Annotated in this window: 50 protein-coding genes and 3 pseudogenes (2 of these 53 cut by a window edge); 31 read left to right on the top strand and 22 right to left on the bottom strand. The window is 71.4% G+C overall.

The window, feature by feature from the left end:
* From ABTX18_RS20725 to ABTX18_RS20695, 7 genes and pseudogenes are all read left to right on the top strand, one after another.
* Positions 1 to 733 carry the 3' portion of an FAD-dependent oxidoreductase gene (locus ABTX18_RS20725; protein WP_352124169.1) on the top strand. Its footprint begins 668 nt before the window's first position, so 733 of the gene's 1401 nt are visible here — the last part of the coding sequence; the start codon falls outside the window, past its left edge; the stop codon is at positions 731 to 733.
* Positions 734 to 793: 60 nt separating this feature from the next.
* Positions 794 to 1261 carry an ArsI/CadI family heavy metal resistance metalloenzyme gene (locus tag ABTX18_RS20720; RefSeq protein WP_352124168.1) on the top strand — a complete coding sequence of 156 codons (468 nt, stop codon included), beginning with the start codon at positions 794 to 796 and terminating at the stop codon, positions 1259 to 1261.
* A pseudogene (locus ABTX18_RS20715) lies at positions 1258 to 1395 on the top strand (MFS transporter); the annotation flags it as partial. The gene ABTX18_RS20720 and the pseudogene ABTX18_RS20715, both read left to right, overlap by 4 nt.
* Before the next feature lie 486 nt (positions 1396 to 1881).
* Positions 1882 to 2034 (top strand): annotated as a pseudogene (locus ABTX18_RS20710) (cold shock domain-containing protein); the annotation flags it as partial.
* A 130-nt stretch (positions 2035 to 2164) separates the two neighbouring features.
* Positions 2165 to 2971: a MerR family transcriptional regulator gene (locus ABTX18_RS20705; RefSeq protein ID WP_352124167.1), complete on the top strand. Its 807-nt coding sequence runs from the start codon at positions 2165 to 2167 to the stop codon at positions 2969 to 2971.
* Complete coding sequence (locus tag ABTX18_RS20700; protein ID WP_352124166.1) at positions 2968 to 4197, top strand: glycosyltransferase; 1230 nt, start codon at positions 2968 to 2970, stop codon at positions 4195 to 4197. Before ABTX18_RS20705 ends, ABTX18_RS20700 begins: the two co-directional genes overlap by 4 nt.
* Before the next feature lie 200 nt (positions 4198 to 4397).
* Positions 4398 to 6488 carry a restriction endonuclease gene (locus ABTX18_RS20695; RefSeq protein ID WP_352124165.1) on the top strand — a complete coding sequence of 697 codons (2091 nt, stop codon included), beginning with the start codon at positions 4398 to 4400 and terminating at the stop codon, positions 6486 to 6488.
* A gap of 104 nt (positions 6489 to 6592) precedes the next feature.
* Here the strand turns inward: ABTX18_RS20695 and ABTX18_RS20690 are convergent, their stop codons facing one another.
* The 4 genes from ABTX18_RS20690 to ABTX18_RS20675 all read right to left on the bottom strand — a co-directional run bounded on the left by ABTX18_RS20690 (position 6593) and on the right by ABTX18_RS20675 (position 12557).
* On the bottom strand, positions 6593 to 6817 hold the full coding sequence (locus ABTX18_RS20690; RefSeq protein ID WP_352124164.1) for a hypothetical protein: 225 nt from the start codon (positions 6815 to 6817) through the stop codon (positions 6593 to 6595).
* A gap of 145 nt (positions 6818 to 6962) precedes the next feature.
* The gene (locus ABTX18_RS20685; protein WP_352124163.1) at positions 6963 to 7808 is read right to left on the bottom strand and encodes an adhesin; all 846 of its coding nucleotides are present in this window, start codon (positions 7806 to 7808) and stop codon (positions 6963 to 6965) included.
* A gap of 231 nt (positions 7809 to 8039) precedes the next feature.
* Complete coding sequence (locus ABTX18_RS20680) at positions 8040 to 9857, bottom strand: DUF8823 domain-containing protein (RefSeq protein WP_352124162.1); 1818 nt, start codon at positions 9855 to 9857, stop codon at positions 8040 to 8042.
* 249 nt (positions 9858 to 10106) lie between these two features.
* The gene (locus tag ABTX18_RS20675; protein ID WP_352124454.1) at positions 10107 to 12557 is read right to left on the bottom strand and encodes a serine hydrolase; all 2451 of its coding nucleotides are present in this window, start codon (positions 12555 to 12557) and stop codon (positions 10107 to 10109) included.
* Between the two features lie 194 nt (positions 12558 to 12751).
* Here ABTX18_RS20675 and ABTX18_RS20670 point away from each other — a divergent pair, with 194 nt between their 5' ends.
* The 3 genes from ABTX18_RS20670 to ABTX18_RS20660 all read left to right on the top strand — a co-directional run bounded on the left by ABTX18_RS20670 (position 12752) and on the right by ABTX18_RS20660 (position 15083).
* Entirely contained in the window at positions 12752 to 13474 is a 723-nt protein-coding gene (locus ABTX18_RS20670) for a GOLPH3/VPS74 family protein (protein ID WP_352124161.1), read from the top strand.
* A 268-nt stretch (positions 13475 to 13742) separates the two neighbouring features.
* Entirely contained in the window at positions 13743 to 14612 is an 870-nt protein-coding gene (locus tag ABTX18_RS20665) for a helix-turn-helix domain-containing protein (protein WP_352124160.1), read from the top strand.
* Between the two features lie 264 nt (positions 14613 to 14876).
* Positions 14877 to 15083: a DUF397 domain-containing protein gene (locus tag ABTX18_RS20660; RefSeq protein ID WP_352124159.1), complete on the top strand. Its 207-nt coding sequence runs from the start codon at positions 14877 to 14879 to the stop codon at positions 15081 to 15083.
* Between the two features lie 109 nt (positions 15084 to 15192).
* On the opposite strand, the gene ABTX18_RS20655 is transcribed toward ABTX18_RS20660, so the two are convergent.
* On the bottom strand, positions 15193 to 16092 hold the full coding sequence (locus ABTX18_RS20655; RefSeq protein WP_352124158.1) for a hypothetical protein: 900 nt from the start codon (positions 16090 to 16092) through the stop codon (positions 15193 to 15195).
* A gap of 79 nt (positions 16093 to 16171) precedes the next feature.
* Between ABTX18_RS20655 and ABTX18_RS20650 the strand changes: the two genes are divergently transcribed.
* Together ABTX18_RS20650 and ABTX18_RS20645 are read left to right on the top strand one after the other, a co-directional pair.
* Complete coding sequence (locus ABTX18_RS20650) at positions 16172 to 16954, top strand: SDR family oxidoreductase (protein ID WP_352124157.1); 783 nt, start codon at positions 16172 to 16174, stop codon at positions 16952 to 16954.
* A 392-nt stretch (positions 16955 to 17346) separates the two neighbouring features.
* Positions 17347 to 18918 carry a sodium:solute symporter family protein gene (locus tag ABTX18_RS20645; RefSeq protein ID WP_352124156.1) on the top strand — a complete coding sequence of 524 codons (1572 nt, stop codon included), beginning with the start codon at positions 17347 to 17349 and terminating at the stop codon, positions 18916 to 18918.
* 136 nt (positions 18919 to 19054) lie between these two features.
* Here the strand turns inward: ABTX18_RS20645 and ABTX18_RS20640 are convergent, their stop codons facing one another.
* From ABTX18_RS20640 to ABTX18_RS20630, 3 genes are all read right to left on the bottom strand, one after another.
* Positions 19055 to 20170, bottom strand: coding sequence for an ADP-ribosylglycohydrolase family protein (locus tag ABTX18_RS20640; protein ID WP_352124155.1), 1116 nt, complete (start codon positions 20168 to 20170; stop codon positions 19055 to 19057).
* 318 nt (positions 20171 to 20488) lie between these two features.
* The gene (locus ABTX18_RS20635) at positions 20489 to 21469 is read right to left on the bottom strand and encodes an alpha/beta fold hydrolase (protein WP_352124154.1); all 981 of its coding nucleotides are present in this window, start codon (positions 21467 to 21469) and stop codon (positions 20489 to 20491) included.
* A gap of 183 nt (positions 21470 to 21652) precedes the next feature.
* Positions 21653 to 22120: a MarR family winged helix-turn-helix transcriptional regulator gene (locus ABTX18_RS20630; RefSeq protein WP_352124153.1), complete on the bottom strand. Its 468-nt coding sequence runs from the start codon at positions 22118 to 22120 to the stop codon at positions 21653 to 21655.
* 85 nt (positions 22121 to 22205) lie between these two features.
* On the opposite strand from ABTX18_RS20630, the pseudogene ABTX18_RS20625 reads away from it, so the two are divergent.
* Positions 22206 to 24405 (top strand): annotated as a pseudogene (locus ABTX18_RS20625) (MMPL family transporter).
* 238 nt (positions 24406 to 24643) lie between these two features.
* Positions 24644 to 26113, top strand: a complete 1470-nt coding sequence (gene rox / locus ABTX18_RS20620; RefSeq protein ID WP_352124152.1) for a rifampin monooxygenase — start codon at positions 24644 to 24646, stop codon at positions 26111 to 26113.
* Between the two features lie 61 nt (positions 26114 to 26174).
* Here the strand turns inward: rox and ABTX18_RS20615 are convergent, their stop codons facing one another.
* The gene (locus ABTX18_RS20615) at positions 26175 to 28757 is read right to left on the bottom strand and encodes a bifunctional FO biosynthesis protein CofGH (RefSeq protein ID WP_352124151.1); all 2583 of its coding nucleotides are present in this window, start codon (positions 28755 to 28757) and stop codon (positions 26175 to 26177) included.
* A gap of 116 nt (positions 28758 to 28873) precedes the next feature.
* On the opposite strand from ABTX18_RS20615, the gene ABTX18_RS20610 reads away from it, so the two are divergent.
* Positions 28874 to 29551, top strand: a complete 678-nt coding sequence (locus ABTX18_RS20610; protein ID WP_352124453.1) for an HAD family hydrolase — start codon at positions 28874 to 28876, stop codon at positions 29549 to 29551.
* 67 nt (positions 29552 to 29618) lie between these two features.
* Here ABTX18_RS20610 and iolD read toward each other — a convergent pair whose 3' ends face one another.
* From iolD to ABTX18_RS20580, 6 genes are read right to left on the bottom strand one after another with little or no spacing between them, the layout of a single operon-like run.
* Positions 29619 to 31475, bottom strand: a complete 1857-nt coding sequence (gene iolD, locus ABTX18_RS20605; RefSeq protein WP_352124150.1) for a 3D-(3,5/4)-trihydroxycyclohexane-1,2-dione acylhydrolase (decyclizing) — start codon at positions 31473 to 31475, stop codon at positions 29619 to 29621.
* Positions 31472 to 32302: a 5-deoxy-glucuronate isomerase gene (iolB, locus tag ABTX18_RS20600; protein ID WP_352124149.1), complete on the bottom strand. Its 831-nt coding sequence runs from the start codon at positions 32300 to 32302 to the stop codon at positions 31472 to 31474. The genes iolD and iolB overlap by 4 nt, the downstream gene beginning before the upstream one ends.
* 11 nt (positions 32303 to 32313) lie before the next feature.
* Complete coding sequence (locus tag ABTX18_RS20595; RefSeq protein ID WP_352124148.1) at positions 32314 to 33189, bottom strand: Cgl0159 family (beta/alpha)8-fold protein; 876 nt, start codon at positions 33187 to 33189, stop codon at positions 32314 to 32316.
* Positions 33182 to 34126, bottom strand: coding sequence for a 5-dehydro-2-deoxygluconokinase (gene iolC, locus ABTX18_RS20590; RefSeq protein WP_352124452.1), 945 nt, complete (start codon positions 34124 to 34126; stop codon positions 33182 to 33184). The genes ABTX18_RS20595 and iolC overlap by 8 nt, the downstream gene beginning before the upstream one ends.
* A 32-nt stretch (positions 34127 to 34158) precedes the next feature.
* Complete coding sequence (locus ABTX18_RS20585; RefSeq protein WP_503061175.1) at positions 34159 to 35019, bottom strand: TIM barrel protein; 861 nt, start codon at positions 35017 to 35019, stop codon at positions 34159 to 34161.
* Positions 35016 to 36014, bottom strand: coding sequence for a Gfo/Idh/MocA family protein (locus ABTX18_RS20580; protein WP_352124147.1), 999 nt, complete (start codon positions 36012 to 36014; stop codon positions 35016 to 35018). The genes ABTX18_RS20585 and ABTX18_RS20580 overlap by 4 nt, the downstream gene beginning before the upstream one ends.
* Before the next feature lie 162 nt (positions 36015 to 36176).
* On the opposite strand from ABTX18_RS20580, the gene ABTX18_RS20575 reads away from it, so the two are divergent.
* A complete protein-coding gene (locus ABTX18_RS20575) occupies positions 36177 to 36920 on the top strand; it encodes a GntR family transcriptional regulator (protein ID WP_352124146.1) in 744 nt (247 codons plus the stop codon).
* A 39-nt stretch (positions 36921 to 36959) separates the two neighbouring features.
* Here ABTX18_RS20575 and ABTX18_RS20570 read toward each other — a convergent pair whose 3' ends face one another.
* The 3 genes from ABTX18_RS20570 to ABTX18_RS20560 form a co-directional block, all read right to left on the bottom strand.
* Positions 36960 to 37595 carry a DUF47 domain-containing protein gene (locus ABTX18_RS20570; protein WP_352124145.1) on the bottom strand — a complete coding sequence of 212 codons (636 nt, stop codon included), beginning with the start codon at positions 37593 to 37595 and terminating at the stop codon, positions 36960 to 36962.
* Entirely contained in the window at positions 37592 to 38569 is a 978-nt protein-coding gene (locus ABTX18_RS20565) for an inorganic phosphate transporter (RefSeq protein ID WP_352124144.1), read from the bottom strand. Before ABTX18_RS20565 ends, ABTX18_RS20570 begins: the two co-directional genes overlap by 4 nt.
* A gap of 72 nt (positions 38570 to 38641) precedes the next feature.
* Entirely contained in the window at positions 38642 to 39949 is a 1308-nt protein-coding gene (locus ABTX18_RS20560; RefSeq protein ID WP_352124143.1) for a phytase, read from the bottom strand.
* 287 nt (positions 39950 to 40236) lie between these two features.
* Between ABTX18_RS20560 and ABTX18_RS20555 the strand changes: the two genes are divergently transcribed.
* From ABTX18_RS20555 to ABTX18_RS20525, 7 genes are all read left to right on the top strand, one after another.
* Entirely contained in the window at positions 40237 to 41448 is a 1212-nt protein-coding gene (locus ABTX18_RS20555) for an ABC transporter substrate-binding protein (protein ID WP_352124142.1), read from the top strand.
* A 95-nt stretch (positions 41449 to 41543) separates the two neighbouring features.
* Positions 41544 to 43436 carry an ABC transporter permease gene (locus ABTX18_RS20550; protein ID WP_352124141.1) on the top strand — a complete coding sequence of 631 codons (1893 nt, stop codon included), beginning with the start codon at positions 41544 to 41546 and terminating at the stop codon, positions 43434 to 43436.
* A 4-nt stretch (positions 43437 to 43440) separates the two neighbouring features.
* Positions 43441 to 44592, top strand: a complete 1152-nt coding sequence (locus tag ABTX18_RS20545; protein ID WP_352124140.1) for an ABC transporter ATP-binding protein — start codon at positions 43441 to 43443, stop codon at positions 44590 to 44592.
* Positions 44589 to 45392 carry an HAD family hydrolase gene (locus ABTX18_RS20540; protein WP_352124139.1) on the top strand — a complete coding sequence of 268 codons (804 nt, stop codon included), beginning with the start codon at positions 44589 to 44591 and terminating at the stop codon, positions 45390 to 45392. The genes ABTX18_RS20545 and ABTX18_RS20540 overlap by 4 nt, the downstream gene beginning before the upstream one ends.
* A complete protein-coding gene (locus tag ABTX18_RS20535; RefSeq protein WP_352124138.1) occupies positions 45382 to 46191 on the top strand; it encodes an HAD family hydrolase in 810 nt (269 codons plus the stop codon). The genes ABTX18_RS20540 and ABTX18_RS20535 overlap by 11 nt, the downstream gene beginning before the upstream one ends.
* 37 nt (positions 46192 to 46228) lie before the next feature.
* The gene (locus tag ABTX18_RS20530) at positions 46229 to 47065 is read left to right on the top strand and encodes an inositol monophosphatase family protein (RefSeq protein WP_352124137.1); all 837 of its coding nucleotides are present in this window, start codon (positions 46229 to 46231) and stop codon (positions 47063 to 47065) included.
* Entirely contained in the window at positions 47062 to 47928 is an 867-nt protein-coding gene (locus ABTX18_RS20525; RefSeq protein WP_352124136.1) for an HAD hydrolase family protein, read from the top strand. Before ABTX18_RS20530 ends, ABTX18_RS20525 begins: the two co-directional genes overlap by 4 nt.
* A 193-nt stretch (positions 47929 to 48121) precedes the next feature.
* Here ABTX18_RS20525 and ABTX18_RS20520 read toward each other — a convergent pair whose 3' ends face one another.
* Positions 48122 to 48778 carry a maleylpyruvate isomerase N-terminal domain-containing protein gene (locus tag ABTX18_RS20520; protein ID WP_352124135.1) on the bottom strand — a complete coding sequence of 219 codons (657 nt, stop codon included), beginning with the start codon at positions 48776 to 48778 and terminating at the stop codon, positions 48122 to 48124.
* Between the two features lie 137 nt (positions 48779 to 48915).
* Between ABTX18_RS20520 and ABTX18_RS20515 the strand changes: the two genes are divergently transcribed.
* The 3 genes from ABTX18_RS20515 (at position 48916) to ABTX18_RS20505 (ending at position 51187) form a co-directional block, all read left to right on the top strand.
* Positions 48916 to 49278 (top strand): hypothetical protein, encoded by a 363-nt coding sequence (locus ABTX18_RS20515; protein WP_352124134.1) that lies wholly within the window; start codon positions 48916 to 48918, stop codon positions 49276 to 49278.
* Between the two features lie 185 nt (positions 49279 to 49463).
* Positions 49464 to 50648: an alpha/beta hydrolase gene (locus ABTX18_RS20510; protein WP_352124133.1), complete on the top strand. Its 1185-nt coding sequence runs from the start codon at positions 49464 to 49466 to the stop codon at positions 50646 to 50648.
* A 110-nt stretch (positions 50649 to 50758) separates the two neighbouring features.
* Positions 50759 to 51187: a hypothetical protein gene (locus ABTX18_RS20505; protein ID WP_352124132.1), complete on the top strand. Its 429-nt coding sequence runs from the start codon at positions 50759 to 50761 to the stop codon at positions 51185 to 51187.
* Here ABTX18_RS20505 and ABTX18_RS20500 read toward each other — a convergent pair.
* The gene (locus ABTX18_RS20500; protein WP_352124450.1) at positions 51180 to 52373 is read right to left on the bottom strand and encodes a serine/threonine-protein kinase; all 1194 of its coding nucleotides are present in this window, start codon (positions 52371 to 52373) and stop codon (positions 51180 to 51182) included. The two genes, ABTX18_RS20505 and ABTX18_RS20500, sit on opposite strands and share 8 nt — an antisense overlap.
* A 142-nt stretch (positions 52374 to 52515) precedes the next feature.
* Here ABTX18_RS20500 and ABTX18_RS20495 point away from each other — a divergent pair, with 142 nt between their 5' ends.
* A complete protein-coding gene (locus tag ABTX18_RS20495) occupies positions 52516 to 52785 on the top strand; it encodes a type II toxin-antitoxin system VapB family antitoxin (protein ID WP_352124131.1) in 270 nt (89 codons plus the stop codon).
* A 72-nt stretch (positions 52786 to 52857) separates the two neighbouring features.
* On the opposite strand, the gene ABTX18_RS20490 is transcribed toward ABTX18_RS20495, so the two are convergent.
* Complete coding sequence (locus tag ABTX18_RS20490; protein WP_352124130.1) at positions 52858 to 53286, bottom strand: ATP-binding protein; 429 nt, start codon at positions 53284 to 53286, stop codon at positions 52858 to 52860.
* Between the two features lie 136 nt (positions 53287 to 53422).
* Here ABTX18_RS20490 and ABTX18_RS20485 point away from each other — a divergent pair, with 136 nt between their 5' ends.
* From ABTX18_RS20485 to ABTX18_RS20470, 4 genes are all read left to right on the top strand, one after another.
* Positions 53423 to 54289 (top strand): helix-turn-helix domain-containing protein, encoded by an 867-nt coding sequence (locus ABTX18_RS20485; RefSeq protein ID WP_352124129.1) that lies wholly within the window; start codon positions 53423 to 53425, stop codon positions 54287 to 54289.
* Entirely contained in the window at positions 54286 to 54531 is a 246-nt protein-coding gene (locus tag ABTX18_RS20480) for a DUF397 domain-containing protein (protein ID WP_352124128.1), read from the top strand. Before ABTX18_RS20485 ends, ABTX18_RS20480 begins: the two co-directional genes overlap by 4 nt.
* Positions 54532 to 54834: 303 nt before the next feature.
* Positions 54835 to 55755 carry a helix-turn-helix domain-containing protein gene (locus ABTX18_RS20475; protein WP_352124127.1) on the top strand — a complete coding sequence of 307 codons (921 nt, stop codon included), beginning with the start codon at positions 54835 to 54837 and terminating at the stop codon, positions 55753 to 55755.
* An 8-nt stretch (positions 55756 to 55763) separates the two neighbouring features.
* Positions 55764 to 55946 carry a hypothetical protein gene (locus ABTX18_RS20470; protein ID WP_352124126.1) on the top strand — a complete coding sequence of 61 codons (183 nt, stop codon included), beginning with the start codon at positions 55764 to 55766 and terminating at the stop codon, positions 55944 to 55946.
* Here the strand turns inward: ABTX18_RS20470 and ABTX18_RS20465 are convergent.
* Positions 55930 to 56141, bottom strand: partial view of a hypothetical protein gene (locus ABTX18_RS20465; RefSeq protein ID WP_352124125.1) — the final stretch only. The gene runs 466 nt beyond the window's last position; the window shows 212 of its 678 coding nt (coding positions 467–678); its start codon lies beyond the right edge, outside the window; its stop codon occupies positions 55930 to 55932. The two genes, ABTX18_RS20470 and ABTX18_RS20465, sit on opposite strands and share 17 nt — an antisense overlap.

Below are 56141 nucleotides of genomic sequence, written 5' to 3'. Positions count from 1 at the left end.
GGACGAACCCGGCACCCACTCCGTGTGGATCCTGCGCCGCGGCATCAGCGGCTCCACCTTCGGCGGCGGCTCCGCCGACCAGCTCCCCGCACGCGGCGCCCTGGGCCTGGCCGCGAAGGCCGCCGTCGACGACGGATACGCCGACGCCGTCACCGGCTTCCGCACCGAGGCCGTCGAGCCCGCCGCCGACGGCCGGCTGGTCCTGGCCGGTGAGGACGGCCGGCGCCTCGACCCGGTGGACGAAGTCATCGTCCTGACGGGCCTGCGCCCCGACCTGTCCTTCCTCTCCGAGCTCCGCCTCACCCTCGACGAACGCCTCCAGGCACCGGTGGACCTCGCCCCGCTCATCGACCCGAACCAGCACTCCTGCGGCACGGTCTACCCGCACGGCCACCGCGAACTGTCCCACCCCGAGCAGGGGGTCTATCTGGTCGGCATGAAGTCCTACGGCCGCGCCCCCACCTTCCTGGCCATGACCGGCTACGAACAGGTCCGCTCCGTCACCGCGGCCCTCGCGGGCGACACCGAGGCCGCCGACCGCGTCGAACTCACCCTCCCCGAGACCGGCGTGTGCGGCGGCGCCGGACTCTTCGACGAACTCACCGCCGGGCAGAGCGACGAAGGCGGCTGCTGCGCTCCGGCTGCCCCCGTCCTCGTACAGATCGGCACCGGTATCTCCTTGCCGGTAGCGGTCGCCGAGGACACCACGTCCGGCGGGTGCTGCGGGTCCTGAACCACCGCGCCCCGGTCAACGCCGGCCAGGGCGCGTCCGTACCGAGTCAGGAGGAACGTCATGTCACGAGTACAGCTCGCCCTGCGCGTCCCCGACCTCCAAGCCTCAATCGCCTTCTACAGCAAGCTCTTCGCCACCGAACCGGCGAAACTGCGCGACGGGTACGCCAACTTCGCCATCGCCGAACCGCCACTCAAACTCGTCCTCGTCCAGGGCGCACCGGACGCCGACACCCGCATGGACCACCTCGGCGTCGAAGTCGAGACCACCGAAGCCGTCCGCGCCGCCACCACCCGCCTTCAGGACCAAGGGCTGGCGACCGACGTCGAGAACGGCACCACCTGCTGCTACGCCCTCCAGGACAAGGTCTGGGTCCACGGTCCCGGCCAGGAACCGTGGGAGGTGTACGTCGTCAAGGCCGACGCCGACTCCATGACCAAGCAGAAGAACGGCACCTGCTGCACGGACCCAACCGTCACCGAAGCAGGCCCGCCCGCGCCGACCGGGGCCGGTGACTGCTGCCCGTGACCAACCTCGATGCCCGCGGGGCCGCGACCGGAACAGGGGACCGGTCGCGGCCCCGCGCCGTGCTCCCCGCCCTATGCGTCACACAAATCACCAGCTGGGGAATCGCCTCCTACGCCTTCCCCGTCCTGGACCCTGGATTCTGAGGCCGCCGCCGAACGCGCGATAGGCTCACCGCTCATTCGGCAGGCTCGTAGCAGTAAGGGGGAGGAGCCGTGCAGCTCACGGTGCGGTGGTCCGACCTATGGGTGCCCGCTTCGTTGATCGCCCTGAGCGTCGTCCTCAGCTTGGTGACTCGTCGGAGGCGACGCGGGCGGCAGACAGCTGTCAGACAGGGTTCAAGGACTCACTGGGAATGGCTGCCGTTCATGTTCGGGCTGGCTACAGCGCTCGGAGAGCTCTCAGTCCTTCTTGATCTGCCCGATCCCTGGACGACGATCATTGATGTGACTTCCCGTGCACTCGCCCTCACTACGGTGTTCATGGCCTTCCGGACGGTATGGATCCTTGCCATGCGCGGCATTCGGCGCGTGTTCGCCCGGCGAGGAGCGGACACCAGGAGCACTTGACAGCCGTTGGAGGACATCAGCGGTTGACACCAACGGTGGTGGACGAGCGTGTATGGCGGCTGCTTCGGCCACTACGCCGAGATTCAGCTGACAGGCTTCCGCACACTGTCGCCCGGACAGCGGGTGGACCTCACGTGGGAGGCCCCCGGCTTCAAGCAGGACGGGTACGACTACCGCGCCGTGAGCATCACGCCTCGGCCCGCCTGACCGCTCTTCTGGCATCAACGGCGGCGCACGACCACGCGCCCCGGGCCGCCCCGGAGTCGAGCGGCGGACCGTCCGAGTTGACCCTCCCCCTACGTCAGGCCTGAGGCTGAGGCCGACGAAAGGCAGGTGCATGAGCTACTCCGTGGGACAGGTCTCGGCCTTCGCCGGGGTGACGGTGCGTACGTTGCACCATTACGACAAGGCGGGGCTGCTGTCGCCCAGCGGCCGCAGCAGCGCGGGTTACCGGCGCTACAGCGACGGCGACCTGGTCCGGCTCCAGCAGATCCTCTTCTACCGGGAGCTCGGCTTCTCCCTCGCCGAGATCGCCGCGATCTTCGAGGACCCCCAGGCGAACGCTCTGGACCGTCTGCGGGCCCGGCAGCGGCAGTTGAGGGACGAGATCGCCAGGCTGCAGCGCCTGACCGAGGTGGCGGAACGAGCGATCGAGGTCCAGCAGACCGGGGTGGAACTGACCCCCGAGGAGCGCTTCGAGGTCTTCGGGGAGATCGACTTCGACCTGAGCTACGCCACCGAGGCGGAACTGAAGTGGGCGGACTCGGAGGGACGGCACGAGGCGATGGCGCGCGCGGCCGCCCACACCAAGGAGGACTGGCGGCAGCTCATGGGCGAGGCCACCGCCTGGCGCGCCGAGCTGCTCGCGGCCTTCGACGAAGGGGAGCCGAGCGACGGCGAGCGGGCCAGGGATCTCGCCGAGGAGCACCGCCTGCACATTTCGCGCTGGTTCACCTCCTGCCCGCCCGACATGCACCGGCGCATCGCGGACGACTTCCTCACCGATGCACGCGCCTTCGCCCTGGTCGTACCGCCGTCCCAGCAACGCCCCGGACTGACCGCCTACACGCACAGGGCGATCCACGCCAACGCCGACGCGGCCCGCCACACGGGCGGTCGTACCGACACAGAGGCAGACCGATGAGGATCCTGATCGCAGCGGCCGGATCGCGGGGTGACGTCGCGCCGTACACCGGCCTGGGCGCCGGCCTCCGCAGAGCGGGACACGACGTCGCCGTCGCCACCACGAACGCGTTCGCGCCCCTTGTGCGCGACGCCGGGCTGGAGTTCCGCAGCCTCCCCGCCGATCCACGCGGGAGTGGCGGTGTCACGGGCAAGCGCGAACTCATGCGGGCAGCCGCCGCGTTCATCACCGAGCTCGGCCAGGGATTCGCCGACGCGATGACCGACGACACGGATCTGCTCATGCTGTCGGCCACCACGGCCCCGCTCGGCTGGCACCTGGCCGAGGCCACAGGCACGCCGAGCGTCGGGGTGTACCTCCAGCCCACCGCGCCGACCGGTGACTTCCCGCCCGTCGTCACGGGCTCCCGCTCCCTGGGCCGCCGCGCCAACCGCCTCGCCGGGCGTTTCGCGCTGCGCATGGCCGACCGCGTCTACGAGCAGGCGGTGGCAGAGCTGCGCCTGAGCCTCGGGCTGCCCGCGCTTTCCGCCTCCGGAATGCGGCGGCGGCAGGAACAGGCGAACTGGCCGGTTCTGCACGGCTTCAGTACGGCCCTGGTGCCGCGGCCCTCGGACTGGCGCCCCGGCCTGGAGGTCGTGGGCAACTGGTGGCCCCATGATGATGCCGAACGGCTGCCCCCGGACCTTGAGGACTTCCTCGGCGCCGGGCCCCGCCCCGTCTTCATCGGCTTCGGCAGCATGGCCGCCGGCGAAGGGCAACGGCTGAGCGAGCTCGCCGTGCGCGCCCTGCGCCTCGCCGGGCTGCGCGGCATCCTCCAGTCCGGCAGTGCGGGGCTCGCGGCCGACGGCGACGATGTGCTCACCATCGGGGACGTACCGCACGCGCTGCTGTTCCCGCGGCTGGCGGCGGTGGTCCACCATGCCGGGGCCGGCACGTCCGCGGCCGCGCTGCGCGCCGGAATTCCCGCGGTCACGGTGCCGGTCACCGCCGACCAGCCGTTCTGGGCGGGGCGGCTGGCAGCCCTCGGCGCCGCCACCGACCCGATACCCTTCCGGTCCCTGACCGCCGAACGGCTCGCCGACTCACTCGGCCGGGCGGTGCGGCAGCAGACGTACGCACGAGCCGCCACGGATGCGGCACGGCGGCTGCGGACCGAGGACGGAGCGGCCCAGGTCCTCGGGGCCCTCCGTCATCTCACCGCCCCGCAGGGCCACCGCCCCGCGTGACCACCGCCCCGCAGGGCCACCGCCCCGCGTGACCATCGCGCACCGGGCGGACCGCGATGGCGGACCGCGAGGAACGCCATCTGCGGCAAGGGCATGGGCGGGCGCCCGGTTGCCCCGTAAAGTCGCCCCATCACTGATGGTTATGGGGCCGGTTCCTGGTGTACGGACACCGGGGCGCTGGTGGGGAGGGCCTGTAGAGCATGAGCCGTCGCTCGAATGGGTTGGTCGGTGTCTGGGCGGAAGCGCAGCGCCAGCAGCAACGTCAGCATGAGGCGCAAGCCCGGTACCAACGGGATCAGGAGAGACAGCAACGCACCTACCAGCGGGAGCTCGCGCGCAGTCATCGGGAGCAGAAGGCGGCCTACCGGGAGCAGCGCGAGGCCGAGGCCCGGCGGCGTACGGCGGAGCTCGACGCGCGGGTCGGGGCGCTGGAGGGGCTGTTGGCGGCAGGGTGCCGTGCTCCGGTGTTCCGTGCGGCGGCCCTGACGCGGGTGGAGCAGGTCGAGGCCTTCGCCCCGGGGCCGCTCGCGCAGCCCGTGCGGATACCGGACCCGAACGAGCCCCGGTACCAGCCGCAGGCGGGTGGCTGGACCGCCGCCCGGCGGGCTCAGGCGCAGGCGGAGGCGCGGGCCGGTTTCGAGCGGGACTGGCACGCCGCGCAGGCCGCGGAGGCACAGCGCCGGCAGCAACTGGACACGTACCGACGTGAGTACGAGCAGTGGGCCGCGGACCGGTTGGGCGAGATCCGGCGGCACAACGCCGGGGTGGCCGAGATGACGGCGGGCCTGCGAAGCGGCGATGCGGAGGCCGCGGTGGAGTACTTCTCCGCCGCCCTCTACGCCTCGACCAGTTGGCCGGATGACCTGCCCCGTCAGGTGTCGGCGGCCTACGACTCCGACGCCCGCCAGCTGGTGCTGAACTGGGAGCTGCCCAAGTACGACGTCGTCCCGGAGGCGAAGTCGGTGCGCTACCTGGTCAACGCCGAACAGGAGAAGGAGTCGCCCCGGCCCGTCACGCAGCGCCGTGCCCTGTACCGGGACGTGCTCGCCCAGTGCCTTCTGCTGGTCCTGCGGGACCTGTTCGCGGCGGACGAGTTCGGTGCGCTGGAGTCGGTCGCGCTGAACGGGTTCGTGGACGATCACGATCCGGCGACCGGCCGGCGCGCGCCGATGTTCCTCGGTACGGTCATGGCGTCGCGTACGACGTTCGACGCACTGCGCCTGGAGCAGGTGAACGCCGTCAACTGCCTGGTGGACGGGCTCCGCGGGCAGCTCTCGGCGCGTCCCGATCAGTACGCGGCCGTGCGGCCGGGACGGGTTCCGGACGAGGTCGGCAACGGTGTCGTCACCCATGGGGGCGACGAGGAGCCGGATCTGTACGCGATGGATCCCCTGGCCTTCGAGGCGCTGGTCGCCGAACTGTTCCGGGCCATGGGCATGCAGGCCGTGACCACTCAGCGCTCGAACGACGGCGGTGTGGACGTCGACGCGCTGGACCCGGCCCCGATCCGCGGCGGCAAGATCGTCGTACAGGTCAAGCGCTACCGCAACACCGTCCCTCCGACCGCTGTCCGCGATCTGTACGGCACCGTCCAGGACGCCGGCGCCAACAAGGGCGTCCTGGTCACGACGTCCGGGTTCGGCCCCGGCTCGCACACCTTCGCCAACGGCAAGCCCCTGGAACTGGTGGCTGGTTCGGAACTCGTCGATCTGCTGCACCGCCACGGGCTGCGCGGACGGCTGGGCACCGGGGAGCAGCGTCCTGTGCCCGCGCAGCGGACGGCGCCGGACCGCGAGGCCCATGCGGACGACCACAATGTGCTGGGCATGTGCTGGTCGGGCAGCGCGGCCCTGGACGTGTGCGCGCTCGTCTGCCACGGCAACCGGGTGCTGGACGACGACCACTTCGTCTTCTTCAACAATCCCCGCACGCCCGATGGTTCGGTCCGCGCGCTCCCGCCCGTCGCGCCGGACCGGGCCGCCATCCAGGTCTCGTTCGACGCCCTGCCGGCGCGCGCCGACCGGCTCGTCGTCGTCGCCGCCGTCGATCCCGTCGTGAATCCCACGGCCGACCTGTCGGGTTTCACCGACGCCGGCATCCGGCTGCTGGACTCCGAGTGGGCCCCGCTCGACCGGTTGGACGTCTCCGACGGCCGCGCCGGTGAGACTGCCCTCGTGTTGGGCTCGTTCCGCCGCCGCGCGAACGGCGACTGGGAGTTCGTCACCGGGGGCAAGGGTTATCGCGGCGGCCTGGAGGAACTGATCCAGGAGTACGGCATAGACGTGGAGTGATGCGCGGACCGTCTGCCGGGCTGCGGGCGCGGGCGCTCCTGCCCACTCCCGCAGCCGGGCCCCGGGCCTGGCGGACTCTCCACCTCTCCCGGGCCCGGGTCACGTCAACGGCCTTTGTTACGCGGGTGGTTGCTGGCCATCCGCTCGTTGCCGAACTTGTACGCGCCCGTCCAGCGGGCCATCACGGCCTGGGCGTCACCGGACTCCGCCTCGGCCACGAACTTGGCCGCCCGGTCGCAGCGAAGTGTGGTGGCCTCGCGGCCGCGGTGGGTGATGACGACGGTGCCGTCGGCGTGGGAGACGTAACTGAACCCGGAGGGTGCCGGCATGGGTGGGACCTCCTTCTCTCGTGGCTGCTCGTGGCTGCTCGTGGCTGCTCGTGCCGTTCCGTTCCGTGCCGTGCCGTTCCGTTCCGTGCCGTGCCGTTCCGGGAAGTATCCGGGAGGTCTGCGCGCCGGTCGGCGGCCGGGCGCCTCAGCGGCAGGAGACCTTCAGCTGCGCCGCCGCGTGGTGCGCGCCCACCAGCTGTGTGCTGCCCCAGTCCCGGCCCCGGTCGATCAGCCGCACCGCGAAGGTGTCGCCCTTGACCGGATAGCTGTTCACGTCGACCGCGGTGCCCCGGTGCGCGGTCTGGCGTACGGCGAAGCCCGTGTACGCCGAGTCCGCGTCCGCCGGGTCGGAGAGCACCCGGTACACGGTGGGGTCCCCGGCGACGTCCCGGTCCCGGTCCGAGCGCGGGACGAAGACGGTCAGCGCGCACTCCCGGAAGCCGGAGCCCAGGTGCCAGGACCAGGTGGCGGAGTTCCCTCCGTCCGCGTCCGGGCTGCCGGACATCGGGACGGCGCTGAACCTTCCGTCGCACGAGCTGCCGTGGAAGCCGCCCGAGGGGACCGTAAACCAGCCCGCGTCACCGTTCTCGAAGCGCCCGTACTCGCGGTACTCCCCCGTCGAGCAGCCGGGGCCCGCCCACGCCGTGTAGCGGTAGCCGGGCGGGTCGTCCGAAGGCGAGGAGGATGCGGCGGAATTGGAGGCACCCGAGTCCGCCGCCGAGGGGCTGATGCGGGTGGGGGCGCCGCCCACCCGGTCGCCGGCCCCGGTCCCGGCGCGGCCGACCGCCCCGGTACGGGTCTCGCCGCCCGACGACGCGAGGACCGACACCGCCGTCACCAGGGAGCCGGTCAGCACCACCACCCCCGCCGCGAGCCAGGCCTTACGGCTCGTCGGAAGCGTGGATATCCGGCCCGCGAGCGTCTCCCGGGCGATCCACGCACCGTCCCCGCCGCCCGCACGCGTCACAAAGTCGCAGTCGGGGCAACTCATACCGGGCAGCGCACCACGTCGCTCGCCGCCGCACTGTTGGCACCTCATGGCAGCACACCCTGCCAGTGCCGCGCCCCCTCAGGGAGGGCCCGTGCGGAATTGGCCCGGCCGGTTGCCGTACCGCCGACGTCATCCGCGCCGTCGGCCGAGGTGCCTGCCGGTTGCCGTACCGCCGACGTCATCCGCGCCGTCGGCCGAGGTGCCTGCCGGTGCCGTACCGCCGCGCGGCCGTCAGCGCAGTTCGTCCGGGCACGGCGTCCCGGGCGGCAGCTGGTACGGGGCGCCGAGCCGGTACACACCGGCGCGCGGGGCGAGCAGTTCCGTCCACTCGTCGCCGTGCTCGTCCTCCTCCACCTTGATCAGGCAGCCGTTCGTGTTGGTGAAGGACTTCGGGGTGTCCTTGTCCGCACGCTTCTTGGACGCCTCGGTCTCCTGCGGCCGCTCCAGGCTCCTGCCCTTCTCGTCGACGACCGCGAGCCAGGGCGAGTACGGGATGCGGATCAGGACCCGGCCCGCCTCCTTCACGTCGATGGTCAGCTCCTCCGCGCCGGCCTTGTCCACCGTCGCCGGCGGGTCGGCCATCGGCACGGGGCTGTCGACCGCGAAGAGCCGCCAGTTCGCGTCGGACCAGAGCGCCTTGAGGTACGGCAGCCCCTTGTCGACCAGCTCGGTCTCCTGGGCGGCGCCGCTGGAGTCCGGGTCGCCCGTCGGCAGCACCACGTAGTGCACGGCCCAGCGGTCGAGCCACTCGCGGTAGTTCACGGGGTTCAGGGTGTCGTCGTAGAAGAGGGGGTTGCGCTCCATGTCGGCCTGCCGGTTCCAGCCGCGGGCCAGATTGACGTACGGCAGCATCGCGGCCGCCTCCCGGTGGCTGCTCGGGGGCACCACCTCGACCCGCCCCTTGTCCGCACCCACCCTCTGGAGCTGGTCGACCAGCGGCGCCATCTCGCGCGCCCAGGACGCGGTGGGCGCGGTCCGGACGATGTCGTCGACGCCCTTGAAGCCGATCCAGAAGTTCAGCCCGGCGAACGCGAGGACCAGCGCGTACCACTTACGGGAGCGGGGCACGGTGTACGGGAGGGCGGCCAGCAGCACCACCCCGCCGAACAGCATCGCCATCCGCGAGACGTTCGAGCCGATCTGCGAGTCGATCACGAACGTCAGCAGCGTCCCGATGCCGTACACGGCGGCCGCGGTGCGCACCGTCTTCCAGTCGCGCGGCACCAGGAAGAAGACGAGGCCGGAGAAGATGAACGGCCCCGACAGCGTCGCGACCGACATCGGCTGCGTACCGGAGAACGGGAACAGCCACGCGGACAGCGCCACCACCACGACCGGCGCCAGCCCCAGGGCGTACGCGCCGGGGCGCCGCTTGTTCAGGAACAGCGCGGCCGCGATCACTCCGAGGAAGAGCCCGGCCACGGGGCTGCCCGCCGTCGCGAGCGCGGCCAGGGGGGCGGCGACGGCCGCCTTCGCCCAGCGCTTGTACCGCCAGCGGTAGGGCCAGCAGAACACGGCGGCCGTCGCACCGACGGCGAACATCATGCCGAGCCCGAACGTCACCCGGCCCGAGAGCGCGTTGCACAGATACGCGAAGACACCGGCCATCGAGCAGGCCAGTGGATTGCGCACCGCCTTCACCCGGTAAAGGATCAGCGAGGTCAGCCCCGCCGAGACCGTCCCGGCGATCATCATCGTCGTACGGACACCGAGCAGGGACATCAGATACGGCGAGACGACGCTGTACGAGACGGGGTGCATGCCCCCGTACCAGGCCAGGTTGTACGCCGTCCCCGGGTGCCGGCCGACGAACTCGGCCCAGGCATCCTGGGCGGCGATGTCACCGCCGCTGTTGGCGAAGAAGAGGAACCACAGCATGTGGACGGCCGCCGCGACGGCGGTCGTCAGCAGGACCGGGTGCCTCAGGCAGCGTTCCTTGAAGCCGTCGAGCCGGCCGGTGAGGCCAGTGGGCCCGCCCGGTCCGCCGGCGCTCCTTGTGGAGCCTGCGGAAGACGTGCTGCTCGCCCGTGTCGGCTCGGCCGTGGTCACTGCGACTCTCCCCGTCCCTTCCCGGACGCGTTGGAACCGCCGGCTTGCCTGCTCGGGTCTCATGGGCGGAAAGACGCGTTCCAGGGTCCACGCGTTGCCCACGGGACGCTAACACGCACGTTCTCGTCGGCGCCCGGAAAGAGCCCGCGAAGGCCCGTGAGGTGCCTCTCGTACGACGGAGCCGGGGGTTCGGGGGCCGGGGGCCGGGCGCCTCGCAGGGCGGCACCGGCCCCCGGCCGACAGGGAGCCTCAGTTGATCCGGGTCAGCTTCTGGCCGAAGGTCGGGTCCTTCAGGTCCTGCTGGAGAGCGACCGGGGCGCTGACCTTGCCGGGGCCCGTCCCCACGGTCACCACGCCGACCTTCGTGCCCGCCGTCATGCTGCGGGTGATCTCCTTGCCGTTGCCCTGCACGGACAGCTCCACCTTGAGACCCGCCCAGCCCTTCGCCTTGAGGTCACCGGTGGCGACCAACGGCGTCCGGCCGCCGAACCCGTCGTCGACGTACCCGACGACGTCGCCCTTCTTGACGACGGTGGCGGACGTCACGGCCTTCTGCGCGTCCTCGATCAGCTTGAGGCTGTTGTTCAGCGACATCAGCAGGCTGTCGTACGGCTGGCCCGTGCCCGCCTGCTGCCCCATGACCGCGCCGTAGATCCAGAGCTTCTTGCCGTCCACGACCGTGTTGGCGGACCAGACCAGGTTGCCGCCGGCCGGCGTGGAGGAGCCGGTCTTGATGCCGCTCACGCCCGGCTTCAGCAGGATCGCGTTGTTGTTGTAGATCATCCCGTCGATGCCGTCGATCTTGATCTCCGGGGTGTCGACGATCTCGCGCAAGATCTCGTTCCGCATCACGGCCTTGGCCAGTTTCAGCTGGTCGGTGGCGGTGGAGACCGTCGTCTTCTTCAGACCGCTGGGGTCCGTGTACGTGGTGTTGTCCATCCCGAGGTCCTTGGCCGCGGCGTTCATCTTCGCGATGAACTCGGACTCGGACGAATCCCAGCGGGCGAAGAGGCGCGCGGCGTTGTTCCCGGACGGGATCATCAGGAGCTGCAGCAGCTGCTTCTCGGTGAACTGCTGCCCCTTGCTGATCGGCGCGGTGGACTCGTCGCCCAGCTTGGACTCGTCCTCCGCCTGCTGGTCGACGGTGATCTTCTCGCCCGTCTCCTTGCCGCTGATCGGGTGCCCCTTGAGGATCACGTACGCCGTCATGATCTTGGCGACGCTGGCGATGGGCGCCGGCTTCTGCGCCCCGGCCGAACCGAGCGAGCCGACCCCGTCCACGGTGACCGCCGACTGGCCCTGTTCCGGCCAGCTGAGGTCCAGGTCGCCGCCCTTGAAGGTGTACGACGGCTGCGCCGTCATCGCCAGCACGGGGGCCGGCAGCGGGCGCACCATCTGCACGACTGCAAAGACGATCAGCAGCAGGAGGACCAGCGGGGTCCAGATCTTGACCCGGCGCACCGCCGTGCGGACCGGGGTCTCCGGCGGCGGCGGGGTGTTCGTCAGCTCCGCGAGCAGGTCGAGCGGCGGCCGGGGCGGCATCGGCTGCTGCCGGGTCCGCTCGGCCTCACCGAGCGACACGGCGGGCGCCTGCTGACCGGCGTGACCGGGAGCGGGCGCCGGCGCGGGGCTCTCCGGCGCACGGGGCGCGGGGGCCGGGCGTACGTCGTCCGCGCGCAGCGGTACGAACTTGCTGGTCCGCTCGGCGGGGGCCTCCGGCCGGGACCCGGTCTCCGGCTTGGCGGGCGGTCGCGTGATCTTGAGCGCGGTCGTCGGCTGATCGACGCGGGGCAGCTTGGGCGCCTTGAAGACGGCCGTCGCCTGATCGATTCCGCGCAGGTCCCCGGCGGGCTGCGCCTCATCACCGGACTCCTCGCGGCTGCGCGGAACGCGCACCTCGGAGGCGGTGTCGGAGGCGGTGTCGGGGGCGTCGTCTCGGTCGGATGACGCGTCGTCGGCGGACGTGGCGGTGTCGGACTCGGCGGTGTCCGCAGTGTCGGATCCGGTGGACGCGGCCGGCGTCTCGTCCGCCTCGGGCGTCTCGTCGGCCTCGTCCGGCTCAGGAGACTCCGCGGAATCCGCAGAATCCGCGAAATCCGCGGGTTCCGCACCGGCGGCGTCGGAATCGGGCGCGTCACTCGCGTCCCCGCCCTTGGCCACCCACGCGGCGACGGCGGCACGCAGCCGCGCATCGCCCTGCTCGGCCTCGGCGGGCTCCTGCTCGGGCTCGGCGGACTTCGCGGGCTCACCGGCAGGCTCCGCCGACTCCTCGTCGGCCCCCGCGGACTCCACAGGCCCCTCGGGGTCCGTGTGCGCCTCCGCGCGGTCCGGCTCGGCCTCCGAGGTCTCCGTGGGCCTTACAGGGCTCTCAGCGCCTTCTGGGGCCTCTACGGTCCCTCCCGGGGCCGCTTCCGCGGCCATGGCGGCCTCGGGCTCCTGAGGAGTCACCGCTTCCGGTTCACCCTCCGGTTCCCGGGAGCCGTCCGAAGCGGAATCGTCGCCCTCGGCGCCCTCGGCGTCCACCGCGTCCTCCGCCTCCGACCGCGGGGTGCGGAAAACGGCCGTCGCCGTGTCCGAGCCGTCTCCGGGCTCCGCCGGAGAGGCGGGTTCACGGAACACGGCAAGACGCGGATCGGCGTCGCTCCGAGTCGTTCCCGACGACTTCTGCTGCTCCGACTTGTCGGGGGACTCGCCCGCCACCGATGCCTCCTCCATGCGGCGCGGGGACATCCCCGCGCTGTCCGAACCATCTACCAGTGTCCCGTGTGAACCCTCGGCCGGACTGCTAGACGAGAACGACATACCTACTGGTTCCCGTACAAAGCACCCAGGCGCTCTCGACAGACAGATGTGAGAGGGGTCACCCTGTCACTCATCCACGCGGGGAGGCATGGATGGGCAGGAGCCGCAGAACAATTCCGGAGGAGCTTCTGCTGCTCGCTCTGGACCCGACCACGGGTACCACAGCGCAGCCGCAGTCGCTCGACCTCGGCCTCGCCGGAGCCCAGCTAGTAGAGCTGGCCCTGGCAGGACGGATAGCCCCTGATGGGGATCGTATCGCCGTGGTGATGCCACGGCCGACAGGAGATCCGACCCTGGACTCCGCACTGGAACTGCTGCGCAGACGCGGCAGCCCGGTCCGGGCCGTCCACTGGATCGGCGGACCCCGGCTGGGGCTCCGCCAGATTTACCTCGCTCATCTGGAGCGGTGCGGCATGGTGCATGCCGTGGCGGGCCAGATGTGCGGAGTGCTGCCGACGACTCGCTACCAGGCGACGGACACGGCGATCAGCCGGGACATCAGGGCCCGGCTGGACAGTGCGATCCGCACCGGCGTACCGCCGGACCCGCGGACCGCGGCGCTCGCCGCACTGGCCCACGCGGTCGGACTCGGCAAGCACCTGTACCCCGGGAACGAGGGGCGCTCATCGCGCTCCCGGCTCCGGGACCTGATCAGGCACGACCCGATGGGCGGTCTCGTGGCGCACGCCGTGATGGACGTCCAGAACGGGGCGGTCGCACAACCGCGCCGCAACCAGGCGGCCGGCGTTCCGTTGCAACAGCAAGTGCAGTCGCAGTCACGCCGCGACAGCATGGCGCACACCGCGGTCCACTAGAAGGTCCGCACGGGCGCCGACGCAGCACCCGCACCACCCGCTTCACCCAGCACTACGCGCACCACCCAGCACCACCGCAACAACCGCATACCGCCGCACCGTCGTCCCCATAGACCCGGTCCGGGAGCCGCACCAAGCGCGGGGCAGCCGTTACCACCGGCTGCCCCGCGCCGCTGCGTGTGGGCGTTTTCCAGCGCGGCCGGGGCCACGGGTGGCAATCTGCTGAGCAGTAGATACGCACAGCTACATAGCCGGAGGTGCCGTTTCCGTGCCGTCCAACGTCAATCCCACCGTCAGGCGACGCCGGTTGGGTCAGGAATTGCGCCGACTGCGCGAGGTCAAGGGCATGACGGCCGAGGAGGTCGCGGAGCGGTTGCTGGTCTCGCAGTCCAAGATCAGCCGCCTGGAGAACGGCCGCCGCTCCATCAGCCAGCGCGACGTCCGCGACCTCTGCGGGGTCTACGAGGTCGAGGACGTCCGCATCGTCGACTCACTGATGCAGATGGCCAAGGACTCCCGCCAGCAGGGCTGGTGGCACGCCTTCGGCGACATCCCGTACAGCGTCTACATCGGCCTGGAGACCGACGCGGAGTCGCTGCGGGTGTACGAACCCCAGGTGGTGCCCGGCCTGCTGCAGACCCGGCAGTACGCCGAGGCGCTGATCAACGGCGCGTTGCCGGAGGCCCCGCCCTCGGACATCGACAAGCGCGTCAGCGTCCGTTCACGCCGCCAGGACCGGATCACGGACCCTGAGCACCCCCTGCGGCTGTGGGCGGTCATCGACGAGTCGGCGCTGCGCCGGCTGGTCGGCGGCAAGCAGGTGATGATCGAGCAGCTGGAGCGGCTGGTGGAGCTGTCGCACCTGCCGCACGTGACCGTCCAGGTGCTGCCGTTCGACATGGGGGCGCATCCGGGCATCAACGGGCAGTACGCCATCCTGGAATTCCCGGACGCCGCGGATTCCAGCGTGGTCTATATCGAGGGCGTCACCAGCGACCTCTATCTGGAGAAGGCGCACGACGTCCAGCGGTACAGCGTCATGTACGAGCACCTGAGGGCGCAGGCGCTGAATGTGGAGCAGACCCGGCATTTCATCGAAGGGATCGCGAAGGAGTACACCCGTCTGAAGACGGAGTGAACTCCAGGACACGGGGGCCGGCCTCCCGTTGGACGGGCACCTAAACCAGCCAGCCCGCAAAGTCCGGTATGGGAAAAATGAAGTGATGTTACGGGTGAGGCGACGGCACGGTACACCGTCGCCACCTCGTAACGGAAGACCTGCAGGGTAGAAGCCATCCGGTCGAGTGAACGGCCCCTCCACACGGGGAGCTTGGCGAGTAGCGTCGATCACGCCAACGGGAAAACCCCTGGCGCTCGCACAACCTTCTGAACCGGAGTGAACATGGCCATTCGTCAGGGTGCTACGGAAAACTGGACGAAGTCGTCGTATTCCGGGGGCAACGGCGCCTGCGTCGAAGTCAAGTCCCCTCTCGTGCAGGCGATCGCCGTACGTGATTCGAAGGCCCCCGAAGGCCCTTCGCTCACCTTCGTCCCCGGCGCCTGGACCGCCTTCGTCCGCGATGTCGCCAAGGGGTCCGTCGACGTCTGACCGATGACCACCTTGCGCCGTACCGCCGCGCCGATCCAGGTGCTGTCGGCAGCCCTCTCGTCCGGTTCGCCGTCGTGGCCGAGAGGGCTCCCCGCGCGAGTCCGGTCGTTCACGACCGGGTGGTCCGGCGCAGCTGATCGACGTACCGGTCCGTGCCCGGCACGGTCGGGATGAACGGCGCCACCAGTTCCACCCGCCCCAGACCCGAGTCCGCCACCGATGCGTCGAGCCCGGCGAAGTACTCCGCCCAGCACGCTCGCGGGTCCTCCTGGAGGAACCAGAGCAGGGTCAGCCGGGTGTCGACGCCCTCGACCTGCTTCACGTAGGTCATCCGGTCGCCCGGCAGCGGCGTGGGACGGAACACCGTCACCATCGCCGCGGGCGACCCGCTCAGCCGCTTCGGCAGATGCCGGGAGCGCAGCCACTCCAGCAGCTCGGCCCGCTGCCCCGGCCCTTCCGCGTCGATCACCTGAAGGACCAGTCCGCGGTACGGATGGTCGAGCGCGTGGAAGTCCCGCGGCCCCGCGGCCCCGTCCCGGTAGACCGTCGCCTCGTGGTCCTGGAACGCCGTGAAGACATGGGTCCGGTCCTGGTAGACCCGGCCGTCGCGGTTCAGCCGCTTGTTGATGCCGACGGTCCACTTCATGTGGTCGTCGTAGCGCCCGTCCGTCACCCAGTACGTGGACAGGTAGCACCCGGCTCCGACCGGCTGCGCGACGGCGGACGTGGCCGGGTAGCGCAGTTCCTGGAGCTCCCGGGTGGCCACCCAGCGCCGGCCGGCGAACATCCAGGGCATCGCCATCGCGCCGGCGTAGAAATGATCGTCTTCGTACCAGCGGTTGTACGCGAACTCGTGGCCCGGGTGCGGCTCCACCATGGTGATCAGCGCGTGGCCGGGATGGACTCCGTACGGACCCAGCGCCGCCAGTTCGGCGTACGCGTCACTCCGCGTCCCACCCTCCCGCGCCTCCTCGTCCTTCGCTCCCTCGTCCTTCGCTCCCTCGCCCATGCCGTTCCCCTTCCGTACTCCGCCGGAGGGACCTACTCTGACGCCCCGTCAGAAGAAGTTCCAGAGCCGGGAGGCGCCGATGTTGCTCGCGGGGAAGACCGTCGTCGTGTCCGGGGTGGGCGCCGGGCTCGGGCATCAGATCGCGGCCGCGGTGGTGCGTGACGGGGGCGACGCCGTGCTCGGGGCACGTACTGCGGCGAATCTCGTGAAGTCGGCCGCGGAGATCGATCCGGCGGGACTGCACACCGCGCACCTGGCCACGGACATCACCGACGAGGCACAGTGCGAGGCGCTCGCGGCGCTGGCCGTCGAGCGGTTCGGGCGGATCGACGCGGTGATCCATGTCGCCGCCCGGGACAGCTACTTCGGCGGGGTCGAGGACGCGGATCTGGACACCTGGAAGGCGGTCGTCGACGTCAATCTGCTCGGCACCCTGCGGATGACACGCGCCTGCCTGCCCGCCCTCAAGGAGCGGGGCGGCTCGGTCGTCGTCATCGGCACGCAGTCCGCGGTGGCGGCGCCGTCCCAGGTGCGGCAGGCGGCGTACGCGGCCTCCAAGGGCGCGCTCACCTCGGCGATGTACTCCATGGCGTGGGAGTTCGGACCGCACAGGATCCGGGTGAACACCGTGCTGCCGGGCTGGATGTGGGGGCCGCCGGTGCAGGCCTACGTACAGTTCGCGGCCCATACCGAGCAGGTGCCCGAGGCCGAGGTGCTGGGGAGGCTGTCGGGGCGCATGGCGCTCCCGGAGCTGGCGACGGACGGCGATGTGGCGGAGGCCGCGGTCTTCCTGGCCTCCGACCGGGCACGCGCGATCACCGGGCAGTCCCTGCTGGTCAACGCGGGCGAGCTGATGCGCTGAGGCGCGGGGGCCCGGACGCGCTCCGCGGGGAGTTCGGTGGTGTCAGCAGGGTCTCCTCCTTTCCCGGCCGCACGGGACCCGCATCCCGTGCGGTCTGTCTGTGCTCTTCGGCGCTCCTGGACGTTCTCTGTTCTTCTGCACAGCCTGACGAAGTGCCCGATCATCGTGTGGCCGCCGTCACGTTCGCGACAACGCTTTCGTGAGTCAAGAACAGGTAAAATCGTTCCTCTTGCTGACCTGCGTTCACATCTATGACCTCTGGGGTCCTTGACCGAGGTACCGAACAGGCGGTTCAATCCCCGAAGCCCCCGCTCCCGCACGGGGGCCCCGCTGACCGGCCGTACTGACGAAGTGCGTACCCCGTTCACAAGGCGGACCCCAGGAGGGGGCACATGAACAGTCTCGACTGGGTCGTGCTCATCGGCTACTTCGGCGTGATGATCGCGATCGGACTCTGGTCCCACAAGCGTGTCGACAACGTCAGCGACTTCTTCACGGCCGGCGGGAAGATGCCGTGGTGGCTCTCCGGCATCTCGCACCACATGTCCGGCTACAGCGCCGTCATGTTCACCGGTTACGCCGGCATCGCGTACCAGTACGGCGTCACGTCCTTCGTGACGTGGTCGCTCCCCATCGCCATCGGCATCGGGATCGGCGCCAAGCTCTTCGCTCCCCGGCTCAACCGGCTGCGCTCACGGCTGCACGTCGCCTCGCCGCTCGAATACCTGAAGAACCGCTACAACATCCAGACCCAGCAGGCGCTCGCCTGGTCCGGGCTGCTGCTGAAGATCGTGGACGTCGGCGCCAAGTGGGCGGCCATCGCCACCCTGCTCTCCGTGTTCACGGGCATCACCCTGACCCAGGGCATCTTCATCACCGGTCTCATCACGGCCGTCTACTGCACGGTCGGCGGCCTGTGGGCCGACGCGCTCACGGAGCTGGGGCAGTTCGTCATCCAGCTGTTCGCCGGCATCGCGATGCTCGTCACCGCGATGAGCAAGCTCGACGGCTTCAGCACCCTGTGGACGGTCTGGGACAAGCTGCCCGAGGGCCACACGGACCCGACGGCGGGTCCGTACACCGTGACCTTCCTGCTGGCGTACCTGTTCATCAAGACCTTCGAGTACAACGGCGGCATGTGGAACCAGGCCCAGCGCTACATGGCCACGGACTCCGCCCGCTCCGCGACCCGCTCGGCGCGGCTCTCCGCCATTTTGTGGCTGGTGTGGCCGACGGTCCTGTTCTTCCCGATGTGGTGCGCCCCGCTGCTCGTCGACGCGCAGAAGCCGGACGCCTCGGACAGCTACGCGCTGATGACCGAGCAGCTGCTGCCGCACGGTCTGCTGGGCCTGGTCGTCGTCGGCTTCTTCTCCCACACGATGGCCATGTGCTCCTCGGACGCCAACGCCATCGCGGCGGTCTTCACCCGCGACATCGCCCCGGTCTTCTCCAAGGCGGCCCGCAACTGGAGCGACCGGGCCGGTCTCATGGCCGCGCGCCTGTCCACACTCGGCTTCCTCGGCCTGTCCATGGCGCTGGCGACCCAGATCAACTCGCCGACGTTCAAGGACATCATCTCGGTGGTCATCAAGTGGGTCGCCGGTCTGATGGGCCCGATCGCGATCCCGTTCATGCTGGGCCTGCTGCGCAGGTTCAGTAAGTCGGGACCGACGGCGGCGCTCACCAGCTGGGCGGCGGGTCTGCTGGCGTTCTACTTCACCAACTACAACTTCGACGGTTCGGTGAAGACGGACGTCGCCCTGCAGTACCAGGTGGCCCTGCCGCTGGCGATCTCGCTGGTGCTCTACATCGTCATCGGCTTCATCAAGCCGGAGGACACCCCGGAGCGCGACGCGATCATCGAGCAGATCAACTCGGACGGCGACGGCCCGACGGCCGGTGCGACCGTCCCGGCCCAGGGCGGTCCCGAGGGCGTGGCAGTCGCGGAGGGCGTGAAGGACTGACGCCTGCGGCTGTACGGGGGTGAGGGGCGGGTTCACGTACGGTTGCGGCGGCTTCCGTACGGGGGACCGGCCCCTCTACCTTTCCGGGCGGCTGCGGGGAACCCCGCCCCGCACCTGGTCCTGTTCCGGTCCTGCCTCAGCCGCGCGGGTAGCGGGCCAGCCAGCCCGGTGCGGCCGCGGCCGGGCTGTGCAGGGCGGGCCCCTGCGTCATCTCCATGGCGAAGTCGTCGGCGAGCTCCAGGAGCGTGGCCCGCCCCTCCAGCTCGGCCAGCCAGGCCGGGGGCAGCGCGGTCTCGCCGTGCAGCGCGCCGAGCAGCGCCCCGCACACGGCCCCGGTGGCCGCGGAAGGCCCGCCGTGGTTCACGGCCAGCCGCAGGCCGTGCCGGATGTCCTCGCCGACCAGGGCGCAGTACACGGCCACGGCGAGGACCTCCTCGGCGGAGTCCGTGGCGCCCAGCGACTCGATGAGGGCGGGGCCGGGGATGCCCTGGCGCACGGTGCCGAGGGCCTGTTGGAGCGCCTCGGTGACGGGTTCGTGGCCCGGCCGCTCCGCGAGCAGCGCCAGCGCGTGCTGCACGGAGCCGTCCAGCGTCTCGCCGCGCGCCAGCCCGTGCACCATCACGGCGAGGGCGCCGGCGGAGAGCAGGGCGGTGGGGTGGCCGTGGGTCTGGGCGGCGCACTCGACGGCCAGCTGGAGCACGAGCTGCGGCTCCCAGCCGACGAGCAGCCCGAACGGGGCGGAGCGGGTGAGCGCGGCCGAGTCGTGGGCGGCGGGGTTCTTGGGCCGGTCGAGGGTGCCCATGGTGGTGTCCCCGAAGCCGCCCAGGCATTCCCGGGTGGGCGCGCGGCGGCTGTAGAGCCACTCCTGCCCGGCGAGCCAGCCGTTGTCCTTGCGGCGCTCGTCGGGGCCCCAGTCGTGCTGGGTGGCGGCCCAGCGCAGGTGGGCCTGGTGCACGTCGGTGGGCGGGTGCCAGGCGCCGGTGTCGCGGCGGACCTGGGCGCGGATCAGCCCGTCGACGGTGAACAGGGTGAGCTGGGTGAGCGCGGTGACACAGCCGCGTCCGCCGTGTGCGGGGACGAAGTCGGTGACGGCGTCGGCCCCGTGGGCCTCGCGGATCTCCTCCAGCGTGAGCCCGCTGACGCCCGCGCCGAGCGCGTCACCGATGGCGCCGCCGAGCAGTGCGCCGCGTACCCGGCTGCGGAAGTCCTGCTGCTCGGCACGGCCCCAGACAACCGTGGTCCCTGAGCCCACCGTGCCCCTCCCCGTCTCCCGGTCGGTCCGTTCCCGTGTGCGACTGCGCGGTAACTGCGCAGCACTGTAATCGAACGGGGACGGGGCCGACGGGGGCGGAACGGTATGTACGAAGTGGCTGGTTCGGTTCAGTTTTGCGCGGCAATCTCCGGGGATTGCCCGTGCGGCCGACGCCGGCGCCGACGGCTCGCACGTGCTGGTCGGCCGGCGCCCGGCTCGGGACGTCAGGCCAGCGTCTGGGTCAGTTCGCTGCGGGCCGAGGTATGCACGACGCGGCCGTGTGCTCCGTTGACGGGAGTGCGCGCCGCGGGTGCGCCCTCAACTGGGCAGCGTGGCCAGCCAGTCGGTGAGGATCCGGTTGACCTCGGCGGGGCGTTCCTGCTGGATCCAGTGGCCGCAGCCGTCGAGGATGTGGGAGGAGACCAGGCCCGGAAGCGTGGCCGGGTAGGCGTCGATCGCGTCCGCCAGCCAGGTGGTGGAGGCGTCCAGGCCTCCGCCGATGAACACCGAGGGCTGGGTGAGGGGGGCGCCGGCGTAGGCGGTGAGATCCTCCCAGTCACGGTCCATATTCCGGTACCGGTTCAGCGCGCCGGTCAGGCCGGTGCGTTCGAACTCGGCGGCGTAGACGTCGAGTTCCCGCTCACCGAGCCAGCCCGGCAGCCGGCCGTCGGGGAACCGGTCGCGCAGTGTCCCGCCCTTGCTGACGAAGTGTGGGTCCGGGGCGTCGGCCGCGGGCATGGTGTCGGCGGACAGTGCCGCGTAGAAGCCCGCGAGCCAGCCGCGTACATCGGGTTCGATCTCGGCCTCGGCACGGCCGGGCTCCTGGAAGTACGAGACGTAGAACTCCTCGTCCCCGCCCATCCGGGCGAAGACACTGCTCGGACGGGGGCCGCCGGGCGGGGCGTAGGGAACGCTCAGCAGCCCCACCGCGCGGAAGACCTCCGGCCTGACCAGGGCGGAGTGCGCCGCGATGGTGGCACCCCAGTCGTGGCCGACGACCACGGCCGACTCCTCGCCCAGGGCGCGTACCACCGCGACGTTGTCCTCCACGAGACCGAGCATCCGGTACGCGTCCGTCGCGGCCGGCTTGGAGGAGCGGCCGTAGCCGCGTACGTCGATGGCGACCGCCCGGTAGCCCGCCGCCGCCAGGACCGGCAGCTGGTGGCGCCAGGAGTACCAGGACTCCGGGAAGCCGTGGATCAGCAGGACGAGCGGCCCGGTTCCCTGCTCGGCGAGGTGAATCCGGCCTCCCGGTGATGCGACCGACCGGTGCGTGATCTCCGAGCTGTGCTGTCCCATGGCTCTCCTCCAGGTGCGGCTGTCGCGCGTGCTGCCTGGCGTCAGGACCGGCCCCGGCTGCCGTTGCCGCCCTGTCGCCTCGGAACCGATCATGCGCAAGGCGCCGCCGAAGAGACGAGTCCCTTTGCCGGTTCGGCAAGACCGGTCCGCGGTGCGCCTGTCCGACCCGGCCGGCGGTCGGGCTCAGTGCGTACGGCGCACCGGGCGGTCGGGGCGTGGTGTCGCCTGCAGGGGCGGGGAGATGAGGGGCTCGAGCAGCCGGGCGAGCTGCTCGCGCTGCTCCGGGCCGAGACGGCCGGTGGCCGGTGCGAGGGCTTCCCTGATGTCGTCGTCCATGCGCTGGGTGAGCTCGCGTCCGGCGTCGGTGATCAGGACGACGACGGCGCGCTTGTCCTCGGGGCTGGTGCCCCGCGTCAGCAGCCCGCGCCGCTCCGCGCGGGCGATGAGGCCGGACATGGTCGACTTGTCCAGGCCCAGGAATGCCGAGAGGTCGCTCATGCGGGGCTGCCGGTCGCGCAGGATGCCGAGCACGCGCAGCTGGGTGAGGGACAGGTCGTGCTCAGCGCCGATGCGGGTGAGTACGCCCATGACCTGGAAGGCGCTGCGGACCATGCCGTCGATCAGGTCGTCCGTGGAGTCGTCGGGAGCCATGAAGGACACCCTACTTGACAATGTTTGCATTACCAATAACCCTGATGGTGATTGGTAATGCAAATCAACCAAGGGGTGGGGAAACATGACGACTCTGGCACGCTGGTGCTACCGGCACCGGCTGGTGGTGCTGCTGCTGTGGCTGGCGGCACTGGCGGGGGCGGGCTCGGCGGCGACCTCCGCCGGCGCCGACTACCGCGAATCGGTTCTCCCTGCCGGACACCGACTCCACGCGGGCTTACGGCCTGATGGAGAAGGCCTTCCCGCAGACCTCGGGGGACACCGACACGGTGGTGTGGAAGGTCGACGACGGCAAGGTCACCGACGCGGCCGTACGGACCCGGATCGAGCCCGCGCTGAAGAAGATCGCCGGGATGGAGGGCGTCGGCGGGGTCACCGGGCCGTACGCCGGTGAGCGGGGCGCCACGCAGATCAGCGAGGACGGGCGGATCGCCTACGCCGAGGTCGCCTTCACGCAGCAGGCCGACAGCGTGCCGCAGGCTCTCGTGCAGGACGTCGTCGACGCCGCCCAGGACGCGGAACAACAGGGACTCCAGGTGGAGTTGGGCGGCCAGGCGATCGCGAGCGTGGAAGTGGCGCCGACCGGTCTGGCGGAGATCGTCGGCCTCGCGGCCGCCGCCGTCATCCTCTACTTCGCCTTCGGGTCGCTGCTCGCGATGCTGCTGCCGCTCTGCGTGGCCGTCTTCGGTGTCGGCATCGGAACCTTCGGCATCCAGCTGCTCAGCCACACCACCAACGTCCCCGACCTCGCCCCGCTGCTGGCCTCCCTGATCGGCCTCGGTGTCGGCATCGACTACGCGCTGTTCATCGTCACCCGGCACCGGCGCGGCATCCTGCGCGGGATGAATCCGGAGGATGCCGCGGTCACCGCCCTCAACACCTCCGGCCGCGCGGTGCTCTTCGCGGGCGGCACGGTGTGCATCGCGCTCGCCGGCATGCTCGTGACCAATCTGCGGTTCCTGGACGGCGTCGTCATCGGCACCACCCTCACGGTCGTGCTCAGTGTCCTCGCCGCGGTCACGCTGCTCCCTGCCCTGCTGGGCCTGTTCGGCACCCGGGTGCTCAGCCGCCGGCAGCGGCGCAGGCTCACCGCCGACGGGCCCGAGGCCACGTCGAAGCGGGCGAGCGGCCTCGCCGCCCGCTGGTCGGCGCAGGTGCAGAAGCGCCCGCGGCGCACCGCAGCGTTCGCCGTCGTGGTCATGGCCGTGCTCGCGCTGCCGGTGCTCTCACTGCGGCTCGGCACGGCCGACCAGGGCAACAACGACACCACGACCACCACCCGCCAGGCCTACGACCTGCTCGCCGAGGGCTTCGGCCCCGGCTTCAGCGGGCCGCTCCAGGTCGTGGTGGACGGCGAGGACACCGCCGCGCTCGTCAAGGGCATCGAGTCCACCGACGGCGTGGCCCGGGCCGCCGCACTGCCGCCCGCGCACGGCGTGAGCCTCATCCAGGTCGTGCCGACCACGTCACCGCAGTCGGAGGAAACGGCCCGGCTCATCGACCGGCTGCGCGACGACGTCATCCCAGACGCCGGTGTCAAGGCCCACGTCGGCGGGGTCACGGCGGTCTCCAAGGACTTCGCCACCATCACCGGCGACCGGCTGCCCCTGTTCATCGGCACCATCATCGTCCTCGGCTTCCTGCTGCTCCTGCTGGCCTTCCGCTCGATCGTCGTACCGCTGACGGCCGCGCTGATGAACCTGATCGCCGCCGCCGCGTCCTTCGGCGTACTGGTCGCGATCTTCCAGTGGGGCTGGGGTCTCGACCTGCTGGGCCTCGGCAAGGAAGGCCCGATCACCGCCTTCCTGCCGCTGATCATGCTGTCGCTGCTCTTCGGGCTCTCCATGGACTACCAGGTGTTCCTGGTCAGCCGGATGCACGAGGAATGGGTGCACACCCGCGACAACGCCCGCGCGGTCCGGGTCGGCCTCGCCGAGACCAGCCGGGTCATCAACAGCGCCGCCCTGATCATGGTCGCCGTCTTCGTCGCCTTCGTGCTCAGCGGCAACTCGAACGCGGCGATGGCGGGCGTGGGACTGGCGGCGGCGGTCGCGCTCGACGCGTTCATCCTGCGTACGGCCCTGGTGCCCGCGGCGATGCATCTGCTGGGCCGCTCCAACTGGTGGCTGCCGGCCTGGCTGGACAAGCGGCTGCCGCACATGGCGGTGGAAGCGGCGGAAAATCCGGCGGGCACGGACGGTGCGCCGGGCGCCGAAAGCACGACGACCACGGCGGCGGACGTGGGCGTCGGCGTCGGCGGCTAGCCGTTCGTGGACGGGGTGAGGGCCTTCCGGCGCGGAAGGCCCTCACCCCTCCGAAAAGAACTGGACGCCTGAACACCCGGGCCTATAGTTGGCCGTCGACCGTGACAGCGCCCGAGGAGGTGAGACCCATGAACGCAGTACCGATGTGGGTGCTCCCCCTTTCCGTCATGGCCGGGCGATTGACGTAGGTGTCGCCGGGAGCGCCACGCCAACCAGGCACTCCCGAAAGGCAACACCTGTGAATACTTCGCATTCCAGCCCTTCCAGCGCCCTGTACGACGTGATCATCGCCGGGTGCGGGCCGACCGGCGCGATGCTGGCCGCCGAGCTGCGGTTGCACGACGTGCGGGTCCTCGTCCTGGAGAAGGACACCGAGCCCGCGTCGTTCGTCCGCATCGTCGGGCTGCACATCCGCAGCCTTGAGCTGATGGCCATGCGAGGACTCCTGGACCGGCTCCTCGCACACGGAAGAAGGCGTCCGGCCGCGGGATTCTTCGCCGGCATCCCCAAGCCCGCGCCCCAGGGTCTCGATTCCGCCCACGCCTATCTGCTGGGCATCCCGCAGCCGGTCATCGTCCGTCTGCTCGAGGAGCACGCGGTCCAGCTCGGTGCGGAGGTCCGGCGAGGCTGTGCGGTGGCCGGTTTCGAGCAGGACGACGAGGGCGTGACCGTCGAGCTGGCCGGTGAGGGCGTGGCCGGTGAGCGGGTACGGGCGCGCTATCTCGTCGGCTGTGACGGCGGGCGCAGCACCGTACGCAAACTGCTCGGCGTCGCCTTCCCCGGTGAGCCCTCGCGGAACGAGACGCTGATGGGCGAGATGGAAGTGGGCGCGCCGCCGGAGGAGGTCGCCGCGAAGGTGCGGGAGATCGGCGAGACGAACAAGCGGTTCTGGCTGAGGCCCTTCGGCCAGGGGGCGTACAGCGTCGTCGTTCCCGCCGCGGGAGTCGCCGATCGCGCGGTGCCGCCGACGCTGGAGGACTTCAAGGAACGGCTGCGTGCCGTCGCCGGCACCGACTTCGGTGTGCACTCCCCGCGCTGGCTGTCCCGTTTCGGGGACGCCACCAGGCTGGCCGAGCGGTACCGGACCGGGCGGGTGCTGCTGGCCGGCGACGCGGCCCACATCCATCCGCCCACGGGTGGACAGGGCCTCAACCTGGGTGTGCAGGACGCGTTCAACCTCGGCTGGAAACTGGCCGCGCAGGTCCGCGGATGGGCCCCGGACACGCTGCTGGACACCTACCAGGCCGAACGCCACCCGGTCGCCGCCGACGTGCTGGACAACACCCGCGCCCAGATGGAACTGCACTCCCCCGAACCGGGCCCGCAGGCGCTGCGCCGGCTGCTCACCGAGCTGATGGACTTCGACGAGGTGAACCGCCACCTCATCGAGAAGATCGCCGCGACCGGCATCCGCTACGACCTCGGCGAAGGGCCCGGCCTCCTCGGCCGCCGACTGCCCGACATCGACGTGAAGCAGGGGCGCCTCTACGACCTGCTGCACCAGGGCCGCGGGCTGCTGCTGGACCGCACCCGGCGACTGAACGCCGACGGCTGGTCGGACCGGGTCGATCACCTCGCCGATCCCACCGCCGTACTGGACGCTCCCTGCGTCCTGCTGCGGCCCGACGGCCACGTCGCCTGGATCGGCGACGACCAGAAGGAGCTGGACGAGCACCTCGCCCGCTGGTTCGGCGAGCCGGCCGGCTGATCCCGTCGCGCGACAGCTCCCCCGGGTTTCCCGCGCACAGCGGGAAACCCGGGGGGCTGTCTCAGCCCTCCAGCACCGGCAGCAGTTCCGGCAGGTGCCCGTCCGAGGCCGCCGCGGCCGTGACGCGCTCGGCCGGCACCTCTCCGTACAGCGTCGTACGCGGCTTCGCCGGCCGGCCGGCCGCCTCGGCCACCGCGACCAGGTCCTGCACCGACTTGTACGAGCCGTAACTCGACCCGGCCATACGGGAGATGGTCTCCTCCATCAGCGTGCCGCCCAGGTCGTTGGCCCCCGAGCGGAGCATCTCCGCCGCACCCTCCGTGCCCAGCTTCACCCAGCTGGTCTGGATGTTGGTGATGTGCGGGTGGAGCAGGAGGCGGGCCATCGCCGTGACGGCCCGGTTGTCGCGGTCGGTGGGGCCGGGGCGGGCGATGCCGGCGAGGTAGACGGGCGCGTTGGTGTGGATGAAGGGGAGGGTGACGAACTCCGTGAACCCGCCCGTCTCCTGCTGGAGTCGGGCGAGCGTGCGCAGGTGGCCCAGCCAGTGGCGGGGCTGGTCGACATGGCCGTACATCATCGTGGAGGAGGAGCGCAGGCCCACCTCGTGGGCCGTCCTGATGACCTCCAGCCAGGTGGCCGTCGGCAGCTTGCCCTTGGTGAGGATCCAGCGGACCTCGTCGTCCAGGATCTCCGCCGCCGTGCCGGGGATCGAGTCCAGCCCGGCCTCCTTCGCGGCGAGCAGCCAGTCGCGGATCGACAGGCCGGTGCGGGTGGCCCCGTTGACGACCTCCATCGGTGAGAACGCGTGGACGTGCATGCCGGGTACGCGTTCCTTCACCGCCCGCGCGATGTCGAAGTACGCGGTGCCGGGCAGGTCCGGGTGGATGCCGCCCTGCATGCAGACCTCGACCGCGCCGACGTCCCATGCCTGTGCGGCACGGTCGGCGACCTGGTCGAGCGAAAGGGTGTACGCGTCGGCGTCGGTGCGGCGCTGGGCGAAGGCGCAGAAGCGGCAGCCGGTGTAGCAGACATTGGTGAAGTTGATGTTGCGCGTGACGATGTACGTGACGTCGTCACCGACGACGTCACGGCGCAGGGCGTCCGCGATCCGGCACAGCTCGTCCAGTGCCGGGCCGTCCGCGTGCAGCAGGGTGAGCGCCTGGGCGTCGGTGAGCCGCGTCGGGTCGGCGGCCGCCTGGCTGAGGGCGCCCTTCACATCGGTGTCGACGTGGGACGGGACCATACCGGGCACCGCGGCCTCGCGGAGCGCCTCCCAGTCCCCGTACACCTCGTCGAAGTCGTCGCGGCGGTCGCCGGTGCGGCCCTCCGTGTCGATGGTGCGGTGCAGATCGGTGCGGCCGGAGGCGTTGAAACCCTCGTCGGGTTCCTGCCAGGGCAGGCCGACCGGGAGCGCCCCCTCCTTCGCGAGCCCGGTCTCCGGGTCGGCCAGGGCGCGGACGTGCGGGAGGAGGCGGGGGTCGAGCCAGGGCTCGCCGCGCTGGATGAACTCGGGGTAGATGGTGAGCCGTTCGCGGAGCTGGAACCCCACGTCGGCGGTGCGGGCGGCGAGTTCGTCGATGTGCGGCCAGGGGCGCTCGGGGTTCACATGGTCCGGGGTGAGCGGGGAGACGCCGCCCCAGTCGTCGATCCCGGCGCCGACGATCAGCGCGTACTCCGCGTCGACGAGGTTCGGCGGGGCCTGGATGCGGGCGGACGGGCCGAGGATGTGGCGGGCGACGGCGATCGCGGCGGCGAGCTCCTCCAGCTCCGCGTCCGGCATCGCGCGCATCACCGTGTCGGGCTTGGCCCGGAAGTTCTGGATGATGACTTCCTGGATGCCGTGGTAGGCGCGGGCGGTCCTGCGCAGCTCGAAGAGGGAGTCGGCGCGCTCCTCGTACGACTCGCCGATGCCGATGAGGATGCCGGTGGTGAACGGGACGTTGGACCGGCCCGCGTCTTCGAGTACCCGCAGCCGCACGGCCGGTTCCTTGTCCGGGGAGCCGTGGTGCGGGCCGCCGGGCTCGGACCACAGGCGGGTCGCGGTCGTCTCCAGCATCATGCCCATGGACGGGGCGACGGGCTTGAGGCGCTGAAGGTCGGTCCAGGTCAGCACGCCCGGGTTGAGGTGCGGGAGGAGACCGGTCTCCTCGAGGACGCGGATCGCCATGGCGCGTACGTACGCGAGGGTATCGTCGTACCCCTCGGCCTCCAGCCACTCCCGGGCCTCGGGCCAGCGGTCCTCCGGACGGTCGCCCAGCGTGAACAGCGCCTCCTTGCATCCCATCGCCGCGCCCTCGCGGGCGATGGCGAGGACCTCGTCCGGGGACAGGAACATGCCGTGGCCCTCGCGCCGCAGCTTGCCGGGGACGGTGACGAAGGTGCAGTAGTGGCACTTGTCCCGGCAGAGCCGGGTCAGCGGAATGAAGACCTTGCGGGAGTACGTGATGACACCGGGCCGCCCCGCCGCCTCAAGACCCGCGTCCCGCACCCGGGCGGCGGAGGCGGCGAGATCCGTCAGATCGTCGCCGCGCGCCTGGAGAAGGACGGCCGCCTCGGCCACATCGAGGGCGACACCGTCTCTGGCACGCTTGAGGGCACGTCGCATGGAGTTGGTGGTGGGACGTCCGCGCTGAGGATCGGTCATGAGCCGAGCATACGAGCGGGGACCGGGCCGGTGACCGGCCGGATCTCCCGCACCTCCCTCGCGCCCCTTGTGCCTCGGCCGCGCGGGAGTCCTGGCCCCGTAGGCTCGGCCCGGTGATGGAAACGATCGTCTTCGACATCGGCGAGACACTCATCCGCGACGACCGCTACTGGGCGTCCTGGGCCAATTGGCTCGGCGTCCCGCCGCACACACTGAGTGCGCTGGCCGGGGCCGCGGTCGTCCAGGGCCGGGACAGCGCCGACGCGCTGACCATGCTGCGCCCCGACATGGACGTCACCGAGGCGTCCCTGGCCCGCGCCGCCGCCGGGCGCGGCGAGCACCTGGACGAGTCGGACCTCTATCCGGACGTGCGGCCGGCCCTGGCGGAACTGCGGTCGCTGGGCGTACGGGTCGTGGTCGCGGGCAACGGGACGGTGCGGGCCGGGGAACTGCTGCGGGCGCTCGACCTGCCGGCGGACCTGGTGGTCACCTCGGACGAGTGGGGCGTCGCCAAACCGGACCCGGAGTTCTTCGCCCGCGTCCTGGAGGCGTCCGGCGCGCACCCCCAGCAGACGCTGTACGTGGGTGACCACCCGGCGAACGACCTGTTCCCGGCCAAGTCCTCGGGCCTGCGGGCGGCCCACATCCGGCGGGGCGCGTGCGGGTACTGGTGGGCGGATCACCCGGACGTGGTGGAGACCGCCGACTTCCGCATCAACGCGCTGACGGAGCTGCCGGCCCTCCTGAACAAGACCCCGGACCCGCCACGGGTGAGGGCGCTGCGGGCGCTGTAGTGCTGGTGTCCCCTCGGCAGGCTCTGCCCCGACGGGCCGGTGGGGTCCGGCCCGTCGGTGGCGGTGCTCAGAGGTACGGGCGCTGGTCGGACTTTGACTTCACGTAGGCCTCGCGCGCGGTCCTCGTCTCCGGGGCCTCGGAGACCTCCGCCACCGGGACGTCCCACCAGGCTCCGGAGGACGGGGCCGGGGCCAGAGGGTCCGTTTCGATGTGGATCACCGTGCAGCGGTCGGACGCCCTGGCCTCGGCAAGGGCCTTGCGGAATTCGGCGATGCCGCTGACGCGCAGGACGTCCGCGCCCAGGCTCGCCGCGTTGGCCGCCAGGTCGACCGGCAGTTGGTCTCCCTCCAGCGCCCCGCTCTCCGCGTCGCGGTAGCGGTACCAGGTGCCGAAGCGGGGAGCGCCCACCGTTTCCGAGAGCGCGCCGATCGACGCGAAGCCGTGGTTCTGGACCAGGACCACGATGAGCTTGATCCCCTCGGAGACGGCCGTCAGCAGTTCCTGGGCCATCATCAGGTAGGAGCCGTCGCCCACCATGACGAAGACCTCGCGCTCGGGGGCGGCGAGTTTCACGCCGAGCCCGCCGGCGATCTCGTAACCCATGCAGGAGTACCCGTACTCGACGTGGTACTGCTTCGGGTCCGCCGGACGCCAGAGTTTGTGCAGGTCGCCGGGGAGCGAGCCGGCCGCGCAGACCACGACGCCGTCCTCGCCGGCCGCCTCGTTGACCGCTCCGACCACCTCGGACTGCGCGGGCTTCGGGGTGTGGCCCACGTGGTGGGCGGCGTCCACGACGGCGTCCCACTCGCGGACCAGTGCGGTGGTCCGTTCGCGGTGCTCCGGGGGGACCTGCCAGTCGGACAGCTCGGCCGTCAGGGCTTCCAGTGCGGTGCGGGCGTCGGCGACCATCGCCAGTCCGGCGTGCTTCACCGCGTCCAGCCGGGCGACGTTGATGTTGAGGAAGCGGACACCGGGGTCGGCGAACTGGGTGTGCGAGGCGGTGGTGAAGTCGCTGTACCGGGTGCCGATGCCGATCACCAGGTCCGCCTCCCGGGCCAGCGCGTCGGCCGCCGTCGTGCCGGTGTGCCCGATCGCGCCGGCCGAGGACGGGTGGCCGTGCCGGAGCGAGCCCTTGCCCGCCTGGGTCTCGGCGACCGGGATGGCGGTGGCCCGGGCGAACGCGTCCAGCGCCTCGGTGGCGCCCGCGTAGACGACCCCGCCGCCGGCCACGACGAGGGGGCGGCGGGCTGCCCGGATCATCCGGACGGCATCGGCCAGCACCTGGGCCTGCGGGGCCGGCCGGTCGATGCGCCACACGCGGTGGGCCAGGAACTCCTCGGGCCAGTCGTACGCCTCGGCCTGCACGTCCTGCGGCAGCGCGAGCGTCACCGCGCCGGTGTCCACCGGATCGGTGAGCGTGCGTACGGCCGCGAGGGCGGCGCCGATCAGCTGCTCGGGGCGGCCGATCCGGTCGAAGTAGCGGGAGACGGGCCGGAAGGCGTCGTTGACGGTCACATCGCCCGCCCACGGCATCTCCAGCTGCTGGAGCACCGGTTCGGCGACGCGCGTGGCGAAGGTGTCCCCGGGGAGCAGGAGCACCGGGAGCCGGTTGATGGTGGCTCCGGCGGCGGCGGTGATCATGTTGGTGGCCCCGGGGCCGACCGACGCGGTGCAGGCGAACGTCGAGAGGCGGTCGGTCATCCGGGCGTAGGCGGCGGCGGTGTGCACCATCGCCTGCTCGTTGCGTGCCTGGTAGTACGTCAGGTCGCGGTTCTCCCAGAGCGCCTGCCCCAGGCCCGCCACGTTGCCGTGCCCGAAGATGCCGAAGCAGCCCGCGAACAGGCGTCGGCTCTCGCCGTCCCGTTCGGTGTGCTGGGCGATCAGGAAACGCACCAGTGCCTGGGCGACGGTGAGCCGGATCATGCTGCTCCTTCCGTGGACGGTGTGGCCTCAGTGGAGTTCCACGTGTCGCGGATCCAGGCGTGTGCCGGGTCGTCGGTGATCCGCCAGGCCCGCTCGTCGTGCGGGCCGGCCATCACGTTGAGGTAGTACATCGGGTAGCCGGGCAGCGCGGCCGAGGGGCCGTGCCAGCCGTCCGGTACCAGCACGACGTCACCGGTGCGAACCTCGGCGCTCTCGCCGGCGGGGCCTGGCGGGCTGCCGCCGAGCCGGTGCTGGCCGAAGCCGCCGCGGCCGATCTCGAAGTAGTAGATCTCCTCCAGCTCCGACTCGGTCGCGGTGTGCTCGTCGTGCTTGTGCGGCGGATAGCTGGACCAGTTGCCGTCCGGGGTGATGACCTCGACGACGATCAGCCGGTCGCAGGTGAAGCCGTCGGCGCTGGCCAGGTTGTTGACCTGGCGCCGGCAGGAGCCCGCGCCGCGCGTCTCGACGGGCACCGCGTCGGCCGGGCCCCGGCGGAACGGCAGGTCCCGCCGGGCGGTGCCGCTCGCCAGCGCGAAGCGGCCGCCGCCGGGGCTGCTGAGGACGGCCTCGCTGCGCCGGGGGACGTACGCGAAGTCGCTCACGCCCTCGAAGACACCGGGACGGCCGGCCAGGGTGAACTCCTCGGCGCCGCAGCGCACGGAGCAGGACCCGGACAGGGGGACCACGATCACCTCGCGTTCCTGCGTACCGAAGGACTGCGAGCCGCCGGGATCCAGCTCCAGGACTCTGAGTCCCGTGTGCCGCATGCCGGTGTCCACGGACCAGGGGCCGTGTCCGGTGCTGCCCGCGGGCTGGTGGCCGTCCATGGCGTCTCCTCTCACAGCAGGCCGACGGCGGTGTCGACCGCGGCGGCCACGTCGTCGTCGGGCGGGTAGAGCAGCGAGCGGCCGGCGACCAGGCCGCGCACGGTGGGGAGCCGGAGCGCCTTCTCCCAGGAGGCGTACGTGTCGTCGGGGCTGCCCGGAGGGTCTCCCCCGAGCAGCAGCGCGGGAAGCGTCGACGCCTCCATCACCATCTCCATGTTCTCCACCACCGGCACCTTCAGCCAGGTGTACGCGGAGGTGCGGCCGAGCCCCTGGGCGATGGCCAGCGCCCGGACCATGGACGCGGGCCGCAGGTCGTTGACCGCTCGCCCGTCCGGCAGGCGCTCGACCCAGAAGGGTTCGACCAGGGCCGGCAGTCTGCGGTCGGCGAGCGCGGAGACGGCGCCCGCGCACCCCGCCAGGGTGGAGGCGGTGGCGGGGTCGGACGGGTCGATGCGGAGCAGCATCTTCCCGGCGTTGAAGCCCATCTCCTGAATCGAGGCCGCGTCGTAGGCGGTGAAGCGGTCGTCGATCTCGAACGCGGTCCCGGGCACGCCGCCGCGGTTCATGGAGCCGATGACGACCTTGTCGTCCAGGGCGCCGAGCAGCAGCAGGTCCTCCAGCACGTCGGGGGTGCCGAGCACACCGTCCACCCCCGGGCGTTCGAGGGCGGTGAGCAGGCGGTCGAGCAGTCCGACACGGTTCGCCATGGCATCGGCCCGGCCGCGTACGGCGAGGGCGCCGCGGGCCGGATGGTCGGCGGCGACCAGCATCAGCCGGCCGGACGGCTGGACCATCGGGCGCCTGCGGCGTCGCTGCGCCGCCTCGGCGATCGCCTCGGGCCGCTGGGCCCGGGTCTCCATCAGGGTCTGCAGCACTCCGTCACGCATGCGGTGCCGCTTCCTGGGAGTGGGCGTGTTCCATCATGTTCTCCACCTGGGGGGTAGTCGGCATGTCGGGGGCGCAGAAGAGCCGCCCCGCGACGTAGGCGCCTGCGGCGTTGGCGAAGCGGAGGGTCTGCTCGAGGGGCCAGCCCGCGAGCAGGCCGTGGCACAGGGCGCCGCCGAAGGCGTCGCCCGCTCCGAGGCCGTTGACGACCTGGACGGGGTGGGGGGCGACCACGACCCGTTCCTTGGCGGTGCGTGCCAGCACCCCCGCGGGTCCTTGTTTGACCACGGCGAGTTCGATGCCGGTGGCCAGCAGGGCGTCGGCCGCGGCGTCCGGGTCGCGTTCGCCGACGGCCGCCTCGCACTCGTCGAGGTTGCCGACGGCCACGGTGGCTCCGGCGAGGGCGGCCCGCAGCGCGGGTCCCGCGGCCTGCGGCGAGGGCCAGAGCCGGGGCCGGTAGTCGAGGTCGAGGACGGTGATGCCCGAGCGGTCGCGGGCGGTGAGGGCGGCGAGATGGGCGGCCGCGCTGGGTTCGGCGGAGAGCCCCGTGCCGGTGATCCAGAGCAGTCCGGCCGCGCGCACCTCGTCCGGGTCGATTTCCTCGGGGTGGATCCGCAGGTCCGGGGTGCCGGGCGGGCGGTAGAACCAGATGGGGAAGTCGTCGGGCGGGAAGACCTCGCAGAAGGTGACCGGGGTCGGGGGTCCGGCGACGGGGCGGACCCGGGCGGCGTCGACTCCGTAACGGCCCAGCTCGGCCCGGAGGTAGTCGCCGAAGGGGTCCTGTCCGGTGCGGCTGATCAGGGCGGTGCGGCGACCGTGCCGGGCGGCGGCGACCGCGACGTTGGCGGCGCTGCCGCCCAGGTGCTTTCCGAAGGTCTCGACGTCGGCGAGGCCCACCCCCTGCTGGAGCGGGTACAGGTCCACACCGAGCCGCCCCATGACGAGCACCTCGGGCGCGGGAGTCGCGGCGGTCACGACGTCACCTTGCGCAGATGGGCCAGGGACGTCACGACGTCGGCCAACGGGCCCTCACCGGCGGCGGGTTCGGCGTCGAGGACGGTGTCCTGTTCGAGGACGTACCACCCGGTGTAGCCGGCCGCGTCCAGAGCCGCGGTGATCGCGGCGATGTCCACGTCGCCCTGGCCGAGCGGCTGGTAGAGGCCGGTGCGGACGGCTTCCGTGTACGTGAGTTCCCCGGCCCGTACGCGGGCGGCGAGCGCCGCGTCGACGTCCTTGAGGTGGACGTGGGCGATGCGGTCGGCGGCCCGGCGGGCCAGGTCCACGGGGTCGCTTCCGCCGGCCAGCAGGTGGCCGGTGTCCAGGCAGAGGGGGACGGTGCTGCCGGTGAGGACGCGCTCGACCTCGTCCGGGCCCTCCACCATCGTGCCGATGTGCGGGTGCAGGGTGGCGGTGATGCCCTCCGTCGCCGCATGGGCGGCGATGCGGTCGAGGTTGGTCAGCAGCGCGTCCCATTGCCGTGCGGACAGTTCGGGGCGGGCGTCGTAGCCGTCGGACCCGGTCGCGGCGGCCAGGACCAGGGTCCGGGCGGACCCGAACCCGGCCAGGGCGCGGCGGACCTCGGGCAGCGGGTCGCGCTCGGGGTCGTGCAGGACGACGGGGACGAATCCGCCGACGGCGGCGAGCCCATGCCCGGCGAGCAGTTCCGCGCGGGCGCCCGGGTCCTGCGGCAGGAAGCCCTCGGGCCCGAACTCGGTGGCGGCGAGACCGGCGGCTGCCATCTCCTCCAGCACCCGCTCCGGGTCCATCTGGTGTCCCCAGCCGGGGACTTCGCACACACCCCAGGAAATGGGCGCTCCGGCGACGCGGATCATCGGCCCGCCTCCTCTACTCGTACGGGTCGGCCGGTACGGCACGACAGGTCGGCGGCCTCGGCGACCAGCAGGGCGGCCAGCGCGTCGTCCCCAGTGCAGGGGCTCGGCCGGCTGCCCGCGGCCACCTCGGTGAAGGCGGTCAGCTCGGCGACGTACGCCTCCCGGAAGCGGCCGAGGAACCCGTCGTGCGATACGGCTCCGGGCTGTGGTCCGCCGACGGTGAAGCGCAGGGGGGCGTGCGGGTCGAGGCCGGTGGCCAGGGTGCCGGTGGAGCCGGCCACCTCCATCCGCACGTCGTAACCGGCGCCGTTGTAACGGGTCGCGGTGCACGTCACGAGGGTGCCGTCGTCGAGGGTGAGGACGGTGACGGCGGTATCGACGTCGCCTGCGGCGGTGAAGCAGGGGTCGCCCCGGTTGGCGCCGGTGGCGCTGACCTCGACGACCTCGCGGCCGGTGACCCAGCGCACGATGTCGAAGTCGTGCACGGCGCAGTCGCGGAAGATGCCGCCCGACGCGGGCAGGTATCCGGCCGGCGGCGGCGCCGGGTCGGCGGTGCAGGCCCGGATGGTGTGGAGCCAGCCCAGTTCACCGGCGGTGACCGCGTCGCGCAGCTCGGTGTAACCGGCGTCGAAGCGGCGCTGGAAGCCGACCTGGAGCGGGACGCCGGTGCCGTCGAGCTCGGCCAGCAGGGTGCGGGTCTCCTCGAGGGTGCCGGCGATCGGCTTCTCGCAGAAGACGGGCACTCCGGCGCGGGCCGCGGCCCGTACGAGGTCCGCGTGGAAGGCGGTGGGAGCGGCGATCACGACCCCGTCCAGGCCGGAGCCCAGCAGTCCGTCGAGGTCGGGGGCGTGCTCGGCACCGAGTTTGACGGCCAGTTCGTGTGCCTGGCGTCTCTGAGCGTCGTGGAGGACGACCCGCGTGACGGCGGGGAGTCCGATCAGGGTCTCGGCGTGGAACGTGCCGATCCGGCCGGTACCGATGAGTCCGATGCGCATGCGCAAATGCCTCCGGTTCGAGGAGGAGTGGATGCCTGTCCCTGATTTGTATCCCCGGCACTCACAGCGAGTCAAGCATTTGTTCTGACATATATACGTACAGAGCTTGAGTCGAACTGTGCGGCATACTGAACGCCTGGTTCTACGCATCGAGGAGTCCCGATGGAATCGATCACCAGGCTCATAAGCATCGACCGCAGCAGTCCCGTACCGCTGTACTTCCAGGTCGCGCAGCAGCTCCAACAACTCATCGAATCCGGCACGCTGGCGCCCGGCACCCGGCTGGAGAACGAGATCGCCCTGGCGGACAAGTTCGGCCTCTCCCGCCCGACGATGCGTCAGGCCATGCAGCACCTCGTCGACAAGGGGCTCCTCGCACGCAAGCGCGGTGTGGGCACCCAGGTGGTCAACAACCGGGTGCGCAGGCAGGTCGAGCTGACCAGCCTCTTCGAGGACCTCAAGCGGGACGACCGCCGGCCGCGCACCGAGGTGCTGTCCATGGAGACCGTGCCCGCCGTGGGCACCGTCGCGGCCGCGCTCGAACTCGAACCCGGCACGCCGACCGTGTTCCTGCGCAGGCTGCGGTACGCCGACGACGAACCGATCGCCGTCATGCAGAACCACCTCCCGGCCGACCTGCTGACCCTGACCGAGGACGAGCTGACCGAGTTCGGGCTCTACGAACTGCTCAAGCGGGCCGGCATCTCCCTGCGCACCGCCCGTCAGAACATCGGGGCCCGCAAGGCCACGGCGGCGGAGGCGCGCCTGCTGGACGAGGGCCGCAACGGCACCCTGCTGACCATGGAGCGTACGGTCCAGGGCGATTCGGGGCGTCCGGTGGAGTTCGGGTCCCACCTCTACCGGGCGTCCCGGTACTCCTTCGAGATGACGCTGACCGCGCACTGAACGGCCGGCGGGCGGCCCCGGGGACCGCCCGCCCTCCGGTCAGTGACTGCGCTTGAGCATGGCGTCCGACAGGGCGGCCACGGACTCCCCCAGGCGCAGCCCCACGACGTCCAGCCGGCGCAGCAGTTCGCGCCGGGTGAGGGTCTCGGTGCCGACCTCCTGGCGCAGCAGTTCGGCCATCGCCAACTGGTAGTGCCTGCGCACCTGTCCGGCGGCCTTGCGGGCCGCCTCGGTGGCCGCGTCTACTTCTCCCGGCCGGTCCGAGAGCCCCTGGACCGCGCCGCGCAGCATCGCCAGGCCCTCGGCGACTCCGGCCAGCGCGGGCAGGTCCGCGGGCTCGCCCTCGGCGCCGTACAGATCGGTCTCACGCACCAGGTCGCGGAGGTTGTCCAGGACGTCGTCGACGCTGCGGGAGAAGCGGTAGAGGTCCTCCCGGTCGATGGGCGTGGTCAGGGCGACGGCGAGTTCGGCGACCAGTCCGGCCCGGCCGGTGTCGCCCCGGTGCTCGACGTCGACCATGGCCTCGCGGGCCTCGGCGGGCGTGAGCGTGCCCTCGGACATCGCGGACGCCAGCCCCACCCCCTCGATGGCGGCGTCGAGCTGGGCGGCCAGCAGGTCGGTCAGCTGGTGGTGCGAGCGGCCGGTGAGGTCGTGGACGATTCTGCGGAAGGTCATGCGGTCACTCCTCGGGCGAGTAGGCCGGCCAGCAGGCCGGCCGCGTAGGCGGCGGGCAGGGTCACTCCCCAGGCGGTGACCAGGGGGACGGCGAACTGCCAGCGCACCCGGCGGCCCCCCTCGCTGGCCCCCGCACCCACCAGTCCGCCGATCACCGTCTGCGTCATGCTCACGGGCGCGCCCAGGGCGGCGCTGGAGAGCACCGTGGCGGAGGAGGCCATCTCGGCGGAGGCGACCTGCCAGGGGCGGGCGGCCAGCAGCCGGACGGACGCCCCGCCGGACACCCTGCGCAGGCTGAGGACCGTCCCCGCCGCGAAGACCACCGCCACCGCCAGCGCCGGTACGAGGCCGGGCGGCGTGTCCAGGCTGCCGCTGACGTGGCCGGCCGACGCCACGGCCGCGACGGCGAACATCTTCTGGCCGTCGTTGGCCGCGTACGCCAGGCACTGGCAGCCGAAGGCGGCCAGATGCGCTCCGTGCACCAGGCGCGGCATCCCGGGCGTCGTCGGCATCCGGCGGGCACCGCGCCCCAGGGCGAACCCGGCGGCCGCGCCGATCAGCGGGGCCGCGGCGGCGATCCCCAGCACCAGGCCGAGCCGGGCCCACTGCGGCCGTTCACCCAGTCCGGAGCCGGCGCCGGCCAGCCCGCCGAGGACGGCCAGCGTGATCGAGGTGGGGATGCCGCGCCAGGTGAGGAGCAGGACGAGCACGAGGGCGGCGGCGGCTCCGCACAGGAAGATGAGCGCGGGATGCCCGGCGTCGCCGGGGATCAGCCCTTCGGTGAAGGTGCGGGCCACCCGCACCCCGAACAGGGCGGGCCCGAGCGCCACCGCGGCGGTCAGCGTCAGCAGCACGGGAACGGCCGAACCGCTGCTGTGGCGTACGGCCATGGCGAGCAGCGAGGCGCCGTCGTTGGCGCCGCAGACGAGGACGAAGGCCAGGGCGGTGATGATGAGCGCGATGGTGGTGGTCAAGGAAGGTGCTACCTCACGTGGAGGGGGCGGCGCGCACCCGGTGACCCGGTGTGCGCGCCGCCCCGTGGGCCGTCAGTCGTCCAGCTCGTCGGCCACGTCGTCCCAGTCGACGAACTTGAAGTTCGTGTTGGTGCGGATCTCTCCGTCCTCTCCGGTCTCGTCCGGGGCGTTGAAGCCGTCGTGGACCACGAGCAGACCGTCGGGGTACTCGTCACCCAGCGGGGCGTTGAGCACGGCCGCGCCGTCGCACTCCTCGGAGCCGTCGATCGCGCCGGCGCCGGTCGCCGGGGCGACCCGGAAGTTGCCGACGTAGTCGTTGTTGTCCTCGCGCTCGTAGGCGACGAAGGTGTTGTCGCCCTGGCTGGAGGCGAGCAGGTAGCCCTCGCCGTCGTCCTCGCGGTAGATCGTCAGTCCCTCGACGTCGGCGGTGATGCGCTCGCCGCCGACTCCCGGGTCCGCGCCGGCGGTGCACTCGTCGGCCACCGGGTCGTACGTGCCGGGGATGCCGAACTCCTTGACCTTGTCGACCATGTGCGGCGATCCGGTGAGGTCGGCGCGCATCCGCCAGATACCGACGTCCTCCTGGGCCGCGTAGAGCACGCCCCGCTCGGGGTCCACGACCATGCCCTCGACCTGGGGGGTGCGGCCGGGCTCGTCACAGGGGGTCCACTGGGTGCCGTTGCCTATGCCGAACGAGGCGGGCAGGGCCAGCGTCCGGATGCGGTGGTAGGTGACCGTTCCGTTGGCGGTGGCGGTCAGCTCCATCAGCGCCAGGCTGGTGGTGTGGCGCTGGCTGGCGAGGGCGTAGTAGCGGCCGTTCGAGGCGTTGCGCCAGGTGGCGAGCCCGTACGCGCTCTGCTGGTCGTCCACGTCGGCCTCGGTGGCGCTGAAGACCCGCGGGGCCGCCGGGTCGGTGAGGTCGGTGAGCGGCGCGTCGGGGTGGTGGCGGTCGATCTTGTAGACCCGGAGCCGGTCGCGTCCCCGGTCGGAGACGACGGCGATGTCCGTGCGGCTGCCGTTGACCTTCAGGCCCGACAGCAGGTCGACGTTGTTGAACCGGCCGGGTTCGTTGTCCGGTCCCGGCGCGGGGGGTGCCTGGATCGACTGGATCTGGTTGCCGTCGAGATCGTGCACGCGCAGGCCGCCCTGCTTGGCCGTGGCGATGACGAGGCTCGCGTCGGGGTCCGCGGCGTTGAACCAGATCGCCGGGTCGTCCGCGTTGGCGTCGCCGCCGGCCTCGTCGTCGTACAGGGCGGGGGTCTCGCTGACGGCATACACGGACGGGGTGTCCGAGGCTGCCGCGGGGTTCGCCGGAGTCGCCATCAGTGCGGCGGTCGCGGCGGCCAGACAGACCGTCGTCAATCGTCTGGACAGGTGCATCGTGCCTCCCGTAGTGGGTTGGGCGGTGCGGGTTGGCCAGGACAGTACATAAGTATGTGCTGACATAAAAGGCTGCGGACATAAGCGCTTCTCAGATGCGCCAACCTCCGTGCTTTTCCACAGAGTTACATCAGCATGTCTTGACATAGTGAAGAAAGCGGGCGGAAGCTGCTCCCCAAGTCGCCCCGGCCGCGTTGCGGAGAGGGCCGCCCTCGATGTGACGGGCGGTCTGAGGCCGACCCACTCAGGAGCAGTCCGGCTCCGCCGGGCCCACGCAGGAGGTCAGGTTGTCCAGCAGCACTCGCGGTATCGGTGGCACGCAGCGACCGGTCCCAAGAATCGCCCTCGCCGCCCTGGTCGCCGTGCTCGCCGGCGCCGCGGCATGCGCGCCGTCGAGCCAGCAGGGCGACGGCGCCTCCCCAGGCAGCGCCACCCCGTCCGCCGCCATCGACGATGCCGCCGCCTTCGACCTGGACGCCCTGGTGGCGGCCGCGAAGAAGGAAGGATCGATCACCGTATACGACAGCTCGGGCGACATCACCAAGGTCGCCGAGGCGTTCACCGCGAAGTACGGCATCAAGGCGACCGGCGTGAAGAACAAGGTCGGCGACACCCTCGAGAAGATGACCAGGGAGAACCAGGCCGACAACGTCACCATCGACATGACGCTGTACGAGGACGGCCCCAGCCTCGTCGGCGAGCTGCTGCCGCAGAAGATCGTCCACACCTGGATACCCGCCGACCTGGCGGACGGAGTGCCGGCGGCGAACCGCAGCCCGCTGCTCGTCCTGCAGAAGGCCAACGTCTGGGTGTACAACCCGAAGCTCTTCCCCAAGGGCTGCCCGGTCGACAACGTCTGGGACCTGGTCGGACCGGAGTGGAAGGGCAAGGTCTCCCTCCAGGACCCGCTGGGCAAGCCGAACATCATCGAGTGGTTCAACCAGATGTCCAACGGCGCCGACCAGGCCCTGCGTGACGCCCACAAGGCCGCCACCGGCGAGGAGCTGAAGAGCTCGCAGAAGTCGGCGGCCCAGGAGTGGGTCACCAGACTGGCCAAGAACTCCCCCGTGCTCACCTCCGCCGACGACGACGTGGCGGCCGCGGTGGCCTCCCCCAAGCAGACGCAGCCGCGCATCGGGCTCGTGTCCAACGCCAAGTTCCGTGACGTCGAGGAGAAGAACTACTCGATGCGGGTCTGCGACACGCTCAAGCCGTGGAGCGGATACCTCTACCCGAAGTACTCGGCGATCGCCACGAAGACCAAGCACCCCAACGCCGCGAAGCTCTTCACCCACTTCATCCTCACCGAGGAGGGCATCACCCACGAGATGGGCGCCGGCGGCATCCCCGGCAGCACCGCGGTCAAGCAGGGCTCCTTCACCCCGGACGGGCTGAAGGACTGGAACAAGGAACTGTTCGCCTTCGACCCCAAGTACCTCGCCAAGGACTTCGCCGACACCGAGGCCATGCAGGACCTGTGGCGCATCAGCCACGGCTGACCTCTCCGGCCTCTGCCCCGTAACCCCTTTTCCGGCCGGCCCGGCCTCCCCCGACGGGCCGGCCGGACCACGCACCCCTCTCCTGGAGAACGCCCATGGCCGTGGCCGACCCCGACACCGCCCCCGCACCCGACCCGCCCCGCTCCGCACCTGCCCCCGCCGGGGGAGGCGGCCCCACCGGCAAGCGCGGCTCCGGACGGCTCAACCGACTCCGCTACCGCCTGAACGTGCTGCGCCACGAACCGACCTACATGGTCGGGGGCGTACTCGTCCTCATGCTCGCCTACCTCGTCGTGGCCCCGCTCGTGGCGGTGCTCTCCGACGCCGCACGCGTCCAGGTCGGCGACGACGGAAAATCCGGCCAGTCCGTCGGCGCGCTCACCGGCTACTACTTCTGGCGCGTCTTCCGCTCCCCGGTCTCCGACTTCCTCTTCTGGGAGCCGCTGCGCCACACCGTCGTCGTCGCCCTCGGCGTCACCCTGCTCGCTGTGGTCCTCGGCGGCACGGCGGCCTGGCTGCTCACCCGTACCGACATACCCGGCCGCAAGTGGCTGTCGACCGCGCTGGTCGTCCCCTACATGCTGCCGTCCTGGACGTTCGCGCTGGCCTGGCTCGCACTGTTCAAGAACGACAGCTCGGGCGGACAGATCGGCCTGCTGGAGGCCTGGGGCGTCCACACCCCCGACTGGCTCGCCTACGGCGCCGTACCGATCATCATCTGCCTCGGTCTGCACTACTACCCCTTCGTCCTCCTGCTGTTCGGCAACGCGCTGCGGCGCATCGACAGCCAGCTGGAGGACTCCGCACGCATCCTGGGAGCGAGGCGCCGCACCGTGGTGGGGCGGATCACCCTGCCCCTGATGCTGCCGGCCATGTCCTCGTCGGTGCTGCTGGTCTTCGGCCGCATCCTCGGAACGTTCGGTACGCCGTACATCCTCGGGCTGCCGGTCAACTACGAACTGCTGTCGACCTCGCTGTTCCGCGCCGTCCACTCCCACCAGCAGGGCGTCACCGCCGTGCTCGCCGGTGTCATCGTGGCGATCGGCGTCATCGTGATCGTCATCGACACCCGGCTGGTGCGGGAGCAGCGCAAGTTCGTCACCGTCGGCGGCAAGGGCGCGATGGACCGCGTCAGCCCCCTCGGCCGCTGGCGCCCCGCCGCGTTCGGCATCGCGCTCAGCATCTTCGCCGTCGGCGTGATCATCCCCGTCGCCACCCTGGCGCTGTCCACCGTCAGCAAGACCCCCGGCGTCTTCAGTCTCGACAACTTCACGCTCAAGTTCTGGATCGGCGAGCACATCGCCGGCGCCCCCGGCTTCCCGCACGGCGTGCTGCGCGGCACCCAGCTGTGGGACGCCGCCTGGAACAGCCTGCGCATCGTGGGCCTCGCCTCACTGATCTGCGGGGCCGTCGGACTGCTGATCGGCTACGTCGTGGTCCGCTCCAACGGCAGCAAACTCGGCGTCGCACTGCGCCAGATCAGCTTCCTCCCGTACATGGTGCCCGGCATCGCCTTCGCCGCCGCGTTCCTGACGCTCTTCGCCGTGCAGCGGGGGCCCATTCCGGCGATGTACGGCTCGATCACCCTGCTCGTCATCGTGCTCGCGGTGACCCATCTGCCGTACTCCTCACGCTCGGGCATCAGCGCCATGATGCAGCTCGGCCCGGAGCCGGAAGAGGCCGCGCAGGTGGCGGGAGCCGGCTGGTTCACCCGGATGCGCAAGGTGGTCATCCCCATCCAGCGCGGCGCCCTGGTGACCGGAGTGGTGCTGCCCTTCATCTCCGGGCTCAAGGAACTCAGCATCGTGATCATGCTGACCACCACCGGCACCCAGCTGCTCACCACGCTCTCCATCAACCTCGTGGACTACGCCTACGACCAGATGGCGAACGCGGTGGTGCTCGTCATCTCGCTGATCTCCTTCCTCGCCACGTACCTGACCCAACGCCTGACCAAGACCAACCTGTCCTCGGGACTCGGAGGCTGACGCCATGCCCACCATTGCGCTCACCGCGGTGCGGAAGAGCTACGGCTCCAATCCTCCCGCCATCGACAACCTCGACCTGGAAATACCCGACGGGTCCTTCACCTGTCTGCTCGGCCCCTCCGGCTGCGGCAAGACCACCACCCTCCGCATGATCGCCGGCCTGGAGCACCTCGACTCCGGCACCATCTCGGTCGGCGGACGCGTCCGCGACAGCGTGGAGCAGGGCATCTTCGTTCCGCCCGAGGAGCGGGAGATGGGGCTGGTCTTCCAGAACTACGCCCTGTGGCCGCACCTGACGGTCGCCAAGAACGTCGAGTTCGGGCTGCGGGTACGCAAGGTCCGCGCGCCCGAGCGGGCCGAACGCACCCTGAAGGCCCTGAAGATGATGCAGATCGACTGGGCCGCCGACCGCTACCCCGCCCAGCTCTCCGGCGGCCAGCAACAGCGCGTCTCCCTGGCCCGCATGCTCGTCGTCAACCCGGAAGTGCTGCTCCTGGACGAGCCGCTGTCCAACCTGGACGCCCAGCTCCGCCTGGAGATGCGCGCCGAGCTGAAGCGGCTGCACGACGAGACGGGCCACACCATCGTGTTCGTCACCCACGACCAGCTGGAGGCCATGACCATGGCCACCCACGTCGTCGTGATGAACAAGGGCGAGGTGCAGCAGCTCGCCCCGCCGCTGGAGGTCTACCACCGCCCGGCCAACACCTTCGTGGCCCAGTTCGTCGGCAGCCCCCCGATGAACCTCTTCGACGTCGGAACCGACGACGACGGCCCGTTCCGCGGCGCAACCCACGACCGCATCGTGGCCGAACGCCCCCAGCTGAACGGCAAGTTGCGTACGGTCGGCGTACGCCCGGAGTCGCTCCGCATCTCCTCCAAGACCGTCTCCACCGGCCCGACGCCGGACGGCGTCCTGGAGTTCGACGCCACCGTCACCACCGTGCTGCCGACGGGATCCAGCACCACGGTGTCGCTGGACGCGGCGGACACCGAGCTGTACGTGATGTCCTTCCAGGCGGTGACCGCGGCTCCCGGCGAGACCGTCCGCTGCTCGGCCGACCTGGCGGACCTGCACCTGTTCGACGGCAACGGGGCCAGGCTCCCGGAGCCTTCGGCCATCCCCGCGCCTGCCAAGGAGTACACCGCACCGTGAACCAGCTGATCCGCCCCGCAGCTCTGCTGCTCGACTTCGGCGGAGTCGTCGTCGCCACCACCAACCGCCCCTCCTGGCCAAAGGAGCTGGCTGCCGAACTGCACCGCGACCTGACGGCCGCGGGCTGCCACGAGCTGAGCCACGAAGACATCGTGAGCGACCTCAAGGCGGCGGCCGCCGCCGACTCGCACTGGAAGAACGCCATGTCCCGGCCGGCCGCGCCCGCCGAGATGACCGCCCACCGCTACTGGACACAGTTCGTCGCCGCCGACTGGCCCCCGGCCGCACTCGCCTTCGTCACCGCACACGCCCTGGTGCTGTGCCACCGGCAGGGCGAGCTGCGCCAGGACCGCGAGACCCGGCCCGGCATGGACGAACTGCTGGACGCCGCGGACGGTTTCGGGCTGCCGGTCGCCATCGTCTCCAACGCGCTGAGCGGCTCCGTACACCGGGACTACCTGCGGAACACCGGCCTGGACAAGCGGCTGGCCCTCCAGGTCTACAGCGACGAGGCGGGCGTCCGTAAGCCCAACCCCGAGATGATCCACCTCGCGGCCCGGGCCCTCGGCGTCCCGGCCTCCCGCACCTGGTACGTCGGTGACAACTTCGACCGTGACGTGCTGTGCGGCCGCCGGGCGGGCGTCGGCGCGAGCGTGCTGATGGAGGCCCGGGGGACGTACGAGCGCCCGTACGTGGTCCGGGTGCAGCCCGATGCCGTGGTCGCCGACCCGTACGGGCTCCGCGACCTGTTGACCGCCGCGTTCGCGCAGCCGGGGGCGGGTACGGACGATGCCGCGTAGCACCCCGGCGCGGACCGGCCCGCCGCGCGCCCTGCTCCTGGACCACGGTGGCGTCCTGATCCGGTCGGTCAAGCGCCCCGAGCGGATGCCCGCGTTCGCCGACCGGGTGCTCGCGCTCGCCGGCGGGCTGACCGGCCTCGACCGCGAACGCGTCCTGCACGACATCCGCGCCGGCCGGGCCGCGTACGGCAACTGGAAGAACGGCACCGCCCGCGAAGCCGCGCCGCGCGAGGTCACCCACCGCGAGATGTGGGCGGAGTTCATCGCGGCGGACTGGCCCGAAGCGGCCCGCGCGGCGGTGACCGCCGAGGCGACGGCGCTGTGCCGCGGGCTGGTCCTGGCCGAGAGCGACAAGGCCCACGACCCCGCGATGGTGCAGGTGCTGCGCCTGTGCCAGGAACACGGCATCCGCACCGGCATCGTCAGCAACACCCTGGTCGGCGCGCTCAACCGCGAGATGGCGGCGGCCGGCGGCATCGCGCCGTACCTCGGCGTGCAGGTCTACTCCGACGAGACCGGCCACCGCAAACCGGGCCCGCACCTGCTCCTGCTGGCCGCCCGGGCGCTGGGCACGGACCCGGCGGACTGCTGGTACGTGGGCGACAACTACGACCGCGACGTGGTGTGCGGGATCCGGGCGGGGGTGGGCCGCACCGTGCTGCTGCGCCCCGAGGCCCGCCTCGACCCCGCCGCGTACCCGCAGCCGGACACGGTCGTCCACGACGGCGAAGGACTCCTGGAGCTGCTGCGCTCCGCACTGACCGGGCCCGAAACGGCCGACCGAGGGGAACACGCATGACCGGCAGCGACCACACGGCCGACCGAGGGGATCACGCATGACCGCGACGGACGACATCAACGAACTCTCCGCCCACCTGCGCACGGTGGCGGTCGAAGCCGCGCTCGCGGTGGCACCCGACCTGCGGGAAGCGTTCCGCGGCCGGATGGACGTGGAGTTCAAGCGCGACGAGCACGACCCCGTGACCGAGCACGACCGGCGGGCCGAGGAACGCATCCGGCACGCCCTGCTCGGCAAGGTCCCCGACAGCACGGTCATCGGCGAGGAGGGCGGCCGCAAGGACGGCAGCGGCACGGTCTCCTGGTACGTCGACCCGATCGACGGCACGGCGAACTTCGCCCACGGCCTGGCGTTCTTCTGCACCGCGATCGGCGCCGTCATCGACGGCCGCCCGGTGGCCGCCGCAGTGGTCGACCCGATAGCCGGCCACGTCTTCTCCGCCGACCTCTCGGGCGCGTACCTGGGCGACCGCCCGCTGGTGTCGGCCGGGACGGCCGACGAGTCCCGCGCCCTCCTCATCACCGGCTTCCCCAACAGCCGGGAGCTCGCGTCCGGCGACCCCGAGTCCCCGGCACGGTTCGCCGGACTCGTCTCCCGCTACGGCACCGTCCGCCGCACGGGCAGCGCCGCACTCACCCTCGCCCATGTGGCGGCGGGCTGGTGCGACGCGGCCCTGGGCACGACCGTCAACGCGTGGGACATCTGCGCCGCCCACATGCTCGTGGACCAGGCGGGCGGCACGTACGTACCGTTCGGCGGGGACCCCGGCTGGGACCAGCCGTGCTACATGGCGTACACCCGTGACCTGGAGCCCACGGCGCTACGGGAGTTCACGCGCTGGTACACCGCCCGGGCCGCAGGGGCGGACCGATGACCGCGACCCCCTCCCCGGCCGCCGACGCCACTTCCTCCGCTCCCGCTGCCGCCGCTGCCGCCCCCGGGCTGAGCCACGCCTGGATCGTCACCGACCTCGACGGCACCCTGGTCGACCGGAACCTCGGCCTGGTCCCGCGCAGCGTCGAGGCGCTGCGCCGCTACCGGGACCGCGGCGGCACGGTCTTCATCGCCACGGGCCGCAACGAGGAGTCCGCCACCCCGTACCACCGGGAGCTCGGCCTGGACACCCCGATGATCCTGTACAACGGGGCCCGCATCACCGACCCCGCCACCGGCGCCCACCTCCTGGACCTGGACCTGGGCCCCGTCTGGCCCGGTCTCCGGGACCTGGTGGTGCCCGTCCTCCCCGACGGCGTGGGCGCGGTCGCCTTCATCGGGGGCGACGCCCACATCCTGCGCGACGCGCCCGCGCTGACGGAGTACGCCCGCCGCGACCGCATCGTGCTGCTGCCCGGCCCGCCGGACGGCCCGCCGACCAAGGTCATGCTGATCTCCGACGGCCGGAACCCTTCCTTTCTCGCCGAGTTGGTGTCACGTCACTGCCCGGACGCCCTGCTCGTCCAGTCGGAGGACACCTACCTGGAGGTCCTGCCGCCCGGCGCCGGCAAGGAGGCCGCGCTACGGGAACTGGCCGCCCGCTACGGCATGGACATCGCCCGGATCGCGGCCATCGGGGACAACCCGAACGACACGGGCATGATCTCGCTCGCGGGCCTCGGCGCCGCGGTCGGTGACGGCCACCCCCAGGTCCTGAAGGCCGCGGACATCGTGGTCGCGCCCTGCTCCGAGGGAGCGGTGGCCGACCTGGTGGGCCGCATCCTGGACGGCCCGCTGCCGTAACGGTCGGAGCCGGGGCGGGGCGCGTCACTCACGCGCCACCGCCTCGGCCCGCCGGGCATCCGGCACCGTCGAAACAACGCCCCATGACCAGGTACGCGCACGACTCGGCCCGGAGCAGCATTGACCTACCCGACCACCTGGGACGAACACCCTCACGGCCCGGCCACGCGAAATCCAAGGCGGGACGGGCGGGTCAGCCAAGGTGGAGCGGGAGTCGCGGGGCAAGAGCGCCCAGGTCGGCCTTCTCCGCCTCGGTCGGGGCGCGGCGGCCGGTGCCGACGAGCAGGGCGTCCCTGTCCGGTAGCGAGGCGGGGAACGCCGCGCCGGCGATCGCCTCCAGGAGCTCCCGCGAGCGGGCGAGCCCTTCGGCCGGCGGGTCCGCCGCGTCCGGGAGGTGGGCGATCAAATCGAGGTGGTGCAGCGTCCACTCCAGGACGTACGCGGTGAGGTACTCGTCCACCGTGAGCACCTCGTCACGGGTGCCGACACAGCCCCCTGGGTCCGCGAGACCGGCGGCCCGGCCCGCGGCCGAACCCACGTCGTCCAGGTGGAACTTGAGCAGCCACGGCTCCTCGTACGCCGCCGCGAGCCGCACCGTCAGCGCGTCGAGCGGGTCGTCACCGGTCGGAGGCGTACCGGAGACCTCCCAGTAGCTCACCGCGTCCCGCGTCGGCGCGGAGTCGGCGGGGGTGGCCAGCGTGATGAGGACGTCCTGGGCGTCGATGACCAGATGACACACCAGGTCCCGTACGAGCCAGCCGGTGCAGCCGGAAGGACGCGCGAAGTCCTCGTCGGACAGATCCGCGACCGCCGCACGCAGCGCGGCCCATGAGCGCGAGAAGAGATCCACGGCCGCAAGCTAACAGCCCCCGCCACCACCGGAAGGCGCCCGCGCGCAGCCGCCGCCTGATCGTTGACGGAAGTCTCCGCGCAGACCAGGGTGACCACTCAACGCAGGGCTGAGCCGACGAGGAGTTTCCAGGACGGATGAGCGACCGACGCGCACTCGGATGGGCCGGTACGGCACTCGCACCGGCCATGGCCCTGCTGACGGCAGCGCTCCTGGGAAGGGCATGGAGCGCCTGCGACGTCGGAACGAACAACGCGGCCAACGGCACGTTCCTGCTGCTGCTCTTCGTCCCCGCGCTCACGCTCGCCCTGCTGCTTCTCTGGCTCGCCTCGGTCGGCCTCCTGGGCAAGCACCCACTGATCTGCGCCATGGCGGGCGGAGCGCTCGTACTGACCGCGTCCTGGTGTGCGATCTCCCTCCTCTGGGGAGGCACCACGTACTACTGCCCGAGCGGCGTCCCGCCGTGGTGGCCGGGCGTCGTACCGGCACCTGGGTTCTGAGTTTCGGGGGTGGCGCCTCGCTCGCGGTGCGCCGGACGAAGGCCCGCTCAGAGTTGAAGGACTTTGTCAGCAAGGCAGTTGCTGCGAGGCGTGTCGCCGGGAAGACTGCGGGGGCGCGGCACACGCACCGGCCGAGCGCCCTGCGGACGGCAGGGGAGACCAGCCTGGACCGGGGGAGAACCAGCATGGCCATACCGATCGGGTACGTGGCGACGACGGCGTTCCTCGCCTGGTGCACGTTCTTCGCGGTGGTCGCGCCCCGCCGGCCCCGGCCGCTGGCCACGCTGAGCTTCTGGTTCGGCATGGTCCTCAACGAGGTCCCGTTCCTGGGCATCCTCGCCCTGATCGCCTCCACGGCCCTGGCCGCCGCACAGGACGACCTGGGTTCGACAACCGCCAAGGTGACGGTCGCGGTGGCCGCGGTCACCACCGCGGGCCTGGCCGTGTCCGCCTGGCAGGGAGTGCACGCGGACCAGGCCGTCGCGCGGGCCCTCGACGAAGGGCTGGGGGCCGGCTGGCGGGACCGCGTGCGCGTACCGCTGCGCCGCCACCGGCCGTGGCTCCGCATCGTGCTGCTCGTGGGCTTCATGCGGCGGCGCGGGGTGAGGCGTATCCCCGACATCAGTTACGGGGACGCCGGACGCCACAATCTCCTCGACGTCTACCGCCACCGCGACGCCCCGCCGGACGCGCCGGTTCTCATCTACTTCCACGGCGGCCACTACAGCGGCGGCGCGAAGAACCGCGAGGCCCGCCCGCTGCTGTACCAGCTCGCCGCCCAGGGCTGGACGTGCATCAGCGCCAACTACCGGCTGCGGCCCAAGACCACCTTCCCCGGCCACCAGATCGACGCCAAGAAGGTCATCGCCTGGGTCCGCGAGCACGGCTCCGAGTACGGCGCCGACCCGGCGAAGCTGTTCGTCGCGGGCAGCTCCGCCGGCGCCAACCTTGCGTCCCTGTGTGCGCTCACCCCGAACGACCCTATGTTCCAGCCGGGCTTCGAGTCGGCCGACACCTCGGTCACCGGGGCGATCGCGCTCTACGGCTACTACGGCCACTACTTCGGCACCCCGCCGGACGAACCGCCACCCCCGCTCCAGCCTCAGGGATACCTCCGCCCGGGCGGCGCCCCGCCGCTCCTGATCGCTCACGGCACCAGCGACGCACTGGGAACCGTCGAGGGCGCCCGGGACTTCGTCGCCCGACTGCGCCGGGCCTCGGACAACGCGGTGGTCTATGTCGAACTTCGGGGCGGGCAGCACTCGTTCGACGTCTACCACTCGGCCCGCTTCGAGGCGGTCGTGGACGGCGTCGAGGCCTTCGCGGCCTGGGTCCTGGCCGGTACGATCGCGACCTCCTCCGGCACGTGACGAGCGCACCCGCGCCCGGCCGCCCGGGGAACCTCGGACTCCCCAGTCCGAAAGCCACTATCGATGCGCACCGGACGTCCACTCCGCCCCGACCCGATGGGTGACACGAAGTGCTCGCAGCCCTGCTCACCGCCGTGACCTCCTTCGTCGCGGACCAACTACTGGTCCCGGGCCTCCCAGGGCGACGACGCCGGGAACGAGCACAGGAACGCGCCTTCGCGGACGGCGACGAGGTGACCTTCCCGGCGTACATCCTGGGCGACCGCCCGTACTGCCGCCCGGTCCCCGTCTTCATCTCCGCCTGCCGGACCGCCCTGCGCGTGTCACCCACCGAGGTGAAGGAGCTGCGCCGCAGCGCCCTGCCGGTCGAGCAGATCGCCATACGCCGGATTCGACACCGGGAACGGACGGATCCGCGCGGCATCCCCCCGTACTGGCAGCTCGCCGAATGCCGCGACGGACAGGCCGACGTCCTGATCGGCTGTGCTCCCCCGCACATGCGCTACGTGGCCCGGGTCCTGGCCCTCCGAGCTAACTGAAGTACTCGAGGATCAGCGGCAGGTCCGCCAGCCATTCCCGGAGGCGGGCCCGCCTGCGAGCGGCAATCAGGCACGGGTAGGCGGTTCCGTCGTGGAGGCGGACCACCACCCTGAGGTGCTTGGGGCCCTCGGCCGCGTACTCGACCCTGCTGATCCGGGACCAGGCGAACAGCCAGTCACCGTTCACCGTGCCGATCTCCACGCCCGCGGCGTCGATCAGGAGGTGTACGTCCGTGGCCACCGCGATGAAACAGATGTCGCTCTCGGTGCCGGGCGACGCGGGGGCCAACGCCGTCGGTGCCTGGTGCCAGGGGACGGGGGCGTTGGACGGCGCGTACGAAGGTGGCGGCGGCAGTACCGCCACCGTCGGGGGGTGCGCCGCGACGCCCGGGACGAACAGGTCCAGCAGCCCCGCCGGCGTCGGCCGGTGCCCCGGCTCCTTGGTCAGGCAGGACGCCACGATCGGCCGCAGCCCCTCCGGCACCACGGCCAGGTCCGGCGCCTCGTGCACCGACCGGTACATCAGCCCCATCGGCGTCCCCGCCCCGAACGCAGCTCCACCCGCCGCCGCGACCAGCACGGCTCCGAGCGCGAACACATCTGCGGCCCCCCCGACTTCGAGGCCCTGCGCCTGCTCGGGCGCCAGGAACCCCGGCGTCCCGAACGCCACCCCCGTGGCCGTCAGGCGCGTCGACTCCAGCGCCCGCGCGATGCCGAAGTCCAGGACGCGGGGCCCGTCCGAGGCCATGATGATGTTCCCGGGCTTCAGGTCGCGGTGCACCAGGCCGCAGCCGTGGATCGCCGCCAGCGCCTCCGCGAGCGCGGCGCCCAACTGCCGCAGCCGCGCCTCGTCCATCGGCCCCTCGGCCTCGATCAACGCGGCGAGCGTGGGCCCGGGGATGTACGCCGTGGCCAGCCAGGGCGCCGCCGCCGCCGGGTCCGCGTCCACCACCGGCGCCGTATGGAACCCGCCCACGCTGCGCGCGGCCTCGACCTCGGCGCGGAACCGCTCCCGGAAGTGCGGGTCGGTCGCGAGCTCCGAGCGCGCCACCTTCACGGCCACCGCACGCCCGCCGCGCGAACGTGCCAGATAGACGACGCCCATCCCACCGGCGCCCAGCTCCCGCTCCACGGCGTAGCCGCCGATACTCTCCGGCAAGCCCGCACCGCCCGCCCCGTACTCCATGCGCTGCATGCCCCCCTGTGTTCCGGCGGCCCAGTATGACGCAGGCGGGGCAGGCGGGAGCACCGGCGCTCGGCTCGGCTCCGCCTGGGCATATCCGGTGAGATGTACTCAACGTACACACCAACACAACAGGCGGTACTTGATGAGCCTCACCGTAATCGACATCGACGACGAACTGCTGGCCGCTGCGGCTCAGACTCTGGGGACCAGCACCACGCAGGAGACGGTCAACACCGCTCTGCGCGAGGTATGGGAAACCCGTCGCCAGGCTGTCGCTCTCACTCGGCTGCGGCGCGCCGTGGGCGAGGGAGCGTTCGGTCTGGACGCCTTTGGTCGGCGACGGCGAGACCTTCGCCGATCCCGGGCTCCGACAGTTGAGATCGAAGTAGGCGATCCACGAGCGCCCATATAGGGGTAGATCCGACACGGTTTTGTCCTACATCGATTCCAACTTCCGGGCGCGGCCGACCGGGCGCGCGACGGCCTACCGCGTCCCGCCGCGCGTCCGGCACTCCGCCCACACCGTCTTCCCGACCACGCGCTCGGCCACGCCCCACTTCTCCGCGAGCGCCTCGACGAGGCGGAGGCCGTGGCCCCTCTCCGCGCCCGTCTCCGGCGCGCACCGTTCCGGCCGCCGCTCGGCCCGCGCGTCCGACACCTCGACGCGGAGCCCGTCCGCGCTCGCCGTCAGCCGCAGCTCGAAGTCCCGTCCCGGTACGTACCCGTGCACCACCGCGTTCGCCGCCAGCTCGGCCACGATCACCGCCACGTCGTCGGACAGCTCACTCCCGTACGGAACTCCCCACTCGTCCAGCTGATGCACCGCGAGCCGACGTGCCAGCCGGGCGCCACGGGGGGTGGAGCTGAAGCGTTGGACGAACTCGGCGCCCACGCGGGTGATTTCGGCGTTCATGTGACTCAGCGTCGCTGCGTACTCGTACGCTGACCAGGAGTGACGCGACGACGCCGTGAAGCTGTACGGGGCCTTCCCGTCGGCTGTACGGGCGTGTCGGGCCGTGACCGGACGGACAAGAGGCGGTACGGGGCAGATGGCGAACGGGCGACACGAGGAACGGCCGGAGCGGCCGGCAGAGTCGGACGGTACTGCGCACCTGTTCAGGGCGCTGGGCAAACAGATCAAGGTCCTGCGCGAACGCGCGGGCCTGAGCCAGCGGGAGCTGGGCCTCGCGACGCATTGCGGGGAGGACCTGGTGTCGGCGGTGGAGCGGGGGGTTCGGACGCCTCAGCCGGACTTCCTTGAGCGTGTGGACCAGGTGTTGGACGCGGGCGGGGTGCTGGCGGCGGCTGCGGATGAGGTGCGGGAGGCGTTGGCGCGGTCGCGGACGCGGCATCCGGACTGGTTCCGGGACTATGCGCGGGTGGAGGCAGAGGCGGTCGCGCTGCATGAGTACAGCGCACAGGTCGTTCCTGGCCTGCTTCAGACGGAGGCTTATGCGCGGGCCGTATTCACTCAGAGACGCCCGCTGCTGAACGAGGAGACCATCGAGAAGCGCGTCACCGATCGGCTGGACAGGCAACGGATCTTCGAGCGCTGGCCCGCTCCGACCTTCAGCTATGTACTGGAAGAGACCACGTTGCGCCGCCCCATCGGAGGAAGGGCCGTGCACGCAGACCAGATGCAGCAACTTCTGCGTGTCGGCCGCCTCCGCACGGTGGAGATTCAGGTGATGCCTACCGAACGCGAGGAACACCCCGCCATTGACGGCACGTTCACCCTGATCACACCCAAGGGGCGACCGCAGGCCGCCTACACAGAGCTGTACGGCAACCCGAGGCTCGTCACAGAGCCAGAAGCAGTCCGAGTTTTCAGCGAGCGCTATGGGATCATCCGAGCGCAGGCTCTCACCCCGAGGGAGTCCCTGACGCTGATCGAGAAGATGCTGGGAGAGCGATGAACACCGAGCAACTCCACTGGTTTAAGAGCAGCTACAGCAGCGGCGAGGGCGGAGCTTGCATCGAGGTCGCCTACGACTGGCGCAAGTCCAGCTACAGCACGGGCGAAGGCGGGAACTGCGTCGAGGTAGCCGCCTCCCCCGCCACCATCCACATCCGCGACTCCAAGAACCTCCAGGCCCCCCACGTCGACGTGGCCCCCGCCGTCTGGTCGGCCTTCGTCGCGTACGCCTCCCGGGGCTGACCCAGCCCCGATCGCGGCTCACCGGGTCGCGGGAATCCACGACGCGGGAACCACATCGTGGATTTCCGCGTCCCGGTGAGCCGCGACGTAAAAGCTTTTAAAGGCTGTTGGAAGAGAACTAAATACCCACCCAACCCGCCCGGCGTCCTCGTCACCCGCACGGGTGAGGTTCGCCAACTCAGCTAGATTTGCCCCCGGTTGCGTGGCATATGCTCGCCGCACCAAACTTCAGACTCTGACGGCCCCCGCCGGGACGACAATCCCGAGCGGGGGCCTGACCAACACGGAAGTAGCACCTTCCTGATGGCTACCTCGCAGGTTATCGCGGGCCCCTACGTCCCGCCCTCTGGCGTCGAACATGTCAACGTCCGCCACACGGAACGCTTCACCGTCGTGGGCAACCACCTCAGCCAGCACCCCGAACTCTCGCTTGCCGCCCGGGGGCTCGCCCTCCACATCCAGTCGCTGCCGCCGGGGGCGAAGGTCGGCATCAAGGTCCTCGCGGCCCGCCTGCCCGCCGACAGCGAGCACCGCATTGCCGAGGCCCTGCGGGAGCTGGAGGAGCACGGCTACCTGAAGCGCACCCGGGTGCGTTCGCCGGAGGGCAAGGTCTACACGCGCACGGTGTCGTACAACCACCCCGACCCCGCCACCCTCGCCAAGGCGCAGACGCAGACGCAGGCACCCAAGCCGCGCAAGCCCCGCCCGGTCCGGACACAGGCGCCCACTCCCGCACCGCCGCCCCCACCCCCTGCGCAGCCCGCCGAGCCCGCGCCCCTCCCCCGCGTCCCCGCGCCCACGGCCAAGAAGCCGCCGCGCCCTCCGCTGCCGCATCCGGTCAACCCCCGGCCGCAGCTCCTCCAGGCCGCCGCGCACCTCCTCGTCGGGCTCCAGAACCAGGACAGCGAACTCGTCCTGACCGAGGAGCAGATCGACTTTCTCGCCCCGGGTGTGGCGGCCTGGTTCGAGCGGGACGCCTCGCCCGCTGCCGTGCGCAGGGCCCTGACGGAGGATCTGCCCCGCCCGGTGCGGTTCCCGGCGCAACTGCTGAGGCACCGGCTCACCGAGGGCCTGCCCTCCGGGCGCTCGCTGCCCGCCGCGTACCGGCCCGTGCCGATGCAGAACTGCGACGGCTGCGACCGGGCATTCAGAGCGCCCGAGCCGGGCAACTGCGACGAGTGCAACGAGGCCACGCACGCAAACCGGCCGAACAGCCGCTGTTGAATGAGCCGTTGAACGAGACCGCAGCGCTCCTCCTCCGTCATGCCGCCCCCAGCACTCGGGCTCTGCATGAGGCCGGGTCCGGCGCCGTGGTCATCGGCCAGGTCGCGGGCATCATGCACGGCTCGACGGGCCTGGCGGGCGACCTCGACGTGCCGTGGGACGGCTCACCGACCCTCACCCCGCCGGGATGAACCGCACGTCCTTGAGAGGCGCTCCGGGCTGTGCGCCGAACTTGTCCACGACGGTGCCCCCGGTGCCGCGGTGCACCACCTGGAGGGCGACACGGATGTCCCATTGACGCAGGTCCATCCGCACGCGGGGAGAGCCGTGCTCGGGCTTCATGTTCACGATCAACTCATTCGGGTATCCGGCGCGGTTGAGCGCGG

Origin of the sequence: Streptomyces sp. NPDC096323 (assembly GCF_040302845.1) — a bacterium.
Classification (GTDB): Bacteria; Actinomycetota; Actinomycetes; order Streptomycetales; family Streptomycetaceae; genus Streptomyces.
Note: the sequence above shows the minus strand (reverse complement) of the source record. Positions and strands in the feature narration are given on the sequence as shown.

Bases quoted from the DNA above. Each gene is read 5' to 3' on its own strand.
- ABTX18_RS20630 (WP_352124153.1), bottom strand. From the start codon at position 22,120: ATGGCTCCCGACGACTCCACGGACGACCTGATCGACGGCATGGTCCGC.
- ABTX18_RS20695 (WP_352124165.1), top strand. From the start codon at position 4,398: ATGAGCCGTCGCTCGAATGGGTTGGTCGGTGTCTGGGCGGAAGCGCAG.
- ABTX18_RS20510 (WP_352124133.1), top strand. From the start codon at position 49,464: ATGGCCATACCGATCGGGTACGTGGCGACGACGGCGTTCCTCGCCTGG.
- ABTX18_RS20535 (WP_352124138.1), top strand. From the start codon at position 45,382: ATGCCGCGTAGCACCCCGGCGCGGACCGGCCCGCCGCGCGCCCTGCTC.
- ABTX18_RS20575 (WP_352124146.1), top strand. From the start codon at position 36,177: ATGGAATCGATCACCAGGCTCATAAGCATCGACCGCAGCAGTCCCGTA.
- ABTX18_RS20525 (WP_352124136.1), top strand. From the start codon at position 47,062: ATGACCGCGACCCCCTCCCCGGCCGCCGACGCCACTTCCTCCGCTCCC.
- ABTX18_RS20485 (WP_352124129.1), top strand. From the start codon at position 53,423: ATGGCGAACGGGCGACACGAGGAACGGCCGGAGCGGCCGGCAGAGTCG.
- ABTX18_RS20585 (WP_503061175.1), bottom strand. From the start codon at position 35,019: ATGATCCGCGTCGCCGGAGCGCCCATTTCCTGGGGTGTGTGCGAAGTC.
- ABTX18_RS20580 (WP_352124147.1), bottom strand. From the start codon at position 36,014: ATGCGCATCGGACTCATCGGTACCGGCCGGATCGGCACGTTCCACGCC.
- ABTX18_RS20635 (WP_352124154.1), bottom strand. From the start codon at position 21,469: ATGGGACAGCACAGCTCGGAGATCACGCACCGGTCGGTCGCATCACCG.
- ABTX18_RS20530 (WP_352124137.1), top strand. From the start codon at position 46,229: ATGACCGCGACGGACGACATCAACGAACTCTCCGCCCACCTGCGCACG.
- iolD (WP_352124150.1), bottom strand. From the start codon at position 31,475: ATGATCCGGCTCACCGTCGCCCAGGCACTGGTGCGTTTCCTGATCGCC.
- ABTX18_RS20690 (WP_352124164.1), bottom strand. From the start codon at position 6,817: ATGCCGGCACCCTCCGGGTTCAGTTACGTCTCCCACGCCGACGGCACC.
- ABTX18_RS20655 (WP_352124158.1), bottom strand. From the start codon at position 16,092: ATGGGCGAGGGAGCGAAGGACGAGGGAGCGAAGGACGAGGAGGCGCGG.
- ABTX18_RS20650 (WP_352124157.1), top strand. From the start codon at position 16,172: ATGTTGCTCGCGGGGAAGACCGTCGTCGTGTCCGGGGTGGGCGCCGGG.
- ABTX18_RS20705 (WP_352124167.1), top strand. From the start codon at position 2,165: ATGAGCTACTCCGTGGGACAGGTCTCGGCCTTCGCCGGGGTGACGGTG.
- iolC (WP_352124452.1), bottom strand. From the start codon at position 34,126: ATGGGGCGGCTCGGTGTGGACCTGTACCCGCTCCAGCAGGGGGTGGGC.
- ABTX18_RS20475 (WP_352124127.1), top strand. From the start codon at position 54,835: ATGGCTACCTCGCAGGTTATCGCGGGCCCCTACGTCCCGCCCTCTGGC.
- ABTX18_RS20490 (WP_352124130.1), bottom strand. From the start codon at position 53,286: ATGAACGCCGAAATCACCCGCGTGGGCGCCGAGTTCGTCCAACGCTTC.
- ABTX18_RS20480 (WP_352124128.1), top strand. From the start codon at position 54,286: ATGAACACCGAGCAACTCCACTGGTTTAAGAGCAGCTACAGCAGCGGC.
- ABTX18_RS20545 (WP_352124140.1), top strand. From the start codon at position 43,441: ATGCCCACCATTGCGCTCACCGCGGTGCGGAAGAGCTACGGCTCCAAT.
- ABTX18_RS20645 (WP_352124156.1), top strand. From the start codon at position 17,347: ATGAACAGTCTCGACTGGGTCGTGCTCATCGGCTACTTCGGCGTGATG.
- ABTX18_RS20560 (WP_352124143.1), bottom strand. From the start codon at position 39,949: ATGCACCTGTCCAGACGATTGACGACGGTCTGTCTGGCCGCCGCGACC.
- iolB (WP_352124149.1), bottom strand. From the start codon at position 32,302: ATGGACGGCCACCAGCCCGCGGGCAGCACCGGACACGGCCCCTGGTCC.
- ABTX18_RS20570 (WP_352124145.1), bottom strand. From the start codon at position 37,595: ATGACCTTCCGCAGAATCGTCCACGACCTCACCGGCCGCTCGCACCAC.
- ABTX18_RS20595 (WP_352124148.1), bottom strand. From the start codon at position 33,189: ATGCGTGACGGAGTGCTGCAGACCCTGATGGAGACCCGGGCCCAGCGG.
- ABTX18_RS20500 (WP_352124450.1), bottom strand. From the start codon at position 52,373: ATGGAGTACGGGGCGGGCGGTGCGGGCTTGCCGGAGAGTATCGGCGGC.
- ABTX18_RS20610 (WP_352124453.1), top strand. From the start codon at position 28,874: ATGGAAACGATCGTCTTCGACATCGGCGAGACACTCATCCGCGACGAC.
- ABTX18_RS20515 (WP_352124134.1), top strand. From the start codon at position 48,916: ATGAGCGACCGACGCGCACTCGGATGGGCCGGTACGGCACTCGCACCG.
- ABTX18_RS20700 (WP_352124166.1), top strand. From the start codon at position 2,968: ATGAGGATCCTGATCGCAGCGGCCGGATCGCGGGGTGACGTCGCGCCG.
- ABTX18_RS20550 (WP_352124141.1), top strand. From the start codon at position 41,544: ATGGCCGTGGCCGACCCCGACACCGCCCCCGCACCCGACCCGCCCCGC.
- ABTX18_RS20495 (WP_352124131.1), top strand. From the start codon at position 52,516: ATGAGCCTCACCGTAATCGACATCGACGACGAACTGCTGGCCGCTGCG.
- ABTX18_RS20615 (WP_352124151.1), bottom strand. From the start codon at position 28,757: ATGACCGATCCTCAGCGCGGACGTCCCACCACCAACTCCATGCGACGT.
- ABTX18_RS20720 (WP_352124168.1), top strand. From the start codon at position 794: ATGTCACGAGTACAGCTCGCCCTGCGCGTCCCCGACCTCCAAGCCTCA.
- ABTX18_RS20660 (WP_352124159.1), top strand. From the start codon at position 14,877: ATGGCCATTCGTCAGGGTGCTACGGAAAACTGGACGAAGTCGTCGTAT.
- ABTX18_RS20685 (WP_352124163.1), bottom strand. From the start codon at position 7,808: ATGAGTTGCCCCGACTGCGACTTTGTGACGCGTGCGGGCGGCGGGGAC.
- ABTX18_RS20670 (WP_352124161.1), top strand. From the start codon at position 12,752: ATGGGCAGGAGCCGCAGAACAATTCCGGAGGAGCTTCTGCTGCTCGCT.